The organism is Paenibacillus sp. J22FR21 (assembly GCF_056269135.1).
On the sequence record NZ_JBWDNJ010000004.1, the window covers coordinates 576,428 to 634,098 of the forward strand.

General features: G+C 48.7%; 48 protein-coding genes and 2 pseudogenes (2 of these 50 running past the window's edge). 12 read left to right on the plus strand and 38 right to left on the minus strand.

The window, feature by feature from the left end; translation table 11 throughout:
- The 12 genes from AC0YNS_RS17985 to AC0YNS_RS18040 form a co-directional block, all read right to left on the minus strand.
- Window positions 1-20: the beginning of a glycoside hydrolase family 43 protein gene (locus AC0YNS_RS17985; RefSeq protein WP_475782340.1), read on the minus strand. It extends 2,071 nt beyond the left edge of the window; only the first 20 of its 2,091 coding nucleotides appear in the window; the start codon lies at window positions 18-20; the stop codon falls past the left edge of the window.
- A gap of 103 nt (window positions 21-123) precedes the next feature.
- Window positions 124-975 carry a GNAT family N-acetyltransferase gene (locus tag AC0YNS_RS17990; RefSeq protein WP_475782341.1) on the minus strand — a complete coding sequence of 284 codons (852 nt, stop codon included), beginning with the start codon at window positions 973-975 and terminating at the stop codon, window positions 124-126.
- A gap of 205 nt (window positions 976-1,180) precedes the next feature.
- On the minus strand, window positions 1,181-2,302 hold the full coding sequence (locus AC0YNS_RS17995) for an acyltransferase family protein (protein WP_475782342.1): 1,122 nt from the start codon (window positions 2,300-2,302) through the stop codon (window positions 1,181-1,183).
- A 12-nt stretch (window positions 2,303-2,314) separates the two neighbouring features.
- Window positions 2,315-3,079, minus strand: coding sequence for a DeoR/GlpR family DNA-binding transcription regulator (locus tag AC0YNS_RS18000; protein WP_475782343.1), 765 nt, complete (start codon window positions 3,077-3,079; stop codon window positions 2,315-2,317).
- 33 nt (window positions 3,080-3,112) lie between these two features.
- A complete protein-coding gene (locus AC0YNS_RS18005) occupies window positions 3,113-3,577 on the minus strand; it encodes a hypothetical protein (RefSeq protein WP_475782344.1) in 465 nt (154 codons plus the stop codon).
- Entirely contained in the window at window positions 3,552-3,959 is a 408-nt protein-coding gene (locus tag AC0YNS_RS18010; RefSeq protein WP_475782345.1) for a hypothetical protein, read from the minus strand. Before AC0YNS_RS18010 ends, AC0YNS_RS18005 begins: the two co-directional genes overlap by 26 nt.
- A complete protein-coding gene (locus AC0YNS_RS18015; RefSeq protein WP_475782346.1) occupies window positions 3,956-4,975 on the minus strand; it encodes an ABC transporter ATP-binding protein in 1,020 nt (339 codons plus the stop codon). The genes AC0YNS_RS18010 and AC0YNS_RS18015 overlap by 4 nt, the downstream gene beginning before the upstream one ends.
- A gap of 15 nt (window positions 4,976-4,990) precedes the next feature.
- Window positions 4,991-6,010 carry an ABC transporter ATP-binding protein gene (locus AC0YNS_RS18020; RefSeq protein ID WP_475782347.1) on the minus strand — a complete coding sequence of 340 codons (1,020 nt, stop codon included), beginning with the start codon at window positions 6,008-6,010 and terminating at the stop codon, window positions 4,991-4,993.
- 11 nt (window positions 6,011-6,021) lie between these two features.
- Window positions 6,022-7,179, minus strand: a complete 1,158-nt coding sequence (locus tag AC0YNS_RS18025; protein WP_475782348.1) for an ABC transporter permease — start codon at window positions 7,177-7,179, stop codon at window positions 6,022-6,024.
- Entirely contained in the window at window positions 7,176-8,174 is a 999-nt protein-coding gene (locus AC0YNS_RS18030; protein ID WP_475782349.1) for an ABC transporter permease, read from the minus strand. Before AC0YNS_RS18030 ends, AC0YNS_RS18025 begins: the two co-directional genes overlap by 4 nt.
- 103 nt (window positions 8,175-8,277) lie before the next feature.
- On the minus strand, window positions 8,278-10,281 hold the full coding sequence (locus AC0YNS_RS18035; protein WP_475782350.1) for an ABC transporter substrate-binding protein: 2,004 nt from the start codon (window positions 10,279-10,281) through the stop codon (window positions 8,278-8,280).
- A gap of 211 nt (window positions 10,282-10,492) precedes the next feature.
- The gene (locus AC0YNS_RS18040; RefSeq protein ID WP_475782351.1) at window positions 10,493-11,362 is read right to left on the minus strand and encodes an AraC family transcriptional regulator; all 870 of its coding nucleotides are present in this window, start codon (window positions 11,360-11,362) and stop codon (window positions 10,493-10,495) included.
- A gap of 440 nt (window positions 11,363-11,802) precedes the next feature.
- On the opposite strand from AC0YNS_RS18040, the gene AC0YNS_RS18045 reads away from it, so the two are divergent.
- From AC0YNS_RS18045 to AC0YNS_RS18055, 3 genes are all read left to right on the plus strand, one after another.
- Window positions 11,803-13,044 (plus strand): hypothetical protein, encoded by a 1,242-nt coding sequence (locus AC0YNS_RS18045; RefSeq protein WP_475782475.1) that lies wholly within the window; start codon window positions 11,803-11,805, stop codon window positions 13,042-13,044.
- Window positions 13,045-13,268: 224 nt separating this feature from the next.
- Complete coding sequence (locus tag AC0YNS_RS18050) at window positions 13,269-13,958, plus strand: response regulator transcription factor (RefSeq protein ID WP_475782352.1); 690 nt, start codon at window positions 13,269-13,271, stop codon at window positions 13,956-13,958.
- Window positions 13,945-14,883 (plus strand): FtsX-like permease family protein, encoded by a 939-nt coding sequence (locus AC0YNS_RS18055; protein WP_475782353.1) that lies wholly within the window; start codon window positions 13,945-13,947, stop codon window positions 14,881-14,883. Before AC0YNS_RS18050 ends, AC0YNS_RS18055 begins: the two co-directional genes overlap by 14 nt.
- A gap of 359 nt (window positions 14,884-15,242) precedes the next feature.
- Here the strand turns inward: AC0YNS_RS18055 and AC0YNS_RS18060 are convergent, their stop codons facing one another.
- Both AC0YNS_RS18060 and AC0YNS_RS18065 read right to left on the minus strand, forming a co-directional pair.
- Entirely contained in the window at window positions 15,243-17,999 is a 2,757-nt protein-coding gene (locus AC0YNS_RS18060) for an alpha-mannosidase (RefSeq protein ID WP_475782354.1), read from the minus strand.
- Between the two features lie 53 nt (window positions 18,000-18,052).
- A complete protein-coding gene (locus AC0YNS_RS18065) occupies window positions 18,053-19,378 on the minus strand; it encodes a glycoside hydrolase family 125 protein (protein ID WP_475782355.1) in 1,326 nt (441 codons plus the stop codon).
- Between the two features lie 364 nt (window positions 19,379-19,742).
- Between AC0YNS_RS18065 and AC0YNS_RS18070 the strand changes: the two genes are divergently transcribed.
- The 3 genes from AC0YNS_RS18070 to AC0YNS_RS18080 are packed head-to-tail and all read left to right on the plus strand — an operon-like array spanning window position 19,743 to window position 23,156.
- The gene (locus AC0YNS_RS18070; RefSeq protein ID WP_475782356.1) at window positions 19,743-20,687 is read left to right on the plus strand and encodes an ABC transporter permease; all 945 of its coding nucleotides are present in this window, start codon (window positions 19,743-19,745) and stop codon (window positions 20,685-20,687) included.
- Between the two features lie 15 nt (window positions 20,688-20,702).
- Window positions 20,703-21,632 (plus strand): carbohydrate ABC transporter permease, encoded by a 930-nt coding sequence (locus AC0YNS_RS18075; protein WP_475782357.1) that lies wholly within the window; start codon window positions 20,703-20,705, stop codon window positions 21,630-21,632.
- A gap of 39 nt (window positions 21,633-21,671) precedes the next feature.
- Window positions 21,672-23,156, plus strand: coding sequence for an ABC transporter substrate-binding protein (locus AC0YNS_RS18080; protein ID WP_475782358.1), 1,485 nt, complete (start codon window positions 21,672-21,674; stop codon window positions 23,154-23,156).
- A 338-nt stretch (window positions 23,157-23,494) separates the two neighbouring features.
- Here AC0YNS_RS18080 and AC0YNS_RS18085 read toward each other — a convergent pair whose 3' ends face one another.
- Together AC0YNS_RS18085 and AC0YNS_RS18090 are read right to left on the minus strand one after the other, a co-directional pair.
- On the minus strand, window positions 23,495-23,650 hold the full coding sequence (locus tag AC0YNS_RS18085; RefSeq protein ID WP_475782359.1) for a restriction endonuclease: 156 nt from the start codon (window positions 23,648-23,650) through the stop codon (window positions 23,495-23,497).
- Between the two features lie 170 nt (window positions 23,651-23,820).
- Window positions 23,821-24,057, minus strand: coding sequence for a hypothetical protein (locus tag AC0YNS_RS18090; RefSeq protein WP_475782360.1), 237 nt, complete (start codon window positions 24,055-24,057; stop codon window positions 23,821-23,823).
- 1,017 nt (window positions 24,058-25,074) lie between these two features.
- On the opposite strand from AC0YNS_RS18090, the pseudogene AC0YNS_RS18095 reads away from it, so the two are divergent.
- From AC0YNS_RS18095 to AC0YNS_RS18110, 4 genes and pseudogenes are all read left to right on the plus strand, one after another.
- Window positions 25,075-25,551, plus strand: a pseudogene (locus AC0YNS_RS18095) (stalk domain-containing protein); the annotation flags it as partial.
- Window positions 25,552-25,572: 21 nt separating this feature from the next.
- Window positions 25,573-25,893: pseudogene (locus AC0YNS_RS18100) on the plus strand (hypothetical protein); the annotation flags it as partial.
- Complete coding sequence (locus tag AC0YNS_RS18105; protein WP_475782476.1) at window positions 25,891-26,070, plus strand: excalibur calcium-binding domain-containing protein; 180 nt, start codon at window positions 25,891-25,893, stop codon at window positions 26,068-26,070. The pseudogene AC0YNS_RS18100 and the gene AC0YNS_RS18105, both read left to right, overlap by 3 nt.
- 199 nt (window positions 26,071-26,269) lie before the next feature.
- Window positions 26,270-27,643 (plus strand): spore germination protein, encoded by a 1,374-nt coding sequence (locus AC0YNS_RS18110; RefSeq protein ID WP_475782361.1) that lies wholly within the window; start codon window positions 26,270-26,272, stop codon window positions 27,641-27,643.
- A gap of 93 nt (window positions 27,644-27,736) precedes the next feature.
- Here AC0YNS_RS18110 and AC0YNS_RS18115 read toward each other — a convergent pair whose 3' ends face one another.
- The 10 genes from AC0YNS_RS18115 to AC0YNS_RS18160 all read right to left on the minus strand — a co-directional run bounded on the left by AC0YNS_RS18115 (window position 27,737) and on the right by AC0YNS_RS18160 (window position 40,797).
- Window positions 27,737-28,240, minus strand: coding sequence for a DUF421 domain-containing protein (locus AC0YNS_RS18115; RefSeq protein WP_475782362.1), 504 nt, complete (start codon window positions 28,238-28,240; stop codon window positions 27,737-27,739).
- Between the two features lie 40 nt (window positions 28,241-28,280).
- Window positions 28,281-29,432 (minus strand): cation:proton antiporter, encoded by a 1,152-nt coding sequence (locus AC0YNS_RS18120; RefSeq protein WP_475782363.1) that lies wholly within the window; start codon window positions 29,430-29,432, stop codon window positions 28,281-28,283.
- 215 nt (window positions 29,433-29,647) lie between these two features.
- Window positions 29,648-30,910 carry a hypothetical protein gene (locus tag AC0YNS_RS18125; RefSeq protein WP_475782364.1) on the minus strand — a complete coding sequence of 421 codons (1,263 nt, stop codon included), beginning with the start codon at window positions 30,908-30,910 and terminating at the stop codon, window positions 29,648-29,650.
- 373 nt (window positions 30,911-31,283) lie between these two features.
- Complete coding sequence (locus tag AC0YNS_RS18130) at window positions 31,284-32,819, minus strand: tagaturonate reductase (RefSeq protein WP_475782365.1); 1,536 nt, start codon at window positions 32,817-32,819, stop codon at window positions 31,284-31,286.
- 105 nt (window positions 32,820-32,924) lie between these two features.
- A complete protein-coding gene (locus tag AC0YNS_RS18135) occupies window positions 32,925-34,391 on the minus strand; it encodes a glycoside hydrolase family 28 protein (RefSeq protein WP_475782366.1) in 1,467 nt (488 codons plus the stop codon).
- Window positions 34,392-34,408: 17 nt separating this feature from the next.
- Complete coding sequence (locus tag AC0YNS_RS18140) at window positions 34,409-35,515, minus strand: glycoside hydrolase family 88/105 protein (RefSeq protein WP_475782367.1); 1,107 nt, start codon at window positions 35,513-35,515, stop codon at window positions 34,409-34,411.
- A 42-nt stretch (window positions 35,516-35,557) separates the two neighbouring features.
- Complete coding sequence (locus AC0YNS_RS18145) at window positions 35,558-36,433, minus strand: carbohydrate ABC transporter permease (RefSeq protein ID WP_475782368.1); 876 nt, start codon at window positions 36,431-36,433, stop codon at window positions 35,558-35,560.
- Window positions 36,434-36,454: 21 nt separating this feature from the next.
- Window positions 36,455-37,408, minus strand: a complete 954-nt coding sequence (locus AC0YNS_RS18150; RefSeq protein ID WP_475782369.1) for an ABC transporter permease — start codon at window positions 37,406-37,408, stop codon at window positions 36,455-36,457.
- Between the two features lie 97 nt (window positions 37,409-37,505).
- Window positions 37,506-39,092 (minus strand): extracellular solute-binding protein, encoded by a 1,587-nt coding sequence (locus AC0YNS_RS18155; protein WP_475782370.1) that lies wholly within the window; start codon window positions 39,090-39,092, stop codon window positions 37,506-37,508.
- A 190-nt stretch (window positions 39,093-39,282) separates the two neighbouring features.
- Window positions 39,283-40,797 (minus strand): extracellular solute-binding protein, encoded by a 1,515-nt coding sequence (locus AC0YNS_RS18160; RefSeq protein WP_475782371.1) that lies wholly within the window; start codon window positions 40,795-40,797, stop codon window positions 39,283-39,285.
- 114 nt (window positions 40,798-40,911) lie between these two features.
- On the opposite strand from AC0YNS_RS18160, the gene AC0YNS_RS18165 reads away from it, so the two are divergent.
- A complete protein-coding gene (locus AC0YNS_RS18165; protein WP_475782372.1) occupies window positions 40,912-43,215 on the plus strand; it encodes a helix-turn-helix domain-containing protein in 2,304 nt (767 codons plus the stop codon).
- A 130-nt stretch (window positions 43,216-43,345) separates the two neighbouring features.
- Here AC0YNS_RS18165 and AC0YNS_RS18170 read toward each other — a convergent pair whose 3' ends face one another.
- Entirely contained in the window at window positions 43,346-45,706 is a 2,361-nt protein-coding gene (locus tag AC0YNS_RS18170) for an immune inhibitor A domain-containing protein (protein ID WP_475782373.1), read from the minus strand.
- Window positions 45,707-46,206: 500 nt separating this feature from the next.
- On the opposite strand from AC0YNS_RS18170, the gene AC0YNS_RS18175 reads away from it, so the two are divergent.
- The gene (locus AC0YNS_RS18175; RefSeq protein WP_475782477.1) at window positions 46,207-46,290 is read left to right on the plus strand and encodes a putative holin-like toxin; all 84 of its coding nucleotides are present in this window, start codon (window positions 46,207-46,209) and stop codon (window positions 46,288-46,290) included.
- A 211-nt stretch (window positions 46,291-46,501) separates the two neighbouring features.
- Here AC0YNS_RS18175 and AC0YNS_RS18180 read toward each other — a convergent pair whose 3' ends face one another.
- The 11 genes from AC0YNS_RS18180 to AC0YNS_RS18230 form a co-directional block, all read right to left on the minus strand.
- Window positions 46,502-47,851 carry an ABC transporter substrate-binding protein gene (locus tag AC0YNS_RS18180; RefSeq protein ID WP_475782374.1) on the minus strand — a complete coding sequence of 450 codons (1,350 nt, stop codon included), beginning with the start codon at window positions 47,849-47,851 and terminating at the stop codon, window positions 46,502-46,504.
- On the minus strand, window positions 47,844-49,394 hold the full coding sequence (locus AC0YNS_RS18185) for an ABC transporter substrate-binding protein (RefSeq protein ID WP_475782375.1): 1,551 nt from the start codon (window positions 49,392-49,394) through the stop codon (window positions 47,844-47,846). Before AC0YNS_RS18185 ends, AC0YNS_RS18180 begins: the two co-directional genes overlap by 8 nt.
- Entirely contained in the window at window positions 49,391-49,969 is a 579-nt protein-coding gene (locus tag AC0YNS_RS18190) for an RNA polymerase sigma factor (RefSeq protein ID WP_475782376.1), read from the minus strand. Before AC0YNS_RS18190 ends, AC0YNS_RS18185 begins: the two co-directional genes overlap by 4 nt.
- A 411-nt stretch (window positions 49,970-50,380) precedes the next feature.
- On the minus strand, window positions 50,381-51,316 hold the full coding sequence (locus AC0YNS_RS18195) for a TauD/TfdA dioxygenase family protein (RefSeq protein WP_475782377.1): 936 nt from the start codon (window positions 51,314-51,316) through the stop codon (window positions 50,381-50,383).
- 65 nt (window positions 51,317-51,381) lie between these two features.
- Entirely contained in the window at window positions 51,382-52,740 is a 1,359-nt protein-coding gene (locus AC0YNS_RS18200) for an LLM class flavin-dependent oxidoreductase (RefSeq protein WP_475782378.1), read from the minus strand.
- Window positions 52,741-52,773: 33 nt separating this feature from the next.
- Window positions 52,774-53,646, minus strand: coding sequence for an ABC transporter permease (locus AC0YNS_RS18205; protein WP_475782379.1), 873 nt, complete (start codon window positions 53,644-53,646; stop codon window positions 52,774-52,776).
- Window positions 53,639-54,517, minus strand: coding sequence for an ABC transporter ATP-binding protein (locus AC0YNS_RS18210; RefSeq protein WP_475782380.1), 879 nt, complete (start codon window positions 54,515-54,517; stop codon window positions 53,639-53,641). The genes AC0YNS_RS18205 and AC0YNS_RS18210 overlap by 8 nt, the downstream gene beginning before the upstream one ends.
- 29 nt (window positions 54,518-54,546) lie before the next feature.
- A complete protein-coding gene (locus tag AC0YNS_RS18215) occupies window positions 54,547-55,596 on the minus strand; it encodes an ABC transporter substrate-binding protein (RefSeq protein WP_475782381.1) in 1,050 nt (349 codons plus the stop codon).
- A gap of 199 nt (window positions 55,597-55,795) precedes the next feature.
- Window positions 55,796-57,064 (minus strand): MFS transporter, encoded by a 1,269-nt coding sequence (locus tag AC0YNS_RS18220; protein WP_475782382.1) that lies wholly within the window; start codon window positions 57,062-57,064, stop codon window positions 55,796-55,798.
- Between the two features lie 25 nt (window positions 57,065-57,089).
- On the minus strand, window positions 57,090-57,506 hold the full coding sequence (locus AC0YNS_RS18225) for a GIY-YIG nuclease family protein (RefSeq protein WP_090985036.1): 417 nt from the start codon (window positions 57,504-57,506) through the stop codon (window positions 57,090-57,092).
- Between the two features lie 51 nt (window positions 57,507-57,557).
- Window positions 57,558-57,671, minus strand: the final stretch of a protein-coding gene (locus AC0YNS_RS18230) for a DUF2087 domain-containing protein (RefSeq protein ID WP_475782383.1). It continues 651 nt past the right edge of the window; the window shows 114 of its 765 coding nt (coding positions 652-765); its start codon lies off the right edge, out of view; the stop codon is at window positions 57,558-57,560.

Below are 57,671 nucleotides of genomic sequence, written 5' to 3' on the forward strand. Positions count from 1 at the left end.
AATTTCCCTAATTGCTTCACCGATAGCTCCGTCCTTTCGCTTGGAAAGATTTGATTATCCAAGTGTATACCATAGGATCGACTTTGAGTAGAATGAGATACTTTACTATTGTGCCGAGTTCACTTAATCAGCGCTAGTTGAGTAATTAAATCTCTTCAAATAATCATCGATTATCCTTTGATCTTGATGCCACCATAACATAGGAAAAACATGATTTTGAACAAATCCTAACTTCTTCGCCAGCTGTATGGATCGTTCATTCCCTGCATCACAGTTATAATTCGGTACTAGATTATGGTTCAAACAATGTTCGATAAACGATACTCCGGTAAGAGTTGCTAGCCCCTGCTTCTGGAAATCATCTACGGTTACGATATCGATATCCGCATATCCGCCACCTACAAACATTGAATTACACACACTAGCAAACCGATCATCTTTCATCATGCAATAACCAAATCCGTGATCCATAAAATCTTTTGAAGAACCCCATAGAGATTGATAGGAGGAGTCCATTTCGTTCTGATATTTGTCGAATAACTGCGCGTCCATTCTCCTCATTACGAATTGCTCGGGCCGTATATCGAGTGCGCTTCTTAGTTTTTGAAATTTAAAAGGGTCGAATGAAAAAAAAGCGCGATGCAAAAGAACCGTTTTCCCTGCCAATCTGTCGCTGATTGGTTTCAGTAATTCAGGTGTTGAAGTATACAGATCGTAATAACTTGAATGGTTCTGAGGATTCAATAAATAATCTATGACTCCGTTTATAAACGGATCATTATCGTCTGATCCCGCTACAAAATAAACGCCATATGAATGAACAATAAAACAGCAGGTAGGATTTATCTCGTTATCCACGAACACCTTCCCAGAATGAGTATGATTAATGACGGAATATGCAGATACAGGTTTATAGGTTAGGTTTCTCAGTAATGGCAATACGCGAGCATGGTCTGCTTGCAATAGTTGAATCATTACATTTAACTCCTTCTGGTTGAATTGTGCAGTATGATTGAAATTATAACCGTGGGTACATATTGAAAATATATAAGGAACAATTAGGATTGTTTATTACACAAGAAGCCACATTGGAAATTATTCCAACGTGGCTTCTTGTGTTCACTTCAACAGCTCAACGAATTCGGTAAAGCAAAAAAGGTTTGTTCCTTTCCTGTTAAACTCAAACGTCGTTTGAGAGCGGGAAACTGACGTCAGTCCGCTTTGTTTTCTTCGTCATATGGTCCCTTAATTTCAAGAACGGAACCTCATAATAGCGATGCATTACGAACGTAAACCCGATTAACAGAATGAGAGCAAAGATTAGCAAATACAAGCTGTGACCGACGCTCGCCGTCGTATTCTCCCTACTGAACCAGATGAACAGGTTCCAATGAAACAAGTAATACCCGTAGCTTTGGGAGCTGATGAAACCGACCCACGCACGCAATTTCGGAAGCCGTTCCAGCTTAGGGATATTCACTTCCACTACCGCAATGAGCAAGGCGATAAATAAGGAAACCAGACTAAAGAGAATCGTCCGGGCAAACCAGGAATGATCCATCGTTTGTGCCTGAATGCCGTTGTAGACATAGAAGCCGCTAAAGCCGACCAATCCGGCCACCGCGACGAGCAAGGAGACCTTACCCGCTAAGTACTTTCGATAAAGGGAGTCATGATAGCATTTGATACCGGCTAGAATAACGCCGAACACAAGACTGTCCAGGCGCAGCGGGATTTGCTTGCGAATGCCGTAATCCCAAACCGGCTGACTTGCGTGCACTTCCATCATTCGAAGGATGGGAAAGACAAGGATCAGCGCAGCGGAGATGCCGAAGAACGCGGCTGATTTGTTGCGAAATTTCCCGGCCAGCAGCAGCGGAACCGGAATCAGCAGATAGAACCATTCCTCAATCGATAAACTCCATGATATCGGTAGAAAGGCTAAATGCTGTTCGTTGAAATTCTGCAGAAAAACAAGGTTCGTGAGATTCATATGGTCATTAAACAACAGGTACGTTGAGGCTACCGCAAAGAAGTAGAGCGGCAGCGTTCGAAACCAACGACGAACATAAAAGGTTTTGAGCCCGGATAAAGATCCGTTCTCCACAACATCTTGAAGCAGAATCCGTCCGATCAGAAAACCGCTAAGCACAAAAAACAATTCAACACCTAAGTAGCCGGTCACATAATTGAGCGGGTTAAAATCATGGTACGGCATGAAAAAGAACCCCAGCCCATGGCAGAACAAAACGAGTAAAATCGCGGTGCTGCGGATGATATCCAGTCCGGCATTGCGTTCCATGATCCGCACTCCTCATTCCTTAAGCTGTATAACCTCAATCGATCGGCGCCGAAGCTGCTGCACATCTTCGGCGGATGTTTCCGCATCCGTAATGAGACGGTCAATCCGATCCCAGCTCGTTATCGTCATAAATGCTTGCGTATTAAACTTGCTGTAGTCCGCCAATAAATAAACCTGCTCCGCCATACCGATCATTTTCCGTTTCACGCGGGCTTGCAGCTCATTGGATTCCGAAATGCCGCGTTCCATATGCGCCCCTTTGCAGGAGATGAACGCTTTATCGACGTAATACTCTTCCAACGATTGCTCGGCCAATGGCCCGACAAATGAAAGCGAATTCGGCACAAGTGTCCCGCCGGTACTGATCACAACCACATTCTTCTTCTCGCTTAACACGAAGGCTACCTTCAACGAATTCGTCAATACCGTAAGCGGAATGTCGGGCAATTGTGTAGCGAGGTGCCATGCCGTGGTGCTGGCATCCAGCACGATCCGGTCATTGGGCTCGACAAACTTTGCAGCTTCCGCCGCGATATGCTGTTTCTCCGCAACATGTACCGTTTCTCTAAGCAAGTACGATGTTTCGTGCGTCTGCGGGCCGATGCGCATTGCGCCGCCATAGCTGCGCTGCAGTCTCCCTGCCCCTTCCAGGCGATCCAAGTCGCGGCGAATCGTTTCCTCTGTTACGTTACACCATTGGCTGAGCTCGGCAACACGAACGCTTCCTTTCTCGTTCACGATCCGAAGGATGTGTTGATGCCTTTCCGCGACAATCATAACTGTCCCCCCTTACCAGGCTGCATCAACCGTTTATCGGTCTGAGGCTTTCGTACCTCTTTTGCCTAGCCAAATAGAGCCTATTGTAAGAACCAATGCGCCGAGCCCCTCGGAGGCAAGGAGTAACCATTCTTCCTTAGGCGGATTGTCAATTCCCAGCACTAAGTAGGGAAGTCCGCAGCCGAACAGCAGCCAAACCTGTACGGCAAGAAACCTCGTAAAAGACTTCCAAACGCGCCCGGCCAAAGCCTGTTTTTTAAAATGAAATTGACTGTAATAGACATAAGCCAGCCAGCCAATGCCAAGCGAAATGAACATGATGTAATCGATGGCCTGCCATGAAAAGGGATTGACATTATAGTAACCCAGCAAAGAAATGACAAGCCCCCGCAGCGCCAGCCAATTTATTATGCCGATGAACGAGGTGACAGCCGTCAGTGCAACGGATAGATAACCGGCAGCGGTTACTTTCTTATGCTCTTGCAGTAAAGGATCCATGCTGTGCTTCATCACTCCACTCTCTAATGACGTTCTGAAGCTCTAGCAGCATTTGCTTTCGCGTCTCTTCGTTGTCTACAAGATTGGTCTTCTTGACATAAACGGTTAACCGGCGAAGCCTCTTCAAGTAGCTGCGAGCAGCTGCTTTCTGTATGCTGCGAACCCCTTCCTCATTTCCCGTTTCTTGGAGCTGGATCATTTTCACCGTAAATTTACGCGACCAATTCTCCGGAATCATGCCTGAGGATGAAATCACTTCCAAATCATGATGCTTCTCTCCGAAGATCTTTGCCATCATAAACCGCATATACCATATCGAAGCAAGCATGATAAGAGATAAACAAACTAAGAAAACGAGCAAAATCAAAACGATGGCGGTCATAGCGATGCAGCCCCCTGCAGCTGCAGCTCTCCGGCAAAGTGGCATGCCGAATAATGTCCTTCGCCGACCTGTTTCCATTCAGGAGCCTGAGATTTACAGATGTCCTTCGCATATGGACAGCGCGGATGGAAGTAACATCCGGATGGCGGTTTGGCCGGATTGGCGACCTCACCAGACAGAATGATGCGATTTGATTTTTTTCGTGGATCAGGCACGGGCTTGGCAGATAACAGCGCTTCTGTGTACGGATGCTGCGGTTTCCGGAATAAGGTCTCGGTCGAAGCCGTCTCTACCATTTTGCCGACATACATCACGCCGACCCGGTTAGAAATGTGTTGGATGACACCTAGGTCATGCGATATGAACAGGTAGCTTAAATTCAGTTTTTCCTGCAAGTCCTGCAGAAGATTGATAATCTGTGCTTGCACAGAAACGTCAAGCGCTGACACGGCTTCATCGCACACGATAAACTTCGGATTCGTTGCTAATGCTCTGGCAATTCCGATCCGCTGACGCTGTCCGCCGCTGAAAGCATGCGGGTACCGCTCCAGATGCCGGCTGTCTAAGCCCACCATTTCCATGAGCTCCCTGACACGGTCCTTGAGCTTCTCGCCGCGAGCCATTCCGTTACAAATAAGCGGTTCCGCGATAATATTGAGCACTGTCATCCGTGGGTTGAGGGAGGAATAGGGGTCTTGAAAGATGAGCTGCATGTCTCTGCGGATTGCCCTCAGCTCTTGATTGTTCAGTTTCATGACATCTTTGACTTGTCCTTGTCTGTCACGAAATAACGTGGAACCCGAGGTTGGCTCGATTGCCCTCAAGACGCATCGTCCGAGCGTCGTCTTGCCGCAGCCGGATTCCCCTACGAGGCCAAGCGTTTCACCAGGCCGAATTTGAATATGGATATCATCGACTGCCTTGACGAAGCCGACCGTTTTCTTAAGGAATCCTTCTTTAACGGGAAAATATTTCTTCATCGAACGGACATCTAATACAAACTCCTCTTGCGTCATGGCTCAACCTCCGCTTCAGTTATTGACCTCATCCACAAGCAAGCAGCGTACCGAATGTCCCTCTGCCACTTCAACCAGAGGCACATCTTCCACATTGCACACGCCATCCTTTGCCATCTTGCATCGTGTATAGAAGCCGCAGCCCTTCGGTAAGTTCATCGGAAACGGCACTGTACCTTCAATCGACTCAAGCCGTTTGTTTGTTCGTATTAATGAAGGAATGGAATTAAGCAGCGCTTTGGTATAAGGGTGCTGCGGATTATGAAACAACGTATCCACGTCGGTATATTCGACAACCTTTCCCAGATACATAACCGCTACATCGTCCGACATCTCCGCAATAACACCGAGATCATGGGTAATAAAAATGACGGAAGTATCATGGCTTGATTTCAGGTCATTAATCAATTGGAGCACCTGCGCCTGTACCGTAACGTCCAGCGCTGTCGTCGGCTCGTCGGCAATCAGGATTGCCGGATTACAGGAAAGGGCCATCGCAATCATAGCCCGCTGGCGCATGCCGCCGGACAACTGGTGTGGATATTCGCTCATCCGCTGCTCAGGATTGGACATGCCTACCTTTTTCAATATCTCTACACCAAGCCGATAGGCTTCATCCTTATTGTCAGTTGCATGCAGCAGTATGGCCTCCATGATTTGGTTGCCTACGGTATGAATCGGCGAGAATGCCTTCATCGGTTCTTGAAAGATCATGGCGATTTCACCGCCGCGAATATTTCGGATTTCCGTGCCGCGGGGATCGAGCTTGGCAAGATCGACAACATCGTAGGTGCCATCCGGCTTCTTGCGTGACAACCGAATTTCGCCTTGCACTTCTCCCGGCTTAGGAACGATGCGCAGCAGCGCCTGTGAGGTAACGCTTTTTCCACAGCCGCTTTCGCCAACAATGCCTAATGTCTTCCCGCGTTTAATTCGCAGATCGACCCCGTCTACTGCTTTCAGAAGTCCTTCATCCAATCGAAACTGCACCTTGACGTCCTTCATTTCCAATATGACATTCTCTTGCTGTGACATAGGTCCACCCCCTATTTATAAGGATCTGCAGCATCCCGAAGCCCGTCTCCGAGAAAGTTAAACATGAGCACGGTTAACATGATGAAGGCGGCAGGCCATAGCAGCCAAGCATGATGTGCCAAGGTTTCCAGGTTCTGAGCATCCTGCAGCAGTACGCCCCAAGATACAGCGGGAGCTTGCAGCCCAATGCCAAGAAAGCTCAATGAGGTTTCCCCTAGAATCTGGGCGGGAATCGCAAGCGTGACGTTTACGATAATGTAACTGGCAAAGGACGGGAGCAAGTGCTTCCGAATGATTCGCAAATCACTGGCGCCTGCAAGCCGAGCCGCCATCGTGAAGTCCTCTTCTCGCAACGATAGAATTTTACCGCGCACGACACGAGCGAGACCTGTCCATCCGATAACGGAGAAGATGATGATGAGACCGAAATACATTTTGGTAGTCGACCAGTCTCGCGGCACTGCAGCAGAAAGTGCCATCCAGAGTGGAATCGTCGGAATACAAATGAGAAAATCGATGATTCGCTGGATGATCGTATCCGACACACCGCCCAAGTAGCCGGATATTCCGCCGAGCAGCAGTCCGATAATCAAAGTTAGGATAATACCGACAAGACCAAACGATAAGGAAATGCGTGCCCCATAAATAATACGTGAAAACAGATCATGGCCGAGTTGATCCGTTCCCATCAGAATGAGCGCACCATCCTTATTACCTAAGCCGAACAAATGAATGCTCGAAGAGATAAATCCCCACATTTCATAAGGCTCGCCTTTGACGAAGAAGTACACCGGGTACTTTTTCGTTGTATCTTCACTGAAGGTCCGCAAGAAGGTTTCCTGATCGACTTTTTCTTTCAAACCGTAGACAAACGGCCGTATCTGAAACCCCGTCTCCTTATCGACAAAATGAATCTTCTGCGGGGGGGCATTCTTATAAGCCGTATAACGTGTACCGGATAGATTAGGAGCTACAAACTCGCAAAATATGGCGATTAAAAACATCAGAATCAATAAAATCGCTGAAATCATCGCCAACTTATGCTTCTTGAACTTCCACCACATCAGCTGCCATTGCGAGGCAACTTCGACGTTCGGTGTATCGGCCGACTTGTTCCGCCGTGTTCTCGGTTGACGAAGTTGATTGATAACCGTCGAAAGCCCGCTCATTCCGAAACACCTCCAAAGCGGATACGCGGATCAATTGCCGCAAGCAAAATATCCGAGAGAAGTGTTCCTAATACCGTAATGAAGCTGGTTACCAGAATAAAGCTGCCACACAAGTACATATCCTGCGTCATGAGCGCCTTGAGCAGCATCGGCCCCGTTGTCTGAAGGTTGAGGACGATGGACACGATGACCTCTCCGGAAATAAGCGCCGGCAGCGTCCATCCGATTGTACTGATAAGCGGGTTGATGGCCATACGAACCGGATATTTGAAGAGCAATTTACCTTCCGATACGCCTTTGGCTCTGGCAGTAATGACGTACTGCTTCGATAATTCATCGAGCAGCATGCCCCGTGTGACTCGAATCAGCGATGCGGCAGATGCCATTCCGATTACGATTACAGGCAATATCATCCTCGGCAGCATATCCAGCACCTTCGCCATGCTCCATGGCGCATCGATATACGGCTGTGAGAACAGCCCTGTTATCGATACGCCGGTTTCAATGAATATGAAATAGACGAGAACGAGGGCAATCAGAAAGCCGGGAACCGCGACTCCGATAAATCCGATGAACGTAAACACATAATCTAGAATGGAATATTGATGCGTGGCCGAATAGATGCCGATCGGGATCGAAATGAGCCAAACAAACACGAGCGAAATCAATGAAATGGTAATCGTTAAACCGAGCCGAGGCCAGATAACATCAGCAACCGGCATGTTGAATTGGAAGGAACGACCCATATTTCCATGCAGCACGATATCTTTGATCCAGACGACATACTGCACGATGAGCGATTTATCCAGTCCGTATTCCTGCTTCAAATTAATGATGGCGCTCTCCGAGACATCATTGCCCGACAGCTTCAATTGCTGAATATAGTTGGTTAAGAAATCACCGGGAGGAAGCTGGATAATGACAAATACGATGATACTTATGGCGATCAACAGCGGAATAAGCTGTAATAATCGATAGCTAATAAAATTTATCATGCGGTTCCCTCCATTCAATGTAAGCCGCAGATCCATACACGAACCCGGGAGCCCAGCCTCCTCTCATGAGGTCTGGGCTCCTTTAGGTTCGGACGACTATGTCTTATTTGCCGAAGAAGAATTGCTCGCCTGAGAAGTCGGTTCCAATTGCAAAGCTGCTGTCACCAGGAATGTTCTTCAGCTTGTCATTCACAATAATTGGCTGCTTCACATCGCTGAGCGGTACGAAGTAGTACACATTGTTTTTCATTTGTTGCTTCACTTCTTCGATCTTGCGTTTGGCATTTTCCGGATCCGTAGCGAGTGCCTCATCAATCATCGTGTACAGCTTCTTCACATCTTCCGGCGGCTCTTTACCGTTCTTGCCTGAGCTTGAGTGCCACTGATCCCATAACGGAGCCCACATGCCTTGGCCCCAATCACCCATATACCAGAGCGGTGTGTGCGTCCAGATGACAGTCGCTTGAAGATCATTCGCAGTATTACGCTGCGACCAAAGCGTCTGATCGATCGTTTTCATCGTGACGTTAAGACCAAGCGCCTTCCACATTTCGACGATAAGCTGCGTATAAGGAACGATGTCCGGTGCTTGGGCTCCAACTTCGATTGGAATGGTAAATACTTTGCCGTCCGGACCTAAACGTTTACCGTTTGCGTCTTTCTTCATGCCCATGTCATCCAGCAATTTGTTAGCGTTATCCAAATCAAATGTCGGATCTTCGATGCTGCCCGGTTTGGCAAAACCATAGTAGATCGTATCAATCAGTTCTTGGCGGTCGATGGCCATGTTCAATGCTTGGCGGAAACGGACATCTTGGACAACTTTCCCCCAGTTTGGATCTTTTTCATAGGTCAAGTTAAGGAAAATATCGGTCGGAGTCACATGCATATTATTCAGCATGGCTTTATAACCGTTCTTCTCGTTTTCCTTGTACAACGGCATCTTGACGAGCGATGCCGATTCACGTGAGAAATCAACCTCGCCGGCAATCGTCTTCAAACTTACCATTTCGATATCGTTTACAAGGGTGCTTTCGATTTTGTCGATATATGGCAACTGATTGCCCGCCTTATCGACTTTGAAATAATAAGGATTGCGTTCGTAAGTCGTCATACTCTGCGTTGCTTTTGTAATGATCCACGGATAAAGGACTGGGAAACCGACCGCTTCGGAATGGTTCAATTTCCAGTTCGTAATATCTTTATAGTTGAACAGGTTGACCCACTCGCCTTGTTTAAATCCGGCTTCCTTAATCGCCGACTCCAACTGATCGAGTTTTATATATTTGGTATGGAATTGCTTCAGGAAGTGAGCAGGCTTGAGCAGCTCTGTGTATCCACGCCAGCCTTGAATCGCTAAGCGAATCAAGAGTCCGCCGTATGGACGATCGAAGGAAAGCTTAAAGTTATAATCGTCAATGATTTCCAACTTAAGCGGAGCGCCTTCAGCCACACCGCCGGAACGGAGATAGAGCGGGAAGATCGGGGTCAGCTCCTCGTTCATCAGTACATCCTCGACTGTGAACCGGATATCCTCCGTCGTTACAGGCTCGCCGTCAGACCATTTCAAGCCTCTGCGCATTTGGAACGAGATGGATTTCTGATCATCACTGAGCAAATAATCCTTCAGAACATTGCCTGTAAGTTCTTCTCCGAGAATACTCGGCGTGTTAAGCAGCGGTTCATTATCCATGACGAAAACGTCTGCATCCCAGTTCGGTACCGATGTAACCGTTCTCAAAGTTCCACCGAAAGATCCGATTTCATACTTCAATTGCCCCTCTGCCACTTCGTTGGTGATTTTGTAATCTGCAGGTAAGCGGTCTTTCACATCCGGAAGGTTCTTGCCGTCCAAATACGATGATTGATGGAACTCCGTAATCGCTCCATCCCCGGTTGCTTCCGATGAAGCATTCGTATTGGTTGATGTGTTGTCTGACTTGTTGTTCGCTACCGTCTCATCGGTGTTACTCGAGCTTTCTGTATTTGTCTTGTTCGCCGAGTTCGATGAATTCGAATTGTTCTTCGAATTGTCGAAGCACCCGGTTAAAGCCGTAGAGAAAATGAGAGCGGTTACAAGAGCAGTCGCCAATAGTCTTACCTTCATTTACAACCCTCCGATACTTCTGTTTATTTTTGAGTTTGTGGACTCACCACAATTATTAGGTGATAAACCCACATATTTCAATAAATGTTTTTGGTTTTTTCCGAATTTTCGGAAAGAAGTAAAGATTGTCTACTCCCTGACAACATTCGATAATTTACCCCCATAAATGACAAAAAAGCCCCATTCGGGACTTTTTTCATAGTGTCATCATTCAAGTTCTCAACGCTTGTTCTCGAAGCTGCTGAGGCGTTATGCCAAAATATTGTTTGAATAACCGGTAAAATTGAGCTTTATCCGGATAGCCGACCATTCTGCCGATAGCTCCCACGCATTCAGTCGATTCTAGCAGCATTCGCTTTGCTTCCCGAAGACGCACTTCCTGCAAATATTCGGAAAACGTGTAGCCGCAGCATAATTTAAATGTCTTACTGATGTAATGCGGCGAATAATAGCTTTCTTTGGCTAAATCCCTCAGCGTGATTGGTGAAGCGTAGTGTTGCTCGATATAAGACAGCAGCTTCGGCAAAATTTCATGGATATCTACAGTCAATTGCGTCTGCAGATTGTCCTGCATTCTGCGAAACGACGATGCGAGCAGCAGCATCGTATAGCCGCACAACATCGCACGATAGCCATCCTTCTTCGAGAGGTACTCTCCAAACATCGATTCGAGCAGCTCCTCCAGCTCCAGAATGGATTTGCCCTGAAAGCGAATATGCTGCAAGGATCCTTGCAGAGGCTGCTGAAACTCCTGAAACAGCCTATGGTTGATAAAGCTCCGGTCAGGCTCATATGTAGTCGACTGCTCATGTAAAAAATCAGCTTGAATTAATATGTTCATGTACTGCATATCTTGCTCGGCACGGAATGAATGGCTGTCACCGACATTCATCCATAATAAATCACCTCTTCGAACATTATAGCTTTGATTATTCACCTGATGATTTCCGGTCCCGTGCAAGATATAAACCAGCTCGACAAAGTTGTGAGTGTGCTCAGGCTCATGTATGTGATTGGCTACTTTATAAAGTGCTATTCCCTCATCTTGATGTATAAAGTCGACTGCCTTGTATATATGCATCACATCACCCTCCGTTTATACGATCAGGATATGGAAGCGCTTTCTATAATGAGTATTTTCTACATGTACTATCGGGTTCCTTCTGAGCGGCTATATTTTTTTGCATGACTCCTATAACGGAGGCAAGGCGATATCGACAACAAACTTAGTTTCGACAACATTCGCCATCTCCGCCCGCAACTATTCACTGAGATTTCTCTGTTTTCTGAAGCAGGTACAACCAAATAATAACGGAATATACGCATAAATAAAGTAGAACCCGGCCCATTTCTGCGATGCTCTGTCTTCAGCATGTGAATCCCATTCTCCCAAATTTAGGTATATCGGAGTAATATGCGCAGAAAGAAATGGATCATTCATCTAAGATATACACCGCAACATTTTCCAACATCACTCGTCTATATAAAAAAATGGAAAGTGGTGTTCACGTCGTGCAACGAATGATTACGAAATTAATGATTTGCATCGGGCTGCTTGCTACTTTTGTTCTTCCGCTGCAGGTTGGCTATGCTCAGGCATCGTCGATATCTGAGCTGCCGATCGTTGAGAACGACGCGGCTGTGTTTCAATTGATTCCGCACAAAATAGCTGCAAAATTGAACAAACCAACGATCCTGTTGGATTCGAAATCCTTGAAGGCTTCCCCGCTGCTGATGAAGAATGGGAACCTCTACTTACCGATCAAGTGGCTGGAGCAAGCCCAAATTGGAAGGATCATGAAAAGTACCAAAACGAATAGTTACTGGGTCGAGTTTAAGCCGGATCATCCAACTACCTTTTCAACCCTTCATTTCAAGCCAGACAGCTCCAAGCTCTATATTGAATTGAACGGCAAACTTACAGCCCTCGATGATGTACAGAAGATTCTACCACCGTTTATGAAAAGCAATACGCTGTATGTTCCCATTTCAATGTTGCCGCGGATGGGGATCAACTATAACTGGAGCCAGGGAACGTTAAATTTGACGTGGAGCGAGAAGTCAGCGAAGGTTCTGCACGCTGCCTATACGACAGAGTCAGGCCGTATCACCTTCAGTTCATTGATTCAAAAAGAGTACGGGGACGTTTATTTAATGCAAAGCATGGGTCTGGGCGGAATGACCAGCGTTGAGATGGGCGGCATAAGCTCGTTAAAAGGGACAAAAAAGACCGTAGACAAGTCGATCAAAATTGGAAATCGTGAATATCGCCGGGTTGAGTTCTCCGTTGATCTCCGTCCAGGACCGAATCCACTGCAAATTCATTCCAATGATAATCCATCTGCCGACATCGTCGTCAATCGAATCGTTAAGGATCCATCCTTGATTCCTGTCCGATATAACCATGATCCGGATGCCCACAATATCGTGTTCAATAAGCCAACACAAGGCTACCTGCGGGTACACGCTGGAGAAGCCATAGAGATTAGCGGATCTGTCATTACGGAGGAATATACTCAGAGTGAGGTTCTTGGATTTCAATTGACGAAGTTTCAGAATGGAGACTATCAAATAAGCGGCCAAAAAACTGTCGTTCCGATGAACGAGGATAGAGAGTTTAGCCACTCAATAAAGATCAATGAGCCAGGCACTTATTTGATTAATATCCTTAGTCCGGACGTGTTCGTAGGGGGAATGACATCGCCGTACGGCTCGGTTAAATGGGCGGAGATCGCGGTTGAAGTACTGCCGAAAGGCAAGTAACGGCAAGTTTAAGGCCATCCTTGGCGGGATGGCCTTTTCGTTGATATTCAACTATCTTATCCAGTAATCTGGATAGACAGATAGACAGCCAGTAAGTTACATACAGCTTTCTTGCAGTCGGAACCGCAAGCCGCGGAATAGTAGACAATACCGCTGGAACTTAACCATTATTTAACCCGAATCGCGTTATACTAGGAGTAATTCACTCTCGGGAGGCGATAACGTTGAAAGTATTGGTAGTCGAAGACGACGTCTCGATGAGGAAGGCGATTCGCGCTGGACTCCGCAAATTCGGTTACGCCGTCGATGCCGCCGAGGACGGGGAAGAAGCGCTTAACCTGTACCACGTCAACAGGTATGACGCGATCGTGCTTGACATGAATTTGCCCAAGTTTGACGGCTTGGACGTGCTTCGGCGCATTCGCGAGCACGATTCGGAAATCAAGGTGCTGATTCTATCTGCCCGCTCCGAGGTCGAGGACAAAATAGCCGGCCTTGACGAAGGTGCGAACGATTATATGGCCAAGCCTTTCCACTTCAAAGAGTTCGAAGCGAGGCTTCGGTCCTTGCTTCGCCGCAAGTTTATTCTTGAGCCCTCGCTTCTATTACATGGCGAGCTTACCGTCGATACGTCACTGAAGCAGGCATACGTCCATAAACAAACTGTCGAGCTTACAAGGAAGGAATACGGCATCTTAGAGTACTTGATCCTCAACAAACACAAGGTCGTCAGCGCGGAAGAATTGATCGAACACGTGTGGGACAGCGAAGCCGATTTGTTCTCCAACTCGTTCAAGGTACACATTAATTCGCTCAAAAAGAAACTGGCCGCTCACCTAGGCGAACAAGAAATGATCAAAAACGCAAGGGGAATCGGCTACTTCGTCGCGGAGATCTCCCATGAAACGGTTTAACGAAATGCCGCTTCGGCTCCGCCTCACCTCACTTATGGCCCTCATTCTGATCGTGGCTTGCGTGCTGCTCTTGGCCTCGTCGATCATCGCCGCAGGTCAAATTTTCCACGCGCCATATCCAAAAGAACCTGTAACCGTCGATCAGCTTATGGGCGATCCGGAAAAACGTATAATTGAGGGAACGCCTCACGAAGCTGTCGAGGGCGTCAACGAAATGCTGATAGTCGTGAAAGGATTCTTCGCTTTGGTCGCGATCATCGGTATCGGCATCGTGTTCCTACTGAACGTTCTCACGCTTCGGGAACGCAAATACGAGATCGGCGTGCTGCGCGCCATCGGCATGTCGAAGCTCAAAGTTATGGCGCTCTTATTGAGCGAAATGCTGATCTTAGCGCTTGCGGGTTCGTTGGTAGCACTCATCGCGGGCATCTACGTGAATCCATCCGTCGTCTCGACAATGAAAGACGTGATCTTGGACGGCAAAATGCCTTCGGGGCTGATGTCAGACATTCTGGGAATCGGCTACAATCTCCTATTATCCGATACGGCGGCCGAGAACGTCATGCTCTCGCTGCATCTCGGCAGGAGCGACTTGAAAGACAAGAGAAGCCACGCTTACACTTTGCTAAACAAAGTCGGCATCGACAGGGAAACGGCAGACCGCAAAATTCTTAAGCTGTCCGGAGGGCAACAACAGCGAGTGTCGATCGCTCGCAGCTTATCGTATAACCCCGGCATATTGATCGCGGACGAACCTACGGGCAATCTGGACGAGAAAAACGAAACCGGAATCATGGACATTCTGAAATGCCTCGCTAACAATGAAGGGAAATGCGTCATCATCGTCACGCACTCGAAGTCCGTTTCCGCCTACGCGGACATCGTGCTCGAGATCGCCGAAGGAAAGCTGCGCACCATAAACTGATAGCCCGCTATCGAGTCGGGAAATCATCTTATTTCCAGATGACTTTACAAATGAGAGCCCCCACTGGCATCGATCAATTGCCCGGTTACCCAGCGACTGTCGGGAGAAGCTAATTGTTCACTAGTATATCGAAGTGAGAGTTACCTGTACGTTCATTCAACAATTCATCCAATGCCTTATATAGTGCATGTATGCTTTCTGAAGAACCAAACTTTTCACCAAATAAATAATTATGCAAAACTTATTGATAAAACCAAATAAAACAAAGTAAGCAAAAAAGGAGCAAGCTCCTCAAAAAGATGAGTGCTTGCTCCTTACTCTGCCGACACGTTCAGCCAATACTTGCAGATCCATTCCTTTCAGTGCCCCGACGGAATGCCGGCTGTATAAATCTCGCACGGTCCCAGCTCCGCCGCGAATGAAGCGTCTGTATGGCCCGCCAACGGCTGCACACGTTCACCCGCACGCTCAAGTATGTCGCTCTTGTACGCCATAACGGTCTCGCCGACATTCGAAGTAACTTGCAGCATCGCTTCCTCCGGCCGCATATTGAACCAGCGCAGCATCAGATCGCCGGATGCTTCCGAGATCTTCGCCGAGGAGAAGGCAATGCCTTCACCCTTCCAAGTCATGAAGGCATGAATCGGCGCGATCACTCCATCGTGTATGCCGGTTTGCACAGCAGTCCAAGGTGTCTGGAATTGATAGGCCGAAGCATACGCGCCATATACTGCGCCGTCCCCTTGATGTGGAAGAATCAGTAACTCGGCTGTCTGCATGCCTAGGCACTGCGCTTCCGGCGTTGGGAAGACTCCCCAGTCGCCTAACTCAGCGACGGAACGAAGCAAGGTGACGGCAATCGTATTGCGGCCATCACGCAACACTTCGTATTCGTTCAAGCCCTTGTTCGCAATGGTGAGTCCTTGCGTCCCGTCGCTGACATCGGCAAAAGCCTGCTGATGCTGTGCGTTGCTCGGATTTTCCCACTCGGCCGCCGGTTCGTTGTCTCGAACCGCCACTTCGAAGATCGTGTCGGCACGGTGTACGGAGGCAATCAGGTCCGTCGGGAACAGTGCGCGAACGCGGTGATCCTTCGCCTGGTTGTCTATAGTGACGCTGATACCTATACCGGAGCCTGAACGCTCCAGACTGACGATGGTGCGTATGGAGAACGGTACGAAGTTGGTCGACCGTCCGGCTTTGCGTTCCGGATAGTACACGGCTTCTTGCTTCTCCTGCTCAAACAGCTCGTCGGCCGAGGCTGGAATTGACCAAAGGTGTACGATTTCGAACGCTGCGCGGTAGGCGCTGTCCTCGGTCACGCGAATTTCCGCCGTGATCCCTTTAGTCGTGAGCGCTGGCTCTCCATCCGGCTGCTTGAACATGTATTCGTTGCCAATGTCACCGGCATCTTCATAAATCATCAGGTCGCGGTAAGTACGTCCGCTTCTGTAATCCGTCACCGTCAAGCTGCCGTCCTCGGCAATTTCGACGCCGAGATTCCCGTTGCTCATTGAGCACGATCCGGTCAAAAGCGATGGCTCCTGCGGCGCTTCAGACGAATTAATCACCCAAGCGTAGGCCTTTATCCCGAGCGCCGGCACCTCTGCCGTTTCGAATGTCAGCTTCACGCGCCGCGCCCAATACGGCTGGCGGAACCTGTCTTCCGGCAGGTCGTAGCCGAATTGCAGGCCGAGATCCTCCATTGTGCAGGCGACGGCGATGCCTTCCGAATCAACGAGCGTACGCCCTGTGATTGCTATGCCCTTCATCATGCGAATCATTTCGTTCGGGCTGATACCTTCCCGGAAATAGACGCGCGCAACGTCTAGCTCGACTTTCACGACGCCGCTGCGGTTCCAGCCCGTCGTGTTGAACACTATTAGCGGCAGCGCTTCCTGACCGAACATGGTGAACACGCTCGTATCGACGGCGCCGGCAAGCGCAAGAGCACTGTCGTCCACTATCGTCTCCGCGACATGACGGCTCTTGTCGAACCGGGTGACCATCTCGCGGTGCACTTCGTCGACGCTGCAGCCACAAATGCTGTCATGCGGGTGGTTCTGCATGAGCGTCTTCCAAGCATACTTCAACAAATGATGCGGGTACTTGGCTTGTCCCGTCGCATGCGCGAGCGCGGCGAGAGGCTCGGCGACTTTCTCCAGCATCGTCTGACCGACTTGGTTCATCTGTTTCAAATACACCCTAGCCGAAGCCGTGTTCACCAGTGTCGACCAACCGTCCGTCCGCTGGCTTCGCAGTTCACCTCGCACGACCGACAGCGACGTGTCGTTCAACGACGACTTCAGCGATGCCAGATATTCCGGGAAATTCGAATGGACGAAATCTGTGTCCGGATATAGCTTGCTCGCCACGTGGATTGCTTCGGGCAAGTCCGTCTGGATCGGTTGATGGTCGCAGCCGTTCATGAATAGCAGCTGTCTCGTTGACGCGTATTTGCCGGCGTCGGCCAGCTTACGATCCCAATATTCCTTGGCTTCCGCCTCGTCCACCGGCACTTCGTTCCCGTTGCTGTACCAGTTGGCAAATAAAATGCCGAGCACACGCGAGCCGTCCGGCCCTTCCCATACGAGCTCAGAGAAAGATGATTCATACGCAGCATCCGATACCATATTATTGAAGCCTGTCGGCTTGACGCCACGGCCAAACACAGCGTTGTCGATGTCTGCCTGCCGCATGAGCTGAGGTGCTTGACCGATAATTCCGAACGTGTCGGGAAAATACCCGATCTTGGCGATCGTACCGTAATACGAGGCATCCTGATGCCCGATTTGCAGATTACGTACATTCGCTTCGCTGCTCGTCAGGAACGCGTCTTGCAGAACGTACCAAGGCCCGATGTGGATACGGCCTTGGCGAATCCATTTCTCCAGGCGCTCGCGCCGGTCGGGACGTACCTGCAAATAATCCTCGATGATGATCGTCTGACCGTCGAGGTGGAAGCTCCGATACTCCGCATTGTTCTCCAGCGTGTCCATCAATGTATCCATGAGCGTAATCAACCGGACATGATGCTTCTCGTAAGGCAAATACCATTCACGGTCCCAATGGGTATGGGAGATAATCTGCGCCGTTCTTCTTTTATTTGCGTTCATCAAGATGAATGTCACCCTTCCTTGTTCCGTTCTTTATGGCTTGAGTCGCAAAATCAGCCATCGAGCAGCCCCGCTTTCATCGCCTTGTACACCAATTGCGAGAACAAGCTGTTGGACCAAGCGAACCATTTACGCGTAAATACGCTCGGATCATCCGAATGGAAGCCCTCGTGCATATAACCGGTGTCTCCATCCGTCGCTTCCAGCAGTGCGATCATCGCAAGCTTCTCCTCGTCTGAGGAAGCCGTCAGCCCTTGCATGGACAACGCCATATGCCAGACATAGTTCGGAGGCGTATGCGGGCTGCCAATGCCGCGGGCCACCGCGCCTTCGTAATAGAACGGGTTGTCTTTACTGAGGGCAAACCTACGTGTATTCTGATAAATCAGATCATCGCCGTTTACGTAACCAAGATACGGAATCGAAATAAGGCCAGGCGTTCCAGCATCGTCCATTAGGCAATGATTTCCATACCCGTCGGTCTCGTACGCATAGATCGGTCCGTACTCAGGATGACGGTAAATGCCATACAGCTGAATGCCGTGGTCGATTTCCCGCTCGAGCTTCGCCATCTCCTTTTCAAACGACAGGTCGCGGAAGACGAACTCGGCGATTTCCCGCATTTGCCTTAGAGTAACGACGGCAAACATATTATCCGGAATGTTGTAATGAAAATCGCAGGCGTCATCGCTCGGACGGAAGCCTGACCAGATCATGCCCGTATAGTTAACAGGCATTCCGCGGCCTTCGTTCTGAAGCGTATCGTGTTTGATACCATTGTCACGCTCGAAGCGGTAAGTGGAGTGCTCGAAATGGAACTGCTCCCGTTTCCAGAGATCGACCGTCGCGCGCATCGCGATCTTGAAGTTCGCGTCGAAGATATCCGCACGACCTGTTTCTTTCCAATAGGCAAAAGCAAGACGCATCGAGAAGCAGATAGAGTCAAGCTCGAATTTACGCTCCCATACCCATGGCGACATATCGGTCTTATCGTCGGTGTTCCAATGCCAGTCGTTCGCCATTTCGTTAAACGCGTTCGCATATGGATCGATGGCGATATTGCGCATATGAAGCATAATCAGCCCCTTGATGATTCGCTGCAAATCGGCATCTTCTTTGGCAAACGGCACGTAATGCATCACTTGCTCTACGGAATCGCGCAGCCACATCGCAGGAATATCCCCTGTGATGACGAACGTCGTTCCGTGTTCATGCAGCTTAGTCGTCGTCTCCAGCGTGTTCGGAAAACAGTTCTTGAACAGCTGCAGCAGCTTAGGCCGATGCGCTAATCTTGTCTCTGCTTCCGCGAGCACGTCCTGAATGGATTGCGGCAACTGAAGAGCCGGCATGTCGATTTTAGGTAATCTGAATTGTTCCATGTTTCGTTGTATCTCCCTCTCTGTTCAATAACGACGTTACTCTTTAACGTAAAATCGGGTAGGCGAGCCTCTTTGCTCCGGCTGATTTTTGCCTGGATGAGCTTCACAAACAGTATCTAAATGAACGTTCTTTTTTAGTCAAAATCATACATGGCGTGCTCGATAGGCGCAGTGACGTCAGCAATTGAATTGGCACTCGATATTGAATGATGAATAGAAAAAAACATATAAGTTAATTTTATGTAAAGTGAAAGGATCGTTATTACTGTGTAAATAAGGCAAGGCAGTTTAAGATAGATTGAAAATAATTGTGGCTTGCACGTTACGAATACAAGGAGATTGATCATGGAAGGGAGTGACTCACATGGAGACAAAGAGCAAGCGCAGACATTTACGAACACGCTGGCGAACGCAGGATACCGAGCTGACGCTGCTGGCTTTACCGACAACGGTCTGGTATATCCTGTTCTGTTTCTTGCCGATGTTCGGCATCATCATAGCCTTCAAGGATTTCAAAATACATGGGGGCTTCATAAGCAACATCGTGAACAGCAAGTGGTCCGGCTTTAATAACTTCGAGTTTCTGTTTAAGTCAAACGATGCCTGGATCGTCATCCGCAACACGCTGGGCTACAATATCGTGTTCATTATTCTCGGTATCGTAGTACCAGTCACCTTAGCGCTGATGGTCGGTCAGCTGCACAGCCGCAAGGCTGGCAAAGTGTATCAAACGTTGATGTTCCTGCCTTACTTCTTGTCCTGGGTCATCGTATCCGCGGTGATCTGGGCGTTCCTCAGCTTCGATAAAGGGATTGCCAATCAGTTTCTGGCAGACCTTGGCAAGGATCCGGTCAACTGGTATATGGAGGCCAAATACTGGCCGTACCTTCTCGTGTTTATGAACATGTGGAAAGGTCTAGGCTACGGTATGGTCGTCTACTTGGCAACGATTACCGGCATCGACAGCACCTACTACGAGGCCGCTGTCATTGACGGCGCTTCGAAGTGGCAGCAGACCAAATACATTACGCTGCCGCTTATGAAGCTGGTTATCGTGATGATGTTCATCCTGTCGGTCGGCCGTATTTTCTACACGGACTTTGGGTTATTCTTCCAAGTGCCGCGGGATTCCAACTCGCTGTTCAACGTGACGACAACCGTTGACGTGCTCGTCTATAAGCAGCTCAAGACAGCTACTGTAGGCATGGCCTCGGCTTCCGCTTTCTTGCAATCCGTACTCGGATGCGCGACCATTTTAATCGCTAACTGGATCGTCCGCCGTGTTGATCCCGACAGCGCCATGATGTAAGGAGGAGCGAAAGAAATGTCATCGAAAGCACATTTTGAGTCCGGTCTCGATAAATTCAACCGGATCAGCGGTGTTATGAACGTCTTTTTCCATATCATCTTTATTCTGATAGCGTTGGTTTGCCTGGTGCCCGTCCTAGTGGTATTGTCGGTCTCGATCTCCAGCGAAGATTCCATTCGGCAAACGGGATACCACATTATACCCAGGGCTCTCTCGGGAGAGGCGTACCACTATATCTTGCAGCAAGGGAAGCTGATCTCTCGTGCACTCGGAGTATCCGTACTCGTTACGGTTGTCGGCACTGTGCTTGGCATCCTGCTTACCACTTCAATGGGTTATGTCATTTCCAGACCTAACTATAAGCTGAATGGGCTGCTGACATGGATCGTGTTCATTCCCATGGTATTCAATGGAGGGCTGGTGTCCAGCTACTACATCAACTCGACCCTGCTCGGGCTCAAAGATACGGTTTGGGCTCTCATTCTCCCGCTGGCCGTCTCCTCCTTCAACGTGATTATTTGCAAAACGTTCTTCAGAAGCACCATACCGGATGGATTAATCGAATCTGCGGAGATGGACGGCGCTAGCCAACTGCGCATCTTCTTCTCCATCATTCTGCCGATTTCGCTGCCGGTTATCGCGACCATTGGCCTGTTCCTCTGCTTCTCGTATTGGAACGACTGGTTCCAGTCCATGCTGTACATCAACAATCAAGACCTGTACTCGCTGCAGGCGCTGCTGAACAGCTTGATGAGCAACGTAGACGCACTGGCGAGGAACGCCGCGAGCCTCGGCATCAGCTACGCTGAGCTGGTGGCGACGATGCCGAAGGAATCCGCCCGCATGGCTGTGGCGATTATCATTGTCGTGCCTGTTGCCGCGGCTTACCCGTTCTTCCAGAAGTATTTTATATCTGGTCTAACGGTCGGTGCCGTGAAAGGTTAATGCAAGATGAAATAAATCAATTCAGGGAGGTCCATGGATATGAAAAAGACATTGAAACACCTGCTTGTACTTAGTACGGCTGCTCTCCTGACAACTTCACTCGCTGGTTGCGGTTCGAAGAGTACGAATGATTCAAACAATGCGCCAAGCAACCAGAACGCCAACAATCCAGCAGGCGGCGAAGCGCCAACGCTGGTATGGTGGACGATTGGCGGTCAAACGCCTTCGAACTTCGACAAGGCGATCGCAGCCATGAATGACTACACGGCCGAGAAGATCGGCGTGAAGGTCGACATCAAGGTTGCAAGCTGGGGGGACTGGGACACGAAGATCAACACGATCGTAAACACCGGCGAGCCCTTCGACATTATGTTCACGAACAACAGCAAGTACAACCAGCAAGTGAACATCGGCGCTTTTGCCGACATCACCGATTCCGTTCAGAGCGATTCGCCAGATCTCTACAAGCTCATTCCTCAGAAGGTATGGGATGGAACGAAGGTTGGCGGCAAAATCTATGCCGTACCGACGTATAAAGATTCTTCGTTGACTCAGTATTGGGTGTTCGATGACAAGTATGTACAGAAATACAAGATCGACACCGCAAGCATCAAGACGATGCAGGACTTGGACAAGCCATTGCATGATATTAAAGCCGGCGAAGGCAAGAGCTTCTATCCATTGCCTCTTACGCAAGGCGATGGCTTTAACGGCTTCTTCAACCGCTATGACGATATGACGCTCGGTCTGCCGCCAATCGGCGTTAAAGTCGACGATGCTTCCCGCAAAGTGGTCTCCGTACTCGAGGACCAAGAGGTAATGAACGATCTGAAGCTGCTGCATAAGTGGTATCAAGACGGCATTATCAATCCGGATGCACCGACGAAGACAGAAGCGGACAAAGGACGTCCTTTCTTCGCTGCACAAGCATTCCCTGGCGCTGAAGCGAGCTGGCAGATCAATGAAGGCGTAGCGAAGTACGACATGTTCCCGATCTTCGGGCCGATCTACACGACAAGCACGATTCAAGGTTCTTTGAACGCGATATCCGCGAACTCCAAGTACAAGAAGGAAGCGCTCAAATATTTGCAATTGGTGAATACGGATCCAAAGCTGCGCAACATGCTGGCATTCGGCGAGCTTGGCGTCGACTATAAGAATGTGGACGGCGAGAAAGTAGTCGAGCGTATATCCGATACATGGCCGCTCGCTGCTTATACGCAAGGTACATTCTTCGATATGGCGGTTACCAAAGGCGCTCCTGTCGATCAATGGGAACAAGTGCGCAAGCTGAACGACCAAGCGATTTCTTCCACGAGCCTGGGCTTTGCGCTTGATATCAGCAAGCTAGGCACAGAAGTAGCCAACACGAAAGCCGTATGGGACAAATACCGCTATGAGTTGATGACAGGCGCATCTGACCCGGAAAAGACAGTTCCGAAGATCATTTCGGAGCTGAAAGCTGCCGGCATGGATACGATTATGAAAGCAGCTCAAGAGCAGATCGACAACTACTTCAAATAATAGTGGCAAGAGAAAACCCGAACGGATTGTCCGTTCGGGTTTCTAACACGTATTGGAGTGCTCCATAGTGAATAACCGTTTACTTGAAACAAAATTTACAGCTTATGTTGAAACACTTCCAGCTAATGCTGAAAAATCACATCAATAAAACGTGTCCGCTGTAACTTGTTTTGTCATTAATTAATAGTAAATAAACTAAAACTTGTACGATACATATCATATATTGACATTTGAACGACTCCCCGTATGTAGAAATGTCATTTAAATGATTCCAAACAAATAAAAACGCCTCACTAATACATAACGTATGAGTGAGGCTGTATTTTATTAATTCTCTTTTAAGTTGTAGAGGGTTGTATGAATTTAGAATGCAAAGCTCCCTTTTTTTCTAAGCTTTCCATCCATAACTCAACAAGCTCTTGCCCACCAATCAACTCTATATTTAGACCCTTGGCATAATCAACTGCGTTTTGAGTAAAATTGCTAGTTGTCACAACATATCCACCGGCTGCATTTTGCTTGATCATCTGTGAATGGATAATGGCAGTCGGCTCAAAACCAACCGGATAGTTATAACCACTTTACTTGTCCTAAAAATAGACCTCTCTCACGTGTTTCCTCGATATGGACCCCAAAATCACCCGAAGATCTAGTGACATTTGCATCACTTTGATGCAGTCGCAACAAATTGTTTAAAATCAAATGGATTTTCCTTATCCAACTCATCACTTTTCTTATAACGGTTGTAGAGACCAGTAAGTAAAGTTTTTCTCACATCATCGTTAGTACTAACCATTTTAATAAATGACAATCTTAAAGAGGCTAGTTGTTTTCGATAAATATATAAATAATAAGATGTGAAACCCACTACTAAAATTAAAACGATATCAAAAAAACTCATTTCACACCTGCTCGCACTATTTTATAATAATTATAGTCTAAAATAGTTATAAATATACCTCGTTCATCGTTCAATCCTCGATAAATAAATGTCAATAAATGTATTTTAGTTTATTCGCGAAGAAATTTAGATAGGTAAATCAATTTATTTCCGTTCACTACCGTTAGGTTTCTTCAAGAATTTATTTAATTCGCTGCTGGTATAGGAACACTTGTTTGCGTATAATAAATATGGAAAGAAGGTGATTAATTCATTGAATGGTTTTGATCCTATCATCGCCCTGAACGTACATGTCGCTTTATTAACAGCTCTAGAAAAAGTGAAGGAACATGCCGAATAAACGAAAGGTGTCACCTAGGCTCTAATTAAGTACGTAGGTCGCATTATCGTTGAAGAACTGGAAAAGTCCAAACAAACAATGAAAGAAAATAAAATGTGGGTAAATGAGACGCCGGCTCTTGATCGACGTTATCGATTTTCCCAATTCGGCGAGAAGCGTTCGTATGTAATTTCACATGAAGAACTGGAATTGCATTTCGGAATAGTTACGCGAACAATTAAGCACAAAATTGATAAACTTAACAGACAATAATGCATAAAAGCCTGCTCATATATCTGGGCAGGCTTTTCACTTAGCTGTGATATACTCATTTTCAAAATTATCAATTAATTATAAAAACTCGCAGCCAACTGTCGTTGAACTCTCGTTCCCCGTCGTATTTTGAGGTCAGCCAGTTTTTACTGGCTGGTCAGCTTTGTTTCAGTGCTATATTTATCAGTAGCTGAAGCAGATCATTCGTTCCCCTGAGTCTGTCACCCATCGCTAAAACTGATCGCCTACTAACACTTTTTTTGTAAGGATTATCCAATATTGACCATACTCTTGCCTCCAACACAAATGGCCACCGTAACTGGTCGGGGCAAAGTCTAAATATTAATGAATTCGTAAGTAATAAATAAAATCTGGAAGGAGCAGGATATGAGGAAAGAGGCAATCGGAGGAGTGCAGCTCAGCAAATGCTTAAAAAAATACTAATCATTGCTATATTGATTGCAGCTTTAACTGGATGCGGAACTAAAGCTCATGAGCAACCAAATACTGTAAAACAACAACGTCTCGTTACTTACAAGGAAATAAGCGGTCCAGAGAGGACTCTAAGGTTGAAGGCCCTTACAGCCATTCGATTATTTGTAAACGGCAATCTGGCGAATGTCGCACCTACAATCATTACCGGCGTTACATTTGTTCCCGTTCGTGCAGCGGGGGAAATGTTGAACAAATATGTGATATGGGATGCAGCGACGAAAACAGTCTTCATTAATGATGAGAACCAGCAACTGCAACAGACACCCGCGAGCAAAGCATTGAAGCTGATTGTAAACGGAAACCAGGCGAACGTCGCCCCGAAAATCATTAACGGCGTGACTTATGTACCCGTACGTGCGGCAGGCGAGTTGTTGAAGAAATTCGTGACATGGGATTCGATAATTAAAGCTGTCTACATCAACAACCAGATGCATCAAAAGGTCCTCTACTTCCCAGCTACTAACTACCCGTTAACGGCAGCCCATATGAGAGCCGCGATTGGAAAGGGAAAATCGCCAATCTGCACAATTGATCGGGCCGGAGCAGACGAGAACCGCGAGGAAGCGCTTCAAGGCATCCCGACAAAGGAGGGCTTTGATCGAGATGAATTCCCAATGGCGATGTGCGCCGAAGGCGGTGTCGGTGCAGATGTCGCTTATGTACAGTACTCCGACAATCGCGGCTCCGGCTCATGGATCGGCAATCATCTTGAGCAGTACCCGGAGGATACGCGCGTTCTGTTCGTCATTGACGGGTCAGCAGGTACAGTCACCAAGCCGCCAACTACACCGACGACACCTAAACCGGTTTATTACGCAAATTGCGCTGCCGTAAAAGCCGCGGGCAAGGCACCGCTATACAAAGGTCAGCCCGGCTATAGTACCCAGTTAGACCGTGACGACGATGGTGTAGCCTGTGAAAATTAATAAAGCAAAAAAGCAATTCAAAAAATAACGTGATAACAGGCTGCTGGATCATATATACCGGCAGTCCTCTTTGTGTCTATGTTAGCCAACATCTCTATTTATAGATAAGTGCAGAAGTAACAAAACTTGCATAGAACGCGATAACTATGCTCAAAATATGAAAATCTAACCAATTCTGTTTGAAGTGGGGTATTTTTTAGTGCATAGCAATATGACGGCAATCACAAAAGCATTGGGGCATAGTTCCGATTTTCGAATCCGTAATATTGAAGAAAGCGGTGAAGTACAGGTAACCGTTTTCTATATAGATGGACTGGTTTATGCAGACAGACTGGAGAAACATGTTATTACTCCGCTTGTACATCATAGTGACGCACAACTCAACACAGCTGATATAACGGAGCTCGGTAACTCCGAACAAGCCATACAAGAGATCGTACAAGGCAAAGCCGTTATTCTTTATCAACAAACAGGCACGATGATTAGTGTAGATGTGACGTTATGGAGAGAGCGTCCCATTGGCGAATCCTTAACGGAACGCAATCCTTTAGGATTTATGGTAGGCTTTACAGAGAAGGCTAATTCAAATATAAGCATCCTGCGCAGCCTGATTAAGACACCAAATTTTACGGTTGAAACGATGCAAAAAGGCACATTAATGCCAACATCGATCTCGATCGTGTATATGAGAAATATTGTAGATCCTGGTATTCTTCATGAAGTAAGAAAGCGGCTGGACGAATTAGACGTGAAGTATATCTTGCAGTCTGCCATTGTGGAGGAAGTGCTCGCGAAGAATAGTTGGACCATATTCCCTTTGACGTCGGTCACCGAAGCACCGGAAGTTGCTGCAAGCTCAATTTTAGAGGGGAAGGTCGTTGTGTTCGTGGATAACACGCCGAACGCGATTATTTGTCCCACATTATTTATCAGTTTCTTTCAATCACCAGAGGAGTATTACGGTAAATACGGGAGGTATTTGAACAGAATCGTAAAATTTATTGCGTTCTTTGTAGCGACTCATGCGACTGCGTTCATGCTATTGTTAGAACGCAGCGACTTGCTAACTAAAAAAGTACACAAGCTGCTTTATCCCAGTGAAATGTTAATGCCGACATTTGCTGGGGCGATCTTTCTATTAGTTATTCTTAAAATTCTGGTTGACGGCATGACTAAGGTGAATACGAATCTGATTACTTTCTTTGCCTTCATATCTACCGTATTAATAAGTGAAAACATGTTGAAAATAAAGCTTTTCAGCCCTTTTTGCTTAAGTGTCCTGGCTTTCTCGTATGTCATAATCATCTTCTTTACATCTCGCGGGTTAGCCTCAACCATTCTCACCTTGAATTACATTTATTTATTTACTGCCTATCTAATAGGGTTATCGGGCGTCATTGTGCTTACCACGGTTATGTTCATTCATATTGTGATGCTAAAGAGCATAACCGTGCCGTATTTTAGTCCGTTAATTCCGCTGAGACCGAAAGAACTGCGCGATGTGTTTTTCCGGTCTAATTTGAAGAAACTGATCAATAGCAAACACTCCTATACATTAAAAAGAAAGCGATAGAAAAGAGCTGAAAGAAATCGGTGAACAAGGTTCTCCGCGAAACAGAAAAAGCCGAAGACCCTATTTAGGGCTTCGGCTTTTTCTGTCTCATTGCTAAAGCCGGGACTCAATGAGCTGCTTCAGCTGTTCAATATCCTGCTTCGTCGCTGGAGCTTTATGCGGCTTTAGCTTCACGGTCAGCTGACCTCCGGCCTCAATCGTTGCATATTCAACATCCTCGCGATCGTAGACCCCAGAGGAACGCAGCTGCGCATCAAGCCCTTCGTTAGTAAGTCTCAGTGATTCCATTGCACCTTGATTCAACTTCCCGCCTACTATAATTGGTATTGATTTGCCGATCCATATAGTGCGAAAAGGAGCATACCGTGTGATCAAAGCTCTAATCATTCGTACAGTCAAGATGAGAATGACCGCAGTGCCCAAGGTCCTCCATATATTCTCGTTCTCAACTGGTCGAATAAATAACGGACCAAGAATCAGCATTAGCAGCACGTCTACAATCGTTAGTTTCCCTATTGAGGTTCGACCTGTTAATCGAAGAAGAAGCGAGCCCATGACAATAATGAGTATGGCTTTCCAAATCCAATCGTAAGACATGGAATTCCTCCCCTTTTCGTTAATCATATTCCAGGACTTGTTAGGTAAGTCGATTGTTGATTTTCGAAAAGAACAGCTTCAACATTGGCGGCGTTATCAACGTGGTCAAGATGATCACCATAACGATCGAAGTAAAATACTTCTCTAACAATAGCCCTGATTCCAAACCAGCCACCCCTATAATTAAAGCCACCTCACCTCTAGAGACCATACCGGAACCGATGGCTAACGATGACGTTTTATCAAAGCCGGTTAGTCGCGCTCCAATCCCCCCGCCCAGCATTTTCGTCGCAACCGCAATAACCGTCATGAGTAGGATAAACCAAATGTGATTACCCAAGCCTGTAAAGGTAATGTTTAACCCGATGCTGACAAAAAATACGGGGACAAAGAGCGTATAGGCGATCGGCTCGACTTTGGTTTCGACATCGTGCTTGTATGCGGTTTGCGATACGGCGATTCCACCTGCGAATGCACCAATAATCCCCGCAACGCCCATCGTTTCTGCAAAATAAGAAAATGCAAAGCAAATAATGAGAGCCGCGCTCATGACAGCTTCACTAATGTGAAGAGGTGCGATGATTTTCATGACAAAGGGAACGAGAAACCATCCTGCAACGATGATCGCGATTAAAAATATTACCTTCTTAAGGATGAGAACGGTGATGGATACATCCCCGGCCGGGCCAAGAAGACTCATCATGACAGCAAGCAAAACGACTACAATGACATCATCCACAACAGCAGCTCCCAGAATAGTCGTGCCCTCTCTGGAGTCTAATCGATTCATCTCTTTTAACGTTTGGACCGATATGCTAACCGAGGTCGCACATAGCAGTAATCCAATGAATAGCGACTGTGTATTCGAAAGTCCGAGAGCAATAGATAAGGCATATCCACCGATAAAAGGAAGGATGATCCCGCCAACCGCCACGGCGAACGACGCCTTCCAATTTTCCCGCAATTTGTCCAAATCCGTTTCTAATCCCGCGATAAACATGAGTAACAGAACGCCGATTTCCGAAAAATGCGAAATAAATGCATCGGGATGGATCCATCCTAGGATAGCGGGTCCCAAAACAATACCTGCAATCAGCTTTCCAAGCACGGCAGGTTGTCCGATCCGAACCGACAAATCGCCAGCAACCTTCGTTGACAATATAATCAGTACCAGATATAGCAGAACTTCCATGATGAATCACACCTCTCCTTCCGTTCGTTTATACCATCATCTCCTTGGACCCAGGCTAATAAACCTACAGGATAATGTTGAATATCGTAATTTTCACTTAAAAACAAAAAAGAAAAGCCTGTTTTCTCGGCTTTTCATTATGTATTATTGTGCTTGATTGTTACGAGTCCGCTGAAACATCTGCTTTCTAATGGGGAAGATGAACTAAGAAAGAATTACCATGCCGAAGCGTTTTTTCGGGCCAGTTCATCCATGAGACCAATTTGAGTCATTTCCTTAACTATTATCTCCTCAAGATCATTGCTATAAAAGCCTTTCCCATTAAAATCTCTGATTAATGCCAGTTTGCCGGCGTAGGTGGCGCGTTGCAAGTATTCCTGCAGCTCCTCTGCTTCCAGATCGTCGTCTACCATTAGAGATTGATGCTCGCTGCCCTCATCTTGCGGATGGACGTTGGTAACTCCTAATCCATCATGGGTAGAAACAACGATCCGTTTGGCCCTCTCCGCTTTCACCCGATTTAAGTATGTATACGGCTGTTCAATATTCGGAAGGTTCAGCGCTTCAACCATTCTGTTCATGATTTGACGACGGTTCTCTTTCTGTTCTTCGCCTGGCGCCCATTCACTTTTCTCATCTTGCATTTGCTTGGCTAGATAGTCATCCTCATTATCGAACGAATCGTATAAAAGTGTTACATCTTTCGCCATGATGCCTAGGAACTCCTTGAAATTGTTGGCCACTACATTTCCTGCCTCATCCCCGCCCATTGGAGAAACCATAACGATTGGCGCTTCGTTCAGATCAGTCACAGCACCAAACTCGGTAAGAAATCCATAGTGATCGCCGTCAACTCCTGTCCAACCAAATGCAACGACGTCCCAAGGGGTATTTCCATATTCACTATGTTGATATCCGCCGTAAAAACCAAGCTCATCCCACAAGGACAGTCCCTCCTCATGGAGTTGATTGCCCAATCCAAGGAGGTCATCAAAGATCGGAGGTGGAGAATATTTCCCAAAGTTGATCATTCTGCTTTCCTCGGCACTCCAAGAATGAGTGGCCTCAATACCGATTTCTTCTGGTTCTGGCTGTTGTATTTGCTGCAGTCTACGTTCGATCTGCGCAATAATCTCAGGATCAGTGACGACGCCGGGGGGTGAAGAAGTTGCAATTGCCAGTGTATCTGTCTTTGAGTTATATCCTATTTCTGCAAATGTCCTAATCTCCAACAGTTTTGTAGAAATATAAATATTACCGTCAATTTGGCGAAGACCGTCTTCCCATTCGTCACGCAGGTATGTCGTTTTCTTACGTTCTGGCGAACTAAAGGAGAGTGAGATCGCCCCACGATCTTCAATTTTGTATGTCCATCCCATAGCCTTAATTACCGAATCAAGAGGAAGATACTTTTTCCTCCCTTCCTTAAAAGGAGGTATTTCAAGTTGAAGTTGTATTCCGTCAACAATAATATTCAAGGATATTCCTACTTTCTGCTCCCCGATGAGTATCTTGATAACACTAAAGTTTGCAAGTGTTGTTGAGACGCGTATGTGAATTATAATTCAACTTTTAAAATTGATGTATGGGGGGAATTTTGAGCCCCCCCTGCCAGAATAACCTCTGGACTTCCAGAAGCTTCATGGCAGCTTTAGAAGAAACGCCTTGTTCCTTCGGCGTTGATCTAGGCAGGCGGTCGCTTAACATCTCGTCAACTCCTATGGGATGCATAACGCAACCTACATGTATCCACCTACTAATAACTGCGCGTATGTTGGTACTAGCAGAAAGCTTAATTACTACTGTTCTTTCCAAATAAAATACACTTAGCTACATTTTCAGGATTTATTTCTAGTGTTTATTAAATAATGTTTTTCTTCTCCCTAACGTCATCTGATTGACGACCGCATCCGCCAAGCCTGGCAAGCGCGTCAAATCGACTCCCCATATGCTAGAATTGCCTAGTATTTGTTTTATAACGCCATCGATGGAATCTGTTTCTTCTCGCAGCACCGGTTTCCAAGCTTCCCAAATCGATTCTAGCAATTTCGGATCGTCGCGAAGCGTAAACGACGAGCCATCCGGCAACAAAGAGCGGTGCTCTCCGGACAGATCGGCCGGTCGATACAGCCGGAGCAGCGATGCCAGCGATTCCGTTAACACCGATGGAAGCTGACTTGTGCGCGCGTAATGCGCCGTTAAGGAAGGGAGCAGCCGGACTTTCCATTTCGACAAACTGTTCATCGCGATGTCCGACAGCCGGTGCCGAATGTAAGGATTGCGGAACCTTTCCAACGTTTCACTCGCGTAAACCTTCATTGCGTCGTGGTCAAGAGGAACTGCGGGCACAATTTCTTCGAACAATCCTTGCAGAACCGTTCGTTCCCACAAGGGATGCTCTACCATCTCTCGCACTTCCAGAAGACCATTAACGAGTCCGATTGTGGCCAGCATCGTATGAGTGCCGTTCAGAATCCTTACTTTGCGAACCTGATAGGGGTTCAAATCTCGTACCCATTGTACATTCAGCCCCGCCTTCATGAGTGGAAGCCGGTCTTCTAGAGAACACTCTCCCTGGATCGCCCAAAAACAATAAGGTTCGGCAACCGTCAGCATAGGATCGTCGTACCCCCATTGCTGGAACAACCCTTCCGCATCGTCTCCGGGATAACCGGTCACGATGCGGTCGACGAGCGAATTAAGAAACCGATTGGAACCGCGCACCCATGCTTTAAACGACTCAGGCAACTGCCAGTCGTCCGCATGCAGAAGCACGATTTCCAACAGCTTCTCTCCGTTGCGCTCGAGAAGCTCGCAAGGCAGATGAGTTAATCCGCGAGCAGGATCGCCGGCGAACCTGTTGAACCGCCGATATAAGAAAGCCATCAGTTTACCCGGGAAGGTTAAGATAGGCGTATTCGGATTCCAAGCGACATTCTGATAGGATAGTCCCGCTTCCGTCGTGTTGGAGATGACGACCTCTAGCTCCGGCAGGTCGGCCAACGCGAGGAACGACCCCCATTCTTCGTACGGATCGATCATCCGGCTAAACACGGACACCGTCTCCCGTTCCTCGATCATCTTCCCATCCCGTAAGCCCCGGACGAGCAACGTGTACAACCCTTGCTGTGCCTTCAGTTGGTCCATGTGAGCCTTGCCCGAAGGGCGGGGCTGAGTCAAGGCGACGCTGCCGTTCCATAAGCCTTGCCGATTGCATGCCTCCAGCATCCAGTCCGTGAACCCGCGCAGGAAATTGCCTTCGCCGATTTGCAGCACCTTGATCGGTAAACTGCGGTGGCGATAACAACGGGCAGCCTCTTCCGGCCCTAACTCGCCAGGGGATAGCAGCGGCAAATCCAATAGCTTTGAATATTTATCCGTCGACATGATTCTCATTCCTTCCTTATAGAGATCAGTTCTAAATATTGACCATCACAACGAGAAAAGGAACTGTAACATCCATTCAGGACCTTGCAGTTCCTTTATTCACTGTTAGTGGCAGATTCCCGGCGTTCGGGTTACATTGACCGAACGTACAACCATGATATCGGGCGTGTCCGGATGTACCCGCTTCATCTTAAAATCCTTCACTTCAATATCACAGCTGTCTTCTAACCGCAGTGCTGGACCTTGTCTTGTTTCGATCCGCACGCCATTCAGTTCCAGCTCCCTGACATGCTTGCACAGCATCCCTTCGCCTGCAGCGACGAATGAATTGAATACCATATCAGGCTCATCCCCGACTTCACCTTGTTCCGCAGTCATTTCGATATGTACTTGATTGAGCTGCACATCGCAGATCGGCATCTCCGGAAGTCCGTACAGGAAACCGGCCGAAGCACGGCAGCGCTTGGCCGTTACGCCGCTTATCCGGATATGCTCGATGACAGGCGTAGCTTCCGTTACAGGCCTGGCCTCGGCACTGCCGATCAGCAAGTCGGACTTATCGACACCGTGGCGGTAGAAGGCATTGATCGTTAACGGACACAGCACATCCTCCATATAGAGGTTGCTGACCAATATGTTTCGGATATATCCGCCTCTGGCGCGGTTCGTCTTCATTCGGATTCCGCGGTCCGTTCCGATAAATATACAGCCGGTTATGACCACGTTACGAATGCCGCCTGCCATTTCGCTGCCCATCACGATGCCGCCATGACCTCTTTTCATCGTGCAATTGGCCACCGTAATATTTTCCGATGGCCTGGCGACTCTTCTCCCATCTTCATCAATACCTGATTTAATGCAGAGGCAGTCATCCCCCACATCAAAATGACAATCTGAAATTCGTACATAGGAACAGGAATCGATATCCAAGCCGTCGCCGTTCGGAGCGTCATGCGGATTGCGAATCGTAACCCCATGCACCGCTACGTTGCGGCTATAGACCACATGTACGTTCCAAAAAGGAGAGTTCTGCAGCGTCACCCCTTCAATGCGGACATCCTCGCAATCTATGAATTGCAGCAGAGGCGGACGGAGAAACTGGGACTCCCACTCGACGATATTGCTCGTGTACGAACGAATCAGCGACTCATTAAGTACCTTCAGCTTCTGCGTGACGTCGCTCGTAATTTGCCCGCCCTGCCGCAGTACGCGATTTGCTTGCCACCATGAATCCCCCTGACCGTCGATGACTCCCTGTCCCTTGATCGTGATCTGCTTCAAGCCTCTTCCGTATAGCAACGGCGAAAACGCGAAGCACTCATATCCCGACCATCTCGTCGGAACAGGCGGATAGCGGTCGAACTCCGAATGAAATAACAGCAAGGCGCCTGCCTCAAGCTCCAATGTCATCCGGCTCCTCAACACGATTCTTCCAGTCAAATATCGGCCCGCCGGTATATAAACCGTTCCTCCTAGATCCGAGCAAGCCTCAACCGCTGCGGCAATGGCTTCGCTATTGTCAAAGATTCCGTCACCGATCGCGCCAAACCGGGTTATATCGATGATCGACATGATCTACATCCGCTCCTTCATCGGTTGGTGTCCAATATATCGTTCATCGCCGTACATGCCATAACGAAAGCGCCGACTCCGTGCAGGTCATTCCTGCTTGTGGGGCGAGTCACATAGTTCTCGTAATCGCCGGCTGATGTCCCGATGCAGATATCGGGCATGATGAGCCGCCCTTGTTCGTCCTGCTCCATGCGGCTAATTAGCCCATGATACCCGCTCAATGCTGAGTCCAAGTATTCATCACCTATAACGCCTTGCTGAATGGCCTTTGCAATGGCGTACACGAATAAGCTCGTACATGAGGTTTCAAGCCAATTATCGTCGTTATGGCCTTTATCCACCACCTGATGCCACAAGCCGGTCGACTTATCCTGATAACCGATCAGTGAATGTAGGAAATCCCGCTGAACTTCCGCCAGTTGTGTGTATGCTTCCTCATCTTTCCCCAGGTTGGACATAAATTCGGCCAAAGCCAGTCCATACCAGCCGAGCGATCTACCCCAAAACTCAGGCGAACAGCCAGTCTGCTTATCCGCCCACGGCATCTCGCGGCTTTCATCCCAAGCATGGTAGAGAAGCCCGGTGCGTTCGTCTTTCATCGCTCTGCGCATAAGCCGCTCCTGCAGCAGCGCCATCTCTATCAGCCTGTCATCTCGGTACGCGAGAGCGTACTTCAACGCAAAAACGCCGCCCATATACAATCCGTCGAGCCACATCTGATAAGGATATTTATCCTTATGCCAGAAGCCGCCCTCCTTCGTCTTATTGAACGTGTCAAACAGGCCTCTTAATCGGTCAGCCGCCAGCCGATACTTTGGCTTGCCTGTCCTTTCCTGCAGCCGAAACAGCAGCAGACCAGCCTGAATGGCATCCAATTCGTCACGCGCAGCGTACAAATTTCCGTAATCGTCTACCAATCCGTCAACGTAGCCTTGGATATACGCCTCGTATTTCGGCTCGTTCACCCGTTCCGCGAGCATCTCCATCCCGCACAGGAATACCCCTTGATGATAGTGCCATCGGCGTGCAGGCGGTAGCTCCTCTGGCCTATAGATGTCCATAATCGAATCGCAGGCGTAACGCGCCCATTCGATCGGCGTTCTTAAGCTAATCTCTATTTTCATCGAAGCTCCTCCGTTTGCTTGTAAAGTGATCCATCTCTGCAATCAGCCTTTCATCGAACCGAGAAGTGCTCCTTTGGCGAAGTGCTTCTGCAGGAACGGATATACGGCCAGAATCGGCAGCGTAGCCACAACGATAACGGCCATTTTGACAGCCTGGTCCGGTGGAGGAACGGCACCGTCAAGACTTGAGCTGTAATCCAGACCGCTCGCCAACACGACAATCTGGCGAAGCAGAACTTGGATGGGCCACATGCTGCTGTCATTCAAGTACAGAATCGCATTGAGGTAGGTATTCCAGTAGGTCACTGCATAAAAAAGCGAAATGGTCGCGATAGCCGGCATCGACAGCGGAAGCACAATCCTGAACAAAATGCCGAAATCGCTGCAGCCGTCCATTTTGGCCGATTCCTCTAATCCCTCCGGGATGTTCTGGAAGAAATTGCGGAGAATGATCATATTAAACGCGCTGACGGTCAGCGGTAGGACGAGAGCGGCATAAGTATCGATCAAATGCAGCTCCTTTACAACAAGAAATGTCGGAATCAGCCCGCCTTGAAACAGCATGGTAAAGACGACCAGAAACATGATCGCCCTGCGACCGTCCAAATCCTTGCGAGACAAGCCATACGCCATTAAGGAAGTGATTAACATGCTAAAAGCAGTGCCGAACAGCGTGACCAACACGGAAACCGTGATCGATCGGAAAATCGTGCCCGTCGAAAAGACGAAGCGATAGGCTTCGAAGCTAATATCGCTTGGGAAAATGATGAATTTTTTGGCCGCCATCTCCGCACTAGTCGTTAACGAGCCTGCCACGACATGGAGGAACGGAAGAACGGTGGCGAGCGATATAATCATAAGCAGGATGAAATTGACGCTGCCGAACAGCCGGCTGCCGAACGTTCGATCCTGGATCATGCGGATTCCTCCCGGTTGTTCTTAGTAGATGCCATCTTCGCCGAAGCGCTTGGAAAGCTTGTTCGCGCCGATGACCATGATCAGCCCGACGATCGATTTAAACAGTCCGACCGCTGTGCTGTAACTGAATTTCCCTTGCTTTAATCCTGCCGTATACACATAGGTATCAATAATTTCCGCCACTTCGCGATTCATGGAATTGAGCAGCAAATACACATGTTCAAATCCAAGCTCCAGCACATCCCCCACCTTCAGGATGAACAAGACAATAATAACGCTGCGGACAGCCGGAAGCGTAATATGCCAAATTTGGCGAATACGACCGGCACCGTCCATTCTTGCGGCTTCGTACTGCTGCGGATCGATCGCCGCTATGGCAGCCAAATAAATGATCGTTCCCCAGCCCGCTTCGCGCCAGATCACCTGGATGATGTAAGTCGGACGAAACCATTCGGAGCTCAGAAGAAAATTTACCTTCTCTAACCCGAGCGCTCCAAAGACTGAATTCACGATGCCGCCGTCCATTGTCAGCATGACATAGCTGATGGACACAATAATGACCCATGACATAAAGTGAGGCAAATAGATGAGTGATTGAAACAGCCTCTTAAAGCCGCTGTTCCTTACTTCATTGAGCATTAAAGCCAGCAGAATCGGTACAGGAAAGTAGAACAAGAGATTGAGTCCGAACAAAATAAGCGTATTGGTCAAGATGTTCAGAAAATCAGGCTCGGTAAACAAACGGTTGAAATGCTCGAATCCGACCCATTCGCTTCCCGCGATCCCTTTAAACGGTTTAAAGTTCTGAAACGCAATAACAAGACCGAACATTGGCGCATACTTGAAAATCACGAAATAGAGCAGCCCCGGCACTATCATGACATACAGCCATATATTGCGACGAAGCCGCCTTCCGAACTCGCTTCCGGCATTTGGCGTCCGCATAGGCACCGGACGAACGGTCCATTCCCGCATCGTGCTTCTCCCTTCTGCCTGCATGGATCGAAGAGGCTGTCATTAGCGATCCGACAGCCTCTTCAGCTAGTTGACTACCCTTCCGGCTGATCCCTGTTTATTTTTGATAGACTGCGTTATATTCCTCGATAATTTGGCCTCCGCCGCGTTTCTTCCAATCCTCGATCGCTTTGTCGAAGCCGGCCTTATCGATTTTTCCGTATATATACTGGTACGTCGCATCCGTAATCAGGGTCTGGAGCTCCACGCCTTGCTCGGTAAAGGTTTGGGAGTCGAGCGCTGCGGCCGGATCCAAGATGGCGATTTTCTCGTTTTCCTTCGTGAATTGTTCCGCATGGATTCTGCCCGGGAGCGCGTAATAGCCCTCGTACATGCCGTTTGTTTCCCACTCGCCGATGAGACTGTCCTTGTAGCCCTTCACTTCCCGCTCGATCAGATCCGAATCCTCCGTTACCTTCGCTTTGCCGTCTTCGACGGTATAGTGCTTACCTTCGATTCCCCAGAACATCACGTTGGCGACTTCAGGCGTCATCAATTTATCGTAGAAACCCAGCACTTTCTTCAATTCTCCCTCGTCCTTTATACCGGATTTCGGGAACAAGACAACGTTGTTGTAACCCGGAATCGCCCAAGTGGCGAGCTCGCCGTTCGGCCCTTTGATAAGCGCCAGCGTATCGATGACAGCCGACGGAACGTTCTTGATTAAATCTTTGTTCAGACTGTCGATGTCCGACATCGCGCCGATGTACATCCCTGCTTTGCCGCTCGTGAATAGGCTGACCTGGTCCGTCTTGCTGGTTGCCGCGAAATCCTTGTTCATGGCTCCGGCATCGCGGATGGTTTTCATGAAATCCATGGCCGCCGCATACTGCGGGAACATGAAGTCAGGCTGGAGCTTCCCGTCCTGCTCGCCCCAATTATTCGGCGTCGCGTACCAAGAGGCGACCGTCTTGAAAGCGCCATAGATCAGATCGTTCCGATCCGCGAGTCCGATCGTGTTCGGTTTTCCGTCACCGTCCGGGTCTTTCTCGGTGAACGCTTTAGCCATCGCGATGACGTCGTCGACGGTCTCCGGCGTTTTCAATTGAAGCTTATCTGCCCAATCCTTGCGGTAAATAATGCCTTGGCGGGCGAGCGGTCTACCGATATAAAGCGAGAACAGCTTGCCGTCGACTTTCGTATTGTTCAGAATCAAAGGCTTTAGCTTGCTCAAATTTGGAAATTCGCTAAGCAAGGGTCCGATCTCCCAAAACTGACCGTCGCGAATCGCCCCTTTCATCTGCATAAACGTAGCTTGGTTTTTCAAATACGTGACTTGAGGAAGTGCTCCGGTAGCCATGGTCGCGTTCAACTTATCTTCATAGGTGTCCGCCGGAAAAAATTGATACGTCAGTTTCGTGTTCGTTAGCTTCTCGATTTCGTTCTTAATGGTGTCAGGCGGCGTTTGCGCAACGTTTAGCGGAAGCATGATCGTAATCTCCGTCGGCTCCTCGCTCTCAGGCGCCGATGGCTCCGTTGTTTCGCTTGTCGCAGGTTCGTTTGTGACGGCTGCTTCATTTGCTTTCGTATCGGTTCCGCTATTCGCTTCATTCACGGCGTTTCCGCCGTTATTACCACCGCATGCCGACAGCATCGTGCTGAGTACCAAAACCGTGCCAATCTGAACAAAAGTCCTTCTCTTCATCTTGCTTGACCTCCGCATCGATATGTTATTAGGAGCTGCACGTCAAACATACATGCGGTCAGTTCATTACGGATACAATCACGTCGCCACATTTCAATGCTTTGGGCCGTCTTCTGAAGAAATGATTATCGCCTCTTTCCATGACAACAAAAAATCCGCCTCACAATCGCAAGGCGGATTCCTATCGCTTCTATTCAAAATAAGATCTCGTGAACTCCTCGATCATGGCGTTGCCGCCGCTTTGCTTCCATCTGTCGACTTCCTGACCGAATCCCGCTTGATCGATTTGCCCTAAAATATAGCGATACGTCGCATCCGTGATGATTCGGTTCAGCTCCTCGCTCCGCTCATCGAACGTCGCGGATTCCAAATTCACGGTCGGATCCTTGACAATAAACTTCTCGTTATCGCTGCTGAGCTTCTCGGCAAGCGCCAGCAACGGGTCTTCCTGCGCGACTTGCAGCAGGTTCGGATTGCTCAAATCGGCGGTCATGAGCACATACATCGGCCCGACTTCATCGATACGAAGCTGCTCGCTCGCAGAGGGCAGCTGAACCTGCTTGCCCTGCAGCTTGTAATGCCTGCCCTCTACGCCAAATTTCATCAAATTCGCAACGTCGGCTTCCATGGATCGGTCGAAGAATGTGAGCACCTGCTTGAGCTCATCCTCCGATTTGATCGCGCTTTTCGAAAACAGGAACAGCCCGTTGAAATTCGGGATGGACCACACCTTGTACCCTTGCGGGCCTTCGATCCGGTTGACGACCGTAAACCTCGCATCATTGTTGAACTGCTTCGCTTCATTGGACAGCCGCTGTACATCCGTCATGCTCCCGATGTAGACGCCGGCCGTACCTTGTATAAGGAGATTCCGCTGAATGTCTTTGCTCGTAACGGCAAAGTCCTGATTCATGAGCTTCTCGTCGTACAGCTTCTTCATGAAGTTCATCGTGTCCATATAAGGCGCCGTCTCGAATTCGGGCACCATAAGGTGATCGGCTGCAACCCAATTGTTTGGTGTGCCGAAATAAGAACTGAGCGTCTTGAATGCACCGAAAACGAGATCGTTTCGGTCGGTTAATCCGATCGTATCGTTCTTGCCGTTGCGGTCGGGATCCCCATACGTAAACTGCTTCAATACGTCATAGAGCTGATCGAGCGATCGTGGCGGGGCAAGCTTCACATTCTCGAGCCAATCCTCTCGAATAATAACACCTTGCCGCGAGGACGGGCGTTCCGTGTACAAACCGTATATTTTACCGTCAACCGCAGTCTGATCAAGAATATCGCCATTCAGCCGTCTCAAGTTCGGAAACGCATCCAAATAAGGGCCGATTTCCCAAAACATATCGGAACGAATCGCGCTTTTTAACAAGAAATAATCGGTATACTTGACGAACGTCGCTTTCTTCAGGGAATTCATCGTCAAGGCAGCATTCATTTTATCGGAATAAATCTCGTCGCGAACCCAATCGATAACGAGCTTCGTGCCGGTCATGTCTTCTATTTGCTGAACAAGAGAGGCCTCAGGTCCTTGCGGAAAATGTAGTGGCACCATAATGGTAATGACAGGTCTGGAATCGCCCGCTTCAATCGCATTCGAACGAAATGATTTGGAGCATGAAGCAAGCGCAAGCGCTGTAATCAGGAGAATAACCGTTTTGATGGTTCTGCTCATAAGGCCGGATAAACGACAACGCAACAAATCAATTCCCCCCGAATCTGCAATAATGATTACTCTAGGCTTTAATGATTATTGTCCATGTACTTAGGGATAGCCTACAATGGTGGTATAACATTGATAAGGTGATGGCTCTTGATGCGCTCATTCAGTTTTCTGACCAAATTAACCTTTTTCTGTTTTTTGCTAAGCACATTGCCAGTTTTGTTCATCGGTATCTTCTCGTATGTAACTTCGTCAAATGAAATACAAAAAGATGTAAACAAAGGAAAAATCCAGCTTCTCGAGCAAATTAATGCCAATGTAGAGCAAATTCTCACGACTGTCAACCATACGCTTAACCAAGTCATTAACTCCGCCGTGCTCAAAAACGCAATGAACAGCTCCTTAACTGTAAGCGATTTCAATCTTTATGGCAATCTGCGAGACGAGCTACTGCACATGCAGTCGTTTGATACCAAACTGGAAGATGTGGTCTTAATAAACAAGCGCCATAATTGGATGATTAAAAATTCCGGCTTGTATCGATTCGATCGATATGCCTTCCATGATCAGCTCGATGGTCTGATTGAAGCTAAATCCGATACGGCAGTCATGAATCCGTCCCATTTGTTTTACAGCGAGGAAAGTGCCGAAAGCGCGATGTGCACGTACAGCGTTAGCCTGATTAAGAAGCTGCCTGTAACCGAGCCAAATCCTTATGGGATTATCATGGCAAACATTCCAACCTGCAGTTTGCAGTCGCTGCTTGAGCATGCTCCGGATCAGTCGGACATAACGTTGATTATCGACGATCAGCACCGCATCATTGTCCACCCTGACCGCGATTTCATCGGAAAGCCCTTGTCGGCCATCGGATTCGATCAAGAAAGCAAGCTTAACGAGCAAATCGGTCAATTCTTGTCGGATATCGATCATCAATCGTTTTCCGTTACCTATTACAAATCGCCGACTAACGGCTGGATCTATATGTCTATCACTTCCATAGCCAGCCTGACGAAAGAGTCTAAAAAAATCGGCATGTATACCGTTGCGGTTTGCGCGTTTATGCTGCTCATTACGATGCTGCTCGCATGGCTGGGATCACGGCGCATGTACTCGCCTATCGAAAGGCTTCTGAAGCAAATAGACGTGCGCAAACCCGATATCCGTCAGAATCGGACAAACGAATTTCAGGCGATCGGTGAACAAATTCGGCAATTGGCTCAATCCAAAACAAGGCTCGAAAGCGAGCTTCATCAGCATCTCAAGCAGGTACGCACGTTCTTCTTGGCTAAAGCTTTCCAGGGGAATGTGAAGCGAAGCGATCTCGTAGTGCAATTGGAGCGGTTCGGATTCAGTGCTCAGCTTGAAAAATGGAATTCGATGGCAGTCGTGACTCTTCAAATCGATTCGCTGGACGAAACCAGATACGGCAAACAAGACATCGAGCTGCTGCTCTTTGCCGTCCAGAATATGATCGAAGAGCTCATACCGCCCGAGAATCGGCTTGTTTCGTTGACGATCGATCACACGGTCGTCACGCTGTTCGGCAGCGCAGCTGCAGAAATCGAGGACTTTAAAACCTCCCTATTTATGTTGACTGAACAATTGCAGCAGCAGATTCAAAGCTTCCTTCATCTGACGGTCAGCATCGGCATCAGTCTTCCATTCCATGAAATCGGGCTCCTTCCTGCCGCCTATCAAGAAGGCTTGGATGCACTGAAATACCGGCTAAAACTCGGTGAAGGCATCGTTATCCAATATGAGCACGTAAATGCAGGGAAGCATTACTTTATCAGGAGCTATCCGAGCCAATTGGAAAACGACCTCATTGATGCCATCAAATTAGCCGAGAAAGAGAAAGCGAAGGAGATCCTTCAAGCTTTCCTGTCTCCCGTCTTCTCCGAGAAGATGTCACCGCAGGAGTATCATTTCCCCTTGGTGCGCCTCTTGAATAGCTTGCTGGTCGTTAAGCAGGAGTCAGGGATAAGCATGAATCAGATTGGCTCCGGCCGGAGCTCGTTATTTGAGGAGCTATTCGAATTGAATACCGTGCCGGAAATCGAGGATTGGTTCTGGACGCGCATCATCTTCCCCATGGTGCGTATTTTCAGAGACCGGCAGGATGCCCAATACTCCAACATTTCGGAGAAGATCATTGATCTGATACATCGTCATTACGATACCGATCTATCGCTGGAGGAATGCGCCGCGAAGCTTAATTACAATTCCAATTATTTAAGCAGCGTTTTCCGCAAGGAAACGAATAGCTCCTTTAGCGAATATTTGGCGACATACCGGTTCAGCATGGCCAAAAAATGGCTAAGAGAGAGCGATATTCCCGTGAAAGACATTGCTGCCAGGCTGCGCTACAACAATCCGCAGAACTTTATCCGTTCCTTCCGCAAGTTAGAAGGCATTACCCCCGGCCAATACCGGGATCGCCATACCGCTTCATGACAGCTGAATAAAACAATAAGGAGCAGTTGCCGGCAAGCCCGGTCAAACGTTTACTAGAAATAAATAGAGCTCAAATGACAAGAAGGGTGCCAATCCTAGCTGGATTGGCACCCTTTCCGCTGTTTCTACATTATTTAAAAATCAAGACTTTGCCGACTGTGCCATCCGAACTTTCGCCCACCACACGGAACTTTAATCCGTTAGCTGGAATGTTACGTCCGGCATCGATTAGACCAGGGTTCGAGAAGTTCTCATGGTCATCAAACAATGGGTTGCGAGCAGTATAATTATCTTTCATCGTAATACCTAAAAGGTTTTTGTAATCCAAGAACATGGCATTTGTTTTATTCAATCCAAATGCTGCGTCATGAACTTGGTAACGAGAAGAAGCAACCGCTTTATCGCTCCAGTTCATTGCACGCTGATCCGCATCGACAACGCCCAGGAATCCGTCACCGGGGTGAGCGCCTGTCCAGTTATTGTCAAAGGTTTCATCCACATACCAAACCACTAGACCTGGGTCATAACTCATAAGGCTTGCGCCGCGACGGATGTGCCCTAAAGCCGCATCCACCCCGTTATGGGATCTCCATTCTAATAGATAGTAATTTGTAGAGAAGTAGGTTCCTTTGTCTTTGGCGAATCCTTGTAACGTAAACGCTGAATTTCCTTCTGCATTATCCGATAAAATCGGTTGGCCGTCAGATGTGAGTTGAATATCGTCCACATAGAATCCGCGTTGAGCGACATAAGGATCTGTCCAATAGTTAAACTTAATGCTCACTTGTTTTCCTGCATAGGCACTTAAATCAAATGCAGCCGGTACCCACCCGTTTGATACCCCCGTAATCCCGTGACCTGGATTTTGGTTGTTTGGGTTGCTGTCCTTCGTGATGTTTCCCGGAACGGAAGTCCAGACGCTAGTCCCTTCTTCTTTCACTTGAACAGACGCATAATCCCAATCTTCTTCAATGTCGTACCAAGCTTGGAACGTTAAAGCCGGATGCGCAGCATTGGTCAGGTTAACCGTTGCTATCATTGAATGGTCGATGTCATTTCCTGAACCGCTATAATATTCATAGGTTCCGCTCGTTGGAACGTTCACGTGATTTTCTTTATCCTGTAAATCCACGCGTACCGCGTCATGGTTGGTTCCTTTAGTGGAAGCTTCATCCAATAAAACGGTTGTTCCCGCGCTCGTTACATCATTTGCATGGATAGTGGTTCCGCTAAGCCAGTTTCCACCGTGTAAATGCTGCAGCATTTCTTTATCATACGGGCTGAATCCAGATGGCTCTGTACCTGGAACGGCTCCTGCCCAGCTTCCTGCCGACATGATGGACCAATATGCAACCGGTTCACCGGCACCGGTGTATTGCGTGTCATATTCATCCGGAAGGCCCAAATCGTGACCATATTCATGAGCGAAAACGCCAGCAGCCCCGTCTTCCGGTTCAATCGTGTAATCCCAAGCGCCTAACAATCCACCAAAACGATTGCTATTGGATTTTCCGCCCGGAACCGCAACTGGACCCGCAGCAAGTTTCGAGCGGTGTGACCAAATCGCATCCAAGCTTAAACTTCCGCCGCCCGCTTCTTCGCCTACCCCGGAATGAATGACCATTAAGTGGTCAATGATGCCGTCCGGTTCATTGTAAATGCCGTTTCCGTTGTAATCGTCGCGGTCCCATACATCATAGTCGGCTAAGTTAATGGATGGATCTTGAGCTGCTTTTTTAAGCGCTTCTTTTACCAAGCCCCTGGCGTTAATATCGTCGCCATCCGGCGTTGGATAGTTCGCTCCGTAGTACGCGGCTGGATAATCGGCTGTGTACCAGCCCGCTACCGTTCCTTCAACGGTATAGCTTCCGCCCGACTGGGCTTCATAATATTGCTTCATGGAAATCATCTTTTTACCATTTGGCCCTATATAGCCGTTCGGGCCGAAAATCATAGTTTGAAAATGATCATGGGTGTAATCTTCATAAAACATATCCGTTTCTTCTTTGGTAATGGAGCTTTTCGGGTAATTCGGAAAATCGATCGCTAATACGAGCACTTTATCCGTACGGACACCGCCGTTATAGGCTTCTGCTTCAACAGAGTCGATCGTCGATTTTTTGGCTTGCCCTAATTTATTACCCTTGCCATTCACCAATCCATTAGCGTTTGAATGCGATTTGTCTTTCAACACTTCCAGAACATCGGAGTCGAACCCTTTTGGTTTTGCTGCTTGATTTTTCGCTTTCAAAAAAGCCGTCAACGCTTGTTCGGCTTCCGCGGGACTTGCATCCTTTCCGATCTTTCCTTGCTTTTTTAGCATCTCAATCAGTCTTTCGTCATTGGCCACTCCTAAATCAGTCGTTGCCCATTCCCGAATTGCTGCACTTGCTGCCTGTTTATCCGCATGAGTACCAACGTTAAATAAAGTGCTCGCCACAATGGCACTGGCGGAGATACCCGATAGCAATTTCCATCCTGTTTTGGGCAATTCTTTTACCCCCTGGTTATATGAAATAGACTGCAAGGTTAGTATACAGTAGACGTATTGTAGAAAAATGCTGTGTGATGTCGAATAAAATTCCCCCCAATTATGCTTCACCGTAACTGCTCCATTGGTGAAACTCCCTATAAAACGAACAAATTATCTTAGAAAGACAAACGAATTCCCCCAACCTATTCCTTTGAATTTATGTCTCCGGGCGGAAGACGAAGCAATCAAAATGTGGTGGATGCGATTGATGCATGTTTGTTCAAGCCTCAAGAACTATCGTATTGGGACTAGGCCCAATATAAAATGCGTGTTGCAGACAAGTAGGGTAGGTGGTGGTAGGTGGGGTAGCTAGTAGTAGTAACACTACCTAATGTAGCCCCCCTCCCAACTTGTACCAAATTACATATAGACACACGAACAAACGTTCGCTTATAATAGAGAAGCGATGAATGGCTTGCAAGGGCGGTCGGCTAGTCTCCCGGAAGGGAGGTGACGCCATGGAGGTTCAAGACGCGATCACGCTGATGTTTACGTTCGGCATGTTTATTCTCGCGCTGCTCAATTACCTCAAAAAAAAATAGACCGCCCTCTCGCGAAGGAATGCGGTCTACTCTATAATCTCATATCCTGATACAGCCTTCCGCCCTTAAAAGCGGTTAATCGCGCCGGGAGTCGGTTGCCGCCGACTCTCTTTGCCTGTTTATGTTTCTTTGCCAATATAATACCATATTCGCTCGGGGGTTGAACATATGCATTTCGTAAAACAGACTGTCAATTGAACAAGTTGAATCGTTATTGACTTCTCGGCTTCGCCGCTTCTAACAATGCTTGTCCTTCCTTCTGCACAGCAGCGATACAGGAGTCTACACTCTTCTCGCCATTAACGGCAGCTTTCACTTCACGATCTTGAAGCTGCTGAAACAGTTCTAAGAATTTAGGATCATACCCTTCGAGCGAATAACTCTGATCGATGCTGGGAAGCGTCTCGTACAGCTCTGCCAGCACGGGATTATGATCGTAGCTCATGTAGGACCTGCGCGTTGGCATACTGTACGCGTCCTGAATACCGGATTTGGCCTTTGCCACATAATCACTCAGCATGAACTCGATGATTTGCCACGCAGCATCGGCATTTCGCGCACCTGCCGGTATCGCCATATAATCATATACCGCTAAATGAACAGATCTGCTCGTATCAATGGAACTAACCGGCGGCGTAACCATGCCTGTTTCAAACTTCATCCCTTTGATGCCGTTATAACTACCGATGGTCATCGCAGACTTGCCTTGCTTAAACAAATCCGCTTCATTCACGGCTTCCTCATCGAAAGTCAACGTACCGCCAACCATGTCTCCTTTGACATCCTGCATCATGAAAGTGCCATTCTTATAGAGATTTACGACAGTCGCGAATAGATTGCGCCAAGCAGGCGTGTCCACGGTTACTTTACCGGTTCGATAGTTGTAGGCCTGGAGCCCTTCCGAGCTAGACAGACTGAGAAGCAGACTGTTCGGCATACTGCTGAACGGCTGATGATAGCCGACAATCCCATCCTTGCGGCTTCCTGCTTTCGCAAATTGGCTGGCCAGCTGCATCACATCCATGATAGTCATCCCGTTTCGAGGCAAATCAACCATGTATTTATTAAACAAATCCGCGTTGTAATAGAGAACTGAAGCTTGGAAGGAAGCAGCTAAGGCATATAGATTTCCGCCTCCTTCGCGTTTGATTTTATCGATCATCCCGGGATAGAAGTCATCTGGTTTCATCCCACTTGCTTGCAGCCGTACCGACAGATCCTCCAGTAAGCCATGTTCCGCCAATCCGGGATATTTGCCTGAATAGCCGAGCAGAACAAGGTCCGGCTTCTCTTGCTTCAGCTTCTTCTCGTACTGCTCAGCCGATATTGGCTTATAATTCGGCTCCATCTCGATGAGCTCAACCTGGAAATTCGGGAAAGCAGCAGTTACAAAATCCCCAATTGTAAAGTTATAGCCGCTCTTGGTAGACAGCGCAATACGAATGACCTCTTTCTCGTTTCCGGCCGCCCGTTTATCCGACATACAGCCGCTTAGTAGGAAGCTAATCACCAGAACGCTGATGAAACCCACGTATGAAGGGCGACTTACTCGACTACTCATGAGTCTGATCACCCTTTCCGGCTAGCCTCATTTCCAATGTGTTCTGCCATTCGTCAAGCGCTGCATCGACAGACTTCGTTCCTTTCACAACGGCTTCCATCTGTTCGCCGCCAGATGTGTATATGGCAGCATCTAACTCTCCCTTCGCTCGATTGTCGAAAGCAACTCTGTACTCCTCGGCTGCCTTTCCCGCATCAACGTTATTCTCATAGAATGCTTTCCAGTGCTTGCTTTCCTTATCATCCATGCCCGATTGATCAGCCAACAAAGTGCTGAATAGCTGCGCATTCTCAAGCCCACTACGCCATGTTCCGCCTATAATGAACGAAATCAACTCCCAGACCGCATCCTCTTGGGTTGAAGCAGCATTGATCGCATATACGGTATTTGTGCCCAAGAATGACAATTGGTTTGTGGCGGATGCGTCCACGTGCAGCGGAACTGTCGACCAGTTCACTTTCATGACTCCCTCAAACGCATAATTCTCCAAGTTCGAATAGAAATAGCTCGGCGCGATCATCATGGCTATTTTGCCTTGAGCAAACGCGTCATTCTTGCCCATATCCTCCATCGTAATGCCGTTCTTGCCATATTCTATCGGCTTCTGCTGCATGATCCAACCTTCCTGATATCCGGCCGCGACCGATTGCCAAATCTGCTTCCATGCCTCGGAATTGACAGTGGCCTCCGTCTTGCCCTCATTACTCTTACTTAAGGTTTGCAGCCCGGATACTTGTCCGAAGAATTTCGTCAGCGCAAATTTATTGTCACGATCGAATGCCCCGAGACCGCTAATCCCTGTACCTTGGAATCGTTTGGCAAGCTGCAAAATCTCCTCCGGCGAAACCTCGCCCTCAGGCAGCGGAATCCCCTGCTTCGCAAAAGCATCTTCATTAATATACAGCGCCGTAGAATTAAAATCCGACGGTACCCCATATAACTCGCCGCTTCCGCCCAGCTGCCGCAGCAGTTCAACAATTGGCGCATAGAGGGCACCAAGCTCAAATTTCCGTTCTTTCACAATTGTATCCAGAGACTTAAGTTTCCCGTCTGCCGCCAGCTCCCTAAACAACTTCAACGGAAGCTGCAGCATGTCCGGCTGCTCCTTATCCATCCAGGCTTTAAACATTTCAGGATCATTATATAAATCTCTAGGCGCATCGACCGTATTCAGCTTCACGGATGGGTGACGAATAATGAACGGCCGCTTGATCTGATATTCGATGCTGCCATCCTGTGCAAACTGATGGATCTTAAGCGTATATTCCCGGTCTCTAAGCGAATCACCGCGCAGCCCCGCCGGAATACTCTCGTTCGTATCAGGTTTCAGCATCGCCTTCACATCATCGCGGAACCACCAGCCACAGCCCAGCAACAATACGATGCTCATGAATGCTGCAACCGCGCGATATGGCGACCTTCTTTTCTCATTTTGCATATGAATGCGCTCCCTCACTTTATGCTCCAGTTCTGAGGTGAACCCATTCTTCACGGGAGGTTTCCCCGCAAGCTTATGCTCCCAGCTGTTTAACGGTTCTTTCATGTCCATTCTTCCTCCCCAGTCCACTTCGCTTCTTGGGTAAGACTGCGATTAACCGCAGCTCGCGCACGATGAAGTCTCGACTTCACCGTACCGACCGATACGTGGAGCATGTCCGCCATTTCTTGCATCGAAAGTCCATAATGACTGTTCATCAGCAGCACTTCCCTCAGCTTCTGCGGCAGCTTCAAGACAACCGCCCAAATCTCCTCGGTCATCAGTTTATCGAAGCTTTCCCGCTCCGCCGAAGGCGAAGTTTGCTCTTGTGGACGGACGATCCCTCCGAAGAAGGTCACACGTCTGATCCATGCCGACCGCAGCACGTCGCGCGCCGTGTTGCGAGTAATGGCCAGCAGCCAGGTTTTGATCGACGATTGCCCGCGGAACTCGTAGAGCTGTTGAAACACCTTCACGAATACATCTTGGGAAATATCATCGGCCAGCTCTCTGGAACGTGTGTAGAAGAAAGCGAAATTCCAAACGTCTTTACCGTACGCCGCCATAAGCTCATTCAGCACCGCATGCCGGTCTAATCCGCCTGTTACATGCTTCAAGTAATCAAACTGCAAGTCGTTCACCTCATCAAGTAGACGATAGAGTGCCGGAAAGGTTCCCTATCATGGATAATTATTCTATTGCTTCGCGTAAAAAGGAAGAATTTACAAGCCCAGAATCATACTTCATACTATACTTGTAGAATACTACCAAATCCAAATCCAATTGCAAGACATACCATCTCCATGGAGGTTTAATATGGAAGCTCTATTAGTAGACAAGCCCGTCATGAAATTCATTGGATTAGCGAAATCTATGATGAACGCAATCATGGTCCGGAATCCGAGGAATCCATCACAGATATTTGTTTTCCTGTTCGAAAGCTACAATAGCCGAAAACAGAGCCTTACGAATTGAAAAAGAGCCCCGAGCGGCAGAGCTGTTTCCAGCTTCCATTCTCGAGGCTTTTTGCAATTACACATGATTACCCGCTATTAAGCCGTTTCCCCGACTTGACCCGCCGGCCCTACCTTCTTGCGCGTAACACTCTTCCTTCCGTCAATGCTTACCGGTACATCGCCATCGACCGTAACGCGGCGAACAACACGGTGCTGATCGCCATAATCGTTGACTGCATAATGCTGCGTCGCCCGGTTATCCCAGATGACAACATCGCCTTCTGCCCAGCGCCAGCGAACGGTGTTCTCCAGTTTAGTAATATGATTTTGCAGCAGCGAGAACAGTTGAGCCGAGTCTGTGGAAGACAATCCGAGGATCCGCTTCACAAAATGGCCTAAAACCAGCGTCCGCTCCCCTGTCTCCGGATGCACACGTACGAGCGGATGCTCCGTTTCGTATAAAGTAGATACGAATACTTCGCGATATCTCGTCTCCTCCGCTTCATCTGTAGGTCTGCTCCGATACGCAGCATAGTCATATTCATTGGAGTGTACCGCCCACAAGCCTTCGACCAGCTTCTGCAGCTCGGCAGGCAAATTGTCGTAGGCTGCTGCGGTATTCGCCCAGACGGTATCGCCACCAGCCTCCGGCACGACAACTGCCCGCAGAATGGAGGCCTGCGGATAAGCATCCACGAAAGTAACGTCCGTATGCCAGGAATCGGCACGACCGCCGTGATTGGAATTAAGCTCCAATACATAGTCGGTTCCTTGCTTGTTCGGCACCGTCGGATGAGATACCGGATCGCCAAGCAATTGGGCAAAAGCTTCCTGCCCTGCATCATCAAGGTGAGTTTGACCGCGGAAGAAAACAACCTTATGCTTCAGCAGCGCTTCTCTAATGAAGCTAACCGTTTCTTCATTTAAACTGGAAGAGAGTTTAACCCCTCTAATCTCTGCGCCGATTCTACCTGCTACCGGACGAACCTCGAATGCTTGACCAATCGTTTCATTTTGTTCTACTTTGCTCATGGTATTGCCTCCTTGGATTTGTTTTTACCTCAATTGTTCCTTCATTTGTTCTTTCATCTATGTGGTTAGTTCCTTGCTGCCAATGGAGATGGAGCCTGTGTCCCATACCGATTAACCGGTCGCCCGAGGCCAAAATGTTCCCGCAATGTCCGCCCTTGATACGCCGTCCGGAACAGCCCCCTGCGCTGCAGCTCCGGTACGACCTGCGAAGCAAATTCCTCCAGCCCCGCCGGCAAGTACGGCGGCATGACATTGAAGCCGTCGCTCCCGCCCTGCGTGAACCAGGCTTCCAGCTCATCCGCAACCTGCACCGCGGTGCCTGCGAATACGCGGTGTCCGCGTCCTCCGGCCAGCCGGTGAATCAGCTGGCGAATCGTCAGCCGCTCACGCGTCGCAAGATCAGCTACCAGCTGGAATCTGCTTTTGTTCCCGTTAATATCGCCGACGTTCGGCAGTTCAGGCAGCGGCCCGTCTAGCGGGTAGGTGAACAAATCGAGGCCCAGCATGTTCGAGAGCTGATTGAGTCCATACTCGGGAACCGTCAGCTCATTAAGCTGCTGCTCCTTCTCCTTCGCTTCGGACTCCGTTGCGCCAATGACCGCGCAGATGCCGGGTAAGATCTTAAGCTCATCCGGATTTCTTCCATACCTGGCTGCGCGTGCTTTCACATCGCTGTAGAACTGCTGCGCTTCGACCAAAGTCTGCTGCGCCGTGAAGATCGCCTCCGCATATTGCGCCGCAAATTCCTTGCCGTCCTCCGAGGAGCCGGCCTGCACCAGAACCGGATGACCCTGCGGCGATCTCGGAATATTCAGCGGTCCGCGCACCTTGAACGCATCGCCGGCATGGTTGATGCTCCGCACCTTCTCCGGCTGCGCGAATACCCCGGCCTCGCGGTCAATGACGATTGCATCATCCTCCCAGCTGTCCCACAGACTCGTCGTCACCTCAAGGAATTCTTTGGCGCGCTCATACCGCTTGTGATGCTCCAGATGCTTATCGCGACTGAAGTTGCTTGCCTCAAACTCGCTGCCGGAGGTCACAATGTTCCAGCCCGCGCGGCCTTTGCTGATATGATCCAGCGAAGCGAATTTGCGAGCGACATGGAATGGCTCGTTGTAGGTCGTCGATACGGTGCCGATCAAACCGATCTGCTCCGTGACCGCAGCCAGCGCGGACAACAGCGTGAACGGCTCCAGCCCGACAAAAGCACCGTGCTTGATGTTATTGCTCACCGCCAGACCGTCTGCCAGGAACAGCGAATCAAACTTAGCCTGCTCGGCGATTCGCGCTATTCGCTGAAAATACGCAATATCCGTAATGTTCTGCGGCTCCGTCCCGGGATGCCTCCATGCCGCCTCATGATGGCCGGCATTCATAATGAATACATTCAAATTCATCTGTTTCTTCTGTTTGTTGCCCATCGCTTCTCCACGCACCTTTCCTCATTCGAGAACTCATTGGTCGCCGTAGGTCTGTCTCCACGACGTTAGCTTCCGCTCGATGTACAAGATGACATAGTTGAGAATCAAGCCGATGACGGAGATGGACGCAATACCGGCGTACATCTCAGGGATTTGAAAGCTAAACTGCGTATATTGAATGAGATAACCAAGGCCCGACTTCGCCCCCACCATCTCAGCCGCAACAAGCACAAGAATGGAGGCCGCCCCAGACTGACGGATACCGATAAAGATCGTAGGGATAGCAGCGGGAATAATGACTTTGCGAAAGAGTGCAACAGAGGAGAGTCCCATCGATTTGGCGGATTTGATCAAGAGTGGATCGACGTTCTTCACCCCGCTGATCGTATTGAGCAGCAGTGGAAAGAAGCAGGCATAGAAGACAATGGAGATTTTCGACGTTTCTCCGAGTCCAAGCAGCAGGATAAAAACCGGAAGAATCGCAAGCGGCGCCGTATTGCGCATCACCTCAAGCAGGGGATTCAGGTACGCGGCAACCGGCTTCCACCAGCCAATCGCAAGCCCGATCGGCACGCTCACGAGAAGCGCCAGCAGGAATCCGCCTAATGATCGGGTCAAGCTTGCTTCGGTGTGGGCAGCCAAATCGCCGGATAACAGCAGCCCCCACCACGCCTTAAGCACTTCGGACAACGGCGGGAAGAAGGTGCTGTCTACCAATCCGCTGCGGGGGGCGAGCTCCCATAGGACGAGAAAAGCAACGATGACAACAAGGTTGCGAAACCATTTCCGCGCGTGAACACCAGCAGCTTGAAGCGCGGCGCTGCCCGGCTGTTCCGCCGGAGTTTGAGCCGTTTCGGTTTCGTAGCGCGCCAGAGCTTTACCGTTTCCTGTCGTTACGTTAGCCATCGCCAGCCACTCCTTTGTTCATCGATTTCTTGACGCTTCCTGCAACGAGGCTCTTGTTCTTCTCCTGCTCCTGCGCCCTAGACACCTCATCCTTGAGCAAATCCCAGATCTGATGCCGAATGCGCACAAACTCCGGATTAGATCGCAGATCCTCTTCCGTTGTACGAGACTGGAACGGAACGTCGATGATTTGCTTGATTCTGCCCGGCCTTGAAGTCATAACCGCAACACGCTGCCCGAGATAAACGGCCTCTTCAATCCCATGCGTGATGAAAATAATCGTCTTCTTCGTCGCTTCCCAGATGCGGAGCAGCTCGGTTTGGAGGGTTTCACGCGTCTGCGCATCGAGCGCCGCGAAAGGTTCATCCATGAGCAGCACCTCGGGATCGTAAGCGAGGCTGCGAGCAATGGCGATCCGCTGCTTCATGCCGCCGGACAGCTCATGGGGATACCGATTCTCGAAGCCGGCCAAGCCGACGAGATAGATGTACTTGCGGGCGATCTCTCTGCGTTCTTTACGCGGAACGCCTTTGGTCTCCAGTCCGAATTCCACATTGGCGAGTGCTGTTTTCCAAGGGAATAATGCATATTGTTGAAAAACGATTCCGCGCTCCAGATTGGGCCTTTTAATCGGTTTGCCGTCCATTAGAATCTGCCCGCTGTTCGGTGTCGTCAGTCCGGCAAGCAGATCCAGCAGCGTTGATTTCCCGCAGCCGCTCGGGCCGACAATGACCATAAACTCGCCTTGCTTAACTTCCAAATTAATATTCTGCAGCGCCGATACCGGCTGCAGATCTGCCTTCAGATGGGATAGATTACGCTGAATCCGAAACGACTTGTGTACGTTCCGGAGGCTGATTTTGGCATCCATGCTCCTCATGCTCCTTTCCTGATTCGCGATTATTTCGTTTCACCCTGATAGGGATTGAACTGATTCGTATAGAGATCTTTTGCCGTCAGCTCCCCTTCCTTCAGGTTACCTTCGGCTATTAGCCATTTAATCCAAGTGTCAAACTCCTTGTCGGCGATCAGTCCGCCTGTGCCGGCTACCCCCGTGCTCTTCCAGAACTTGATCGCGCCTGTGTCTTCCTTCCGGCCGCGTTTGTTGATAATGTCCTCGAACTTGGCAACGACTTCCTCGCGCGGTGTTGTTCGTGCCCACTCGATGGCTTTGGCAGTAGCTTCCACAAACTTCTTGGCCGCGTTCGGATTATTCTTAATGAACTTATCCGTCATTACATAGCTGCCTGCGCTGAATGTCCCGAACAAATCCTTATCCTTGAACAGCGGATGAATGCCTCCGCGTTCTTCCGCTTTATCCCTCAAAGTGCCGCCCAGAGCAGCAACATCGATTTGATTCGCGCGAAGCGTCTGTTCCGTTGTGACCGGCGGAACGACCACGAGCGTCACTTGCTTGATCTCATCTGCAGTCAGCCCGCCTCTGTGCAAATACTCCTTGATGACAAATTCATGGTGTGCGCCAAGCGTGTTCACCGCGATCTTCTTGCCGATCAGATCCTTTGCCGTCTTAATTGGGCTGCCATCAAGGACGTAGTACCCCGTCCAAGTTGCATCATCCACACCATAGTAGGAGATCACGGACTTAATCGGCGCTTTGGCAGCCAGCAGCTTGACGATGGCGCCGTTGAATGCGCCGCCGTAGTCGGTATCGCCGGTCACGACGGACTGAATATCCTGCGGACCGCTGATCGTATTGCCGATATAGTTCAGCTTCAGCGGGGCGAGATAACCGAGATCCTCCGCTAATTCGGGGAAGGTTACAGCGCCGACCGACCCTTGGTATCGGAGCTCCGAGACCTCTGGTTCTCCGTCACTTTTCTTGCCAGTTGCACTGGCATCCTTCTCGTTACACCCGGTCAATACCAGGGATGTAGCGATGAGCAGCGTGAATGCGGTTAAGGCTGATTTCCTTACAAAATGCGGTTTCATGGGCAACCCTCCATCGGAATTTAATCAGAATCACAGGAAAATGTGATAAAAAAAAGAGACGCACTCATCTCTCGATGATTGGTCCCTCTCCGGCAATCCGGTGGATTAAAATATTCTTTTCCTATCGATTTACTATGATTTATACATGATAATACCTGCTGACCCTTTCGGTGTCAACAGGTATTAGGTAAATTTTTCTTTAAGCCGATATGCTCGTTGCTGCCGACTCAGGAGCCTGCTGCTTGAAAAGCGGCACCAGCGACAGCACTCCGGCAAGCATTAATAAGCCGGACAACGTATAAATCGTGGTAAGCGGAAGGATCGTCTTCAGCGGTCCGGCCAATGCCATCATGAGCACCATTGCTCCCATGTACATCGGACCTAGTGTGCCGCTGACGCGTCCGATAAATTCAGGCTTTGACCATTTAAGCATAATGGTATTGATCGAGATATGGACCATTGGGAAAATCATGCCCATAATCAACTGCATACTCAGCGTAAACGGTACGTTCACGGAATAACCAACACAGACAGTACCGATCGCGCTTACGCCTAAGGCGAGCGCCAGCATCTTAACCGGAGACATTTTCTTCGAAATGACCGTAATAAATGCACCGCCAATTAGCATGCCAATCCCGCTCAGCATGAGCACATATTGCAGAAATTCCTTCGGCTGCCCGAGTCGTTCCGTCACGACAAACAGCCCCAGCGTTTGCGCAATACCGCCCGATAAGCCTGCCAGTGCAAAGGTGATACACATCTTCCGAAGTACGCGGCTGCTCCACACATAGCGAAGTCCTTCCTTCATTTCCGTCATGACGGAGGTTGGCTTCGCTCCGGGATCGCGCTGCGTGCTCGCTTTATCTTGCGGGAGTCGGAACAGGATAAGTGCGGATAACAAACTTGCTACCCCCATAACGCCAATGGAGACATGAATGCCGAAGTTTTGGTAAACGATTGTTCCTACGGATGGCCCGGCGATTAAGAACACCGCCATAAGCGTTTGGAAGATTCCCATCGCGCTTTGCAGTTGCTCCTGTGGTACATACTGCTTGAACAGCTTCATCGATGAAGGTGCCGAGAATTGCGACAACGTCGCGGATAAGAAGGTGGCCAAATAAACGGCGGCCCATGATTCATACACAAGTGCGACCAGCACCAGCACGACGGATGCGGCCGACATGAAATCACACCAAATCATCGTTCGTTTCGGAAGCCAGCGGTCCGCGAAGGTGCCTCCAATAAAGGCGAATAGGAAAATCGGTGAGAACTCCGCAACGGAGATCAGAGATACAGCAATGGGATCGTTGTTCGTTTGATCGGTCACATAGAGTAGGATGGCAAAGTTTCGCACCCATATTCCAATTTGCAGCATAATATTCGACATGAGGATCGTTTGAAAAAAGCGGTTCCGCAGCAGCGGCGTTTGGGCTGTTGTACCTTCGGGTGCCACTTGGTTAGTATTCATTTCGTACCTAACTCCTTATTCGGTTCTATTTGGGCGGACGGTTGTAACCGTTCGGTTCGTATGGCTGTAATTCATCAAGCCACTTCTTCTCCAGCCGCTTGAGGGAATCACGGTAGTTCATTAAGGCATTGCGATCGACGATTTCCGTGCCGGGAATGAGCGTATCTTTGTAGTCATTACGCACCTCTTCGCCAAGACTGAGCTGCTCCAATACCTCATATCTGAAGTCTGCGCCTGCTTGTGCTCTGTACTCCTCTTGTAGAGCAGTATTCATATGACCGTTCATGTCGAGCGAGAACTTCTGGCGCGTCCATGCCGAGTCTAGTGTCGGTGATGAGGCGATATAACGTTTGCCATTCCGATCATTGATGATTTGAAACACGCCCATCGCGCGCTGCTTCATGCCATATTCATTCTGTAATTCCTTACGTCTGTTCATCATTGTAAATTCCTCCTTCAGTCATTCCCATTCATGCTTGGTGCTTCTGTCAGCTTACAGGCTCAGCCAATATACGCTTCCGTCGCTCTCACGATCTAGAAAACCATAGTCGACCAAGTATCTTCGAAGCGTCACATAATCTTCTTCCATGAACCGCTTGAGCAGCTC

What these genes read in the sequence shown, in the direction of transcription:
- AC0YNS_RS18015 (WP_475782346.1), bottom strand. Translation starts at nt 4,975, where the DNA reads ATGACGCAAGAGGAGTTTGTATTAGATGTCCGTTCGATGAAGAAATAT.
- AC0YNS_RS18060 (WP_475782354.1), bottom strand. Translation starts at nt 17,999, where the DNA reads ATGAACGCAAATAAAAGAAGAACGGCGCAGATTATCTCCCATACCCAT.
- AC0YNS_RS18010 (WP_475782345.1), bottom strand. Translation starts at nt 3,959, where the DNA reads ATGACCGCCATCGTTTTGATTTTGCTCGTTTTCTTAGTTTGTTTATCT.
- AC0YNS_RS18025 (WP_475782348.1), bottom strand. Translation starts at nt 7,179, where the DNA reads ATGAGCGGGCTTTCGACGGTTATCAATCAACTTCGTCAACCGAGAACA.
- AC0YNS_RS18000 (WP_475782343.1), bottom strand. Translation starts at nt 3,079, where the DNA reads ATGATTGTCGCGGAAAGGCATCAACACATCCTTCGGATCGTGAACGAG.
- AC0YNS_RS18150 (WP_475782369.1), bottom strand. Translation starts at nt 37,408, where the DNA reads ATGCGGGAATGGACCGTTCGTCCGGTGCCTATGCGGACGCCAAATGCC.
- AC0YNS_RS18070 (WP_475782356.1), top strand. Translation starts at nt 19,743, where the DNA reads ATGGAGACAAAGAGCAAGCGCAGACATTTACGAACACGCTGGCGAACG.
- AC0YNS_RS18210 (WP_475782380.1), bottom strand. Translation starts at nt 54,517, where the DNA reads ATGGATGCCAAAATCAGCCTCCGGAACGTACACAAGTCGTTTCGGATT.
- AC0YNS_RS18130 (WP_475782365.1), bottom strand. Translation starts at nt 32,819, where the DNA reads ATGTCGACGGATAAATATTCAAAGCTATTGGATTTGCCGCTGCTATCC.
- AC0YNS_RS18020 (WP_475782347.1), bottom strand. Translation starts at nt 6,010, where the DNA reads ATGTCACAGCAAGAGAATGTCATATTGGAAATGAAGGACGTCAAGGTG.
- AC0YNS_RS17990 (WP_475782341.1), bottom strand. Translation starts at nt 975, where the DNA reads ATGATTCAACTATTGCAAGCAGACCATGCTCGCGTATTGCCATTACTG.
- AC0YNS_RS18055 (WP_475782353.1), top strand. Translation starts at nt 13,945, where the DNA reads ATGAAACGGTTTAACGAAATGCCGCTTCGGCTCCGCCTCACCTCACTT.
- AC0YNS_RS18145 (WP_475782368.1), bottom strand. Translation starts at nt 36,433, where the DNA reads ATGATCCAGGATCGAACGTTCGGCAGCCGGCTGTTCGGCAGCGTCAAT.
- AC0YNS_RS18225 (WP_090985036.1), bottom strand. Translation starts at nt 57,506, where the DNA reads ATGATGAACAGACGTAAGGAATTACAGAATGAATATGGCATGAAGCAG.
- AC0YNS_RS18215 (WP_475782381.1), bottom strand. Translation starts at nt 55,596, where the DNA reads ATGAAACCGCATTTTGTAAGGAAATCAGCCTTAACCGCATTCACGCTG.
- AC0YNS_RS18200 (WP_475782378.1), bottom strand. Translation starts at nt 52,740, where the DNA reads ATGGGCAACAAACAGAAGAAACAGATGAATTTGAATGTATTCATTATG.
- AC0YNS_RS18030 (WP_475782349.1), bottom strand. Translation starts at nt 8,174, where the DNA reads ATGATAAATTTTATTAGCTATCGATTATTACAGCTTATTCCGCTGTTG.
- AC0YNS_RS18135 (WP_475782366.1), bottom strand. Translation starts at nt 34,391, where the DNA reads ATGTCGATCATCGATATAACCCGGTTTGGCGCGATCGGTGACGGAATC.
- AC0YNS_RS18175 (WP_475782477.1), top strand. Translation starts at nt 46,207, where the DNA reads ATGGAGGTTCAAGACGCGATCACGCTGATGTTTACGTTCGGCATGTTT.
- AC0YNS_RS18005 (WP_475782344.1), bottom strand. Translation starts at nt 3,577, where the DNA reads ATGGATCCTTTACTGCAAGAGCATAAGAAAGTAACCGCTGCCGGTTAT.
- AC0YNS_RS18035 (WP_475782350.1), bottom strand. Translation starts at nt 10,281, where the DNA reads ATGAAGGTAAGACTATTGGCGACTGCTCTTGTAACCGCTCTCATTTTC.
- AC0YNS_RS18195 (WP_475782377.1), bottom strand. Translation starts at nt 51,316, where the DNA reads ATGAGCAAAGTAGAACAAAATGAAACGATTGGTCAAGCATTCGAGGTT.
- AC0YNS_RS18090 (WP_475782360.1), bottom strand. Translation starts at nt 24,057, where the DNA reads ATGAGTTTTTTTGATATCGTTTTAATTTTAGTAGTGGGTTTCACATCT.
- AC0YNS_RS18040 (WP_475782351.1), bottom strand. Translation starts at nt 11,362, where the DNA reads ATGCATATATACAAGGCAGTCGACTTTATACATCAAGATGAGGGAATA.
- AC0YNS_RS18045 (WP_475782475.1), top strand. Translation starts at nt 11,803, where the DNA reads ATGATTACGAAATTAATGATTTGCATCGGGCTGCTTGCTACTTTTGTT.
- AC0YNS_RS18185 (WP_475782375.1), bottom strand. Translation starts at nt 49,394, where the DNA reads ATGAAAGAACCGTTAAACAGCTGGGAGCATAAGCTTGCGGGGAAACCT.
- AC0YNS_RS18220 (WP_475782382.1), bottom strand. Translation starts at nt 57,064, where the DNA reads ATGAATACTAACCAAGTGGCACCCGAAGGTACAACAGCCCAAACGCCG.
- AC0YNS_RS18140 (WP_475782367.1), bottom strand. Translation starts at nt 35,515, where the DNA reads ATGAAAATAGAGATTAGCTTAAGAACGCCGATCGAATGGGCGCGTTAC.
- AC0YNS_RS18065 (WP_475782355.1), bottom strand. Translation starts at nt 19,378, where the DNA reads ATGGAACAATTCAGATTACCTAAAATCGACATGCCGGCTCTTCAGTTG.
- AC0YNS_RS18075 (WP_475782357.1), top strand. Translation starts at nt 20,703, where the DNA reads ATGTCATCGAAAGCACATTTTGAGTCCGGTCTCGATAAATTCAACCGG.
- AC0YNS_RS18155 (WP_475782370.1), bottom strand. Translation starts at nt 39,092, where the DNA reads ATGAAGAGAAGGACTTTTGTTCAGATTGGCACGGTTTTGGTACTCAGC.
- AC0YNS_RS18180 (WP_475782374.1), bottom strand. Translation starts at nt 47,851, where the DNA reads ATGAGTAGTCGAGTAAGTCGCCCTTCATACGTGGGTTTCATCAGCGTT.
- AC0YNS_RS18205 (WP_475782379.1), bottom strand. Translation starts at nt 53,646, where the DNA reads ATGGCTAACGTAACGACAGGAAACGGTAAAGCTCTGGCGCGCTACGAA.
- AC0YNS_RS18165 (WP_475782372.1), top strand. Translation starts at nt 40,912, where the DNA reads ATGCGCTCATTCAGTTTTCTGACCAAATTAACCTTTTTCTGTTTTTTG.
- AC0YNS_RS17995 (WP_475782342.1), bottom strand. Translation starts at nt 2,302, where the DNA reads ATGGAACGCAATGCCGGACTGGATATCATCCGCAGCACCGCGATTTTA.
- AC0YNS_RS18080 (WP_475782358.1), top strand. Translation starts at nt 21,672, where the DNA reads ATGAAAAAGACATTGAAACACCTGCTTGTACTTAGTACGGCTGCTCTC.
- AC0YNS_RS18120 (WP_475782363.1), bottom strand. Translation starts at nt 29,432, where the DNA reads ATGGAAGTTCTGCTATATCTGGTACTGATTATATTGTCAACGAAGGTT.
- AC0YNS_RS18115 (WP_475782362.1), bottom strand. Translation starts at nt 28,240, where the DNA reads ATGTCTTACGATTGGATTTGGAAAGCCATACTCATTATTGTCATGGGC.